Here is a 57,671-nt window from a genome sequence, read left to right as displayed (position 1 = left end):
GTGCGTCTGTCAACATATCATCTGTAATGCCTGTTAACTCGATAATTGTCGCTGATAGCGGTTGATGCGGATTTGCAAAAGATTCAAACCGATCGATAATTTCTCCGCCTTTTATCTTTACTGCCGCTAATTCAATCACCGTATCATATACCGCGGATAATCCTGTTGTTTCAACGTCAAAAACAACGTATGTTTCATCCTCAAGCAATCTGTGCTCTTCATTATAAGCAATTGGAACTCCATCATTTACTAAGTTAGCTTCTACACCATAAATGACCTTTATCCCTGCTTTTTTCCCTGCTGAATATGCTTCTGGGAAAGATTGTGCCACAGCATGATCGGTAATCGCAATCGCTTCATGCCCCCACTTTCCAGCTTGTGCAACAAGCTTAGATACTGATGTCACGGCATCCATTTGGCTCATCGGTGTATGCAAATGCAGCTCTACTCGCTTTTCACCTTCTGGCGCTTTATCTTTACGAGAAGGTCCTGTTATTTCGTTAATATCATTCGCAATCATCACTAAATCGCGAACAAACGTATCATTTTGAACCGATCCTCGTGCTTTAATCCACATTCCTTTTTTCAGCGATTGTAACACCGGAATATCTTCCTTATCACGCGAGAACATTTTTATCATAATGGAGTCTGTGTAATCCGTTATTTTTAACGTTAATAATGTACGTCCGCTACGAAGTTCTTTCGTTTCCACATGGAAAACATATCCTTGAACGGTTTTTCTTCTTTCCTCGTCTTGAATTTCACGCAGCGGTGTAATTTCTTCATCAGGTTTAATAAGATAACCAAGTACAACAGGACCTTCATGTACAACTTCGCTTTCTTCAGCTTGTTTCTTCGCCATTTCTTCCATAGCCTGTATGACGCGCTGTCGATCTTCTTGCTCAGTTTGTTCTCTAAACTTTTGAACTTCTTCATCATTTTTCTTTACATTGGTATCCACTTGAAATCGCGGGAATCCAAACACTTCATATTGATCACCAACAGACTTAGCTATATTTTTCTTTAATGCTGTTGCTTCTAATTCATTCTTTACATCTAGTAACAACTTCACACCATTTACATGGGGAAGTTGCTTCTTTAAATATGCAAACATAGGAGAAATTGTAATTCTCTCTGTACATAGCGACCAGTACGCTTTCACTTCTTCTTCCGTAAACTGTTTGCTCTCGGCTTCTAATGCAAATGATGTTTTTGCAATATGAGAAAATGACTGCTTAAGCTGTCTTTCAAGCAATTCATACAGTTCTGTTGGCAAAATGCGCGGCACTTGTAAAGCAAAATGCCAGCTTTTGTTCGCCTTATCAACAACTAACTTTTGAATACCGCCGCCTTGTAAATATCGATTCACGAGATCTTCTGGTATTTGCAATTGCTGAAGCAAAATATGAAAACGCTCTTGCTGTTCATTTGTTAATGACATAAGCAACCTCCTTCCATCTGCTATTATAAATTGAAATGCCCTTCAAAGAAAGAGAAGGTACCTCATAGCGAGGTACCTCTTTTTATTTTAAAATATCAGCAATATACGTGTGAAGTTCCTCCACTTTTACTTCTGCGGATTCATTTGTCGCACGTACTTTTACTTCTACAATTCCTTCGTCTGCTTTCTTACCAACCGTTACACGAACTGGTAGGCCAAATAAATCAGCGTCAGCAAATTTAACACCTGCACGTTCTGTACGATTATCTAATAACACTTCATATCCTTGCTCTTGTAAGGAAGTGTAAATATTTTCAGCAACTTCACGTTGCACATCAGACTTCATATTAACTGGAATAACATGTACATGGAACGGTGCAACCGCTTTTGGCCATACTAATCCATTCTCATCATTAAATTGTTCAGCAATCGCTGCTACTGTACGAGAAACACCGATACCATAACAACCCATAATAAGTGGTTTTGTTTTTCCGTTTTCGTCTAAGAATGTTGCATTCATTGCTTCACTATAGCGCGTTCCTAACTTAAAGACATGACCAACTTCAATTCCGCGAGCAAAACGAATTGTACCTTTTCCATCTGGAGACTGGTCGCCTTCTTGAATAAATCGTAAATCTGCGTATTGGTTTACTTTAAAGTCACGCTCTGCATTTACGTTTACATAATGGAACCCTTCTTCATTTGCACCGCAACAACCATTTACAATTGCCGCTACAGCATGGTCAGCAATCACTTCTACATCCTCTGCCATCCCAATTGGCCCTAAAGATCCTACTTCGCAATTCAATAAACTTCTTACCTCTTCGTGCGAAGCAAGTTCGACAACTGAAGCGCCATATACATTTTTCACTTTTATATCATTTACTTCATGATCTCCGCGAACAAGTACAACAACAAATTTTTCATCTACTTTAAATACCATTGTTTTTATACACTGAGATGGTTCAATGTTTAAGAAAGCAGATACTTCTTCAATTGCTTTTTGATCTGGCGTCGCTACCTTTTCAAGCGCTTTTTCCGCTTCATCGCTCTTTGTATAAGTAGCAACAACAGGAGCCATTTCAATATTGGCTGCATAATCAGATGTATCAGAATACGCGATTGTGTCCTCTCCTACATCGGATAATACCATAAATTCATGAGTATCTTTACCACCCATAGCACCAGAATCCGCAATAACAGCACGGAAGTTCAGACCACAGCGAGCAAAAATATTAGAATACGCTTGGAATAAACGATCATACACTTCATCTAAACTTTCTTGTGTTGCATGGAAAGAATACGCATCTTTCATTAAAAATTCTCTTCCGCGTAATAATCCAAAACGTGGGCGTTGTTCATCACGGAATTTCGTTTGAATTTGATATAACGTTAAAGGTAATTTTTTATACGATTTAATCTCATCACGGACAAGATCTGTAATCACTTCTTCATGCGTTGCTCCTAATGCAAATTCACGATCATTACGATCTTTCATACGCATCAGCTCAGAACCGTAAGAGTACCAACGACCTGATTCTTGCCATAATTCTGCTGCTTGCAATGCAGGCATTAATAATTCTACTGCTCCCGCACGTTCCATCTCTTCACGAATAATGTGTTCTACTTTATGCAATACTTTTAATCCTAATGGTAGAAAACTATAAATCCCAGAAGCGTTTTGACGCATAAAACCTGCACGAAGCAGTAACTGATGACTTTTAATTTCAGCATCTGCTGGCACTTCTCGTAATGTAGGACTAAACACCATACTTTGTTTCATCTATTCGCACCTCTTTATTTTACTCAAATACATAACAAACCCTCACCTCAAATTCGGCGAGGGATTACAACTCAGTGTTCGATTCATTTCATTCAAAATCCATAGCGGACATGATGAAATTCACATTCACTATTCGTTTGATTCTATTTTACAAGAAAAACTTTCGAATGTCATTCCATGTTACAACTAACATAAGTAACATTAATAAAGCAAATCCTATAAAGTGAACCATTCCTTCTTTTTGACGGTCGATTGGCTTACCTCGCAACGCTTCGATTAAGAAGAAGAATAAGCGTCCTCCATCAAGAGCTGGAACTGGTAATAAGTTAAATAAACCAAGATTTATACTTAAAACTGCTGCCAAGCTTAGAACACGTATAACACCATAATTCACCACTTGATCTGTTAAATTATAAATCCCAACCGGACCCGATAAATCATTAATAGAAAATTGACCAGTAACTAATTTTACAAGAGAATCAAAGATAAGCTTTGTCCATGTATAAGTCTGTTCAAACCCTGATTTAATAGAACCGATAATAGACTTTTCTACTGAAGAATATACACCAATTCTACCAACCTTTTCTTTCCCTTCTTGATCAGCTGTTGGCGTAACCTTTACATGAAATTGGTCACGATCACGTTTTACATGAAGCGTAATTTCCTTATCGGGACTTTCACGGACAATGGTTACAACATCTTTCCAAGTCGGTGTATTTTTCCCATCAATCGCTTGAATCCTATCATTTGGTTTCAAGCCCACTTGTTCAGCTATACTACCCTTCATTACCTGTCCAATCATCGGCTTATCGGCAGGAACACCTTGTACTAATCCAATGATGACAAAAACAACAAATGCAAGAATGAAGTTCATAGCTGGCCCTGCAAAGATTGTTAACGCTCGCTGTCCTAATGTTTTAGAACCAAATTGTCTATGAAATGGCGCAATTTGGATTTCCTCTCCAGTTGAAATAATGCGAGCTTTTTCATGCACATGGAATGTTTGAATCTCTTCCTCGTATTCTTCGTAACCAGAGATTGTAAGGTTATGTTCTAAGTCCACTTGTTCTACTTCTATGACGCGGACATTCGGATATTTTTCTCGATTATCTAAAACCAACTTTACAACTTCTTCGTTTTCATTTAATACGAGTCCAACCTTTGTACCTGGTTTTAATTCAACTGTTTCTGCATCTTCACCAGCCATTCTAACATAGCCGCCAAGAGGCAGTAATCGAACTGTATAAACCGTTTCATTCTTTTCAAACGAAAAAATTTTTGGTCCAAAACCAATCGCAAACTCACGACATAAAATCCCTGCTCTTTTTGCAAAATAGAGATGCCCTAGCTCATGGAAAAATACGAGTGCACCAAAAATTAATATAAAGGCAATCGCTGTATTCAATTCCATAACCACCTTTGCTAAATTTGTTCCATCACAAACCGTCTTGTGGCCGCATCAATTTCTTGAATTTCCTCTAAGCTCGGACGTGCAATGACATTGTGATGGTGCATTGCTTTTTCAATGAGGTCTTCTACTGTTAAGAAACCGATTTTCTTTTGTAAAAAGGCTGCTACAGCCACTTCATTTGCTGCATTCATTACAGCTGGCATGCTTCCACCCATCTTTCCAGCTTCATATGCAAATCGTAAGCAACGAAAACGATTTTGATCCATCTTTTCAAAATGCAATGTTCCCATTTCCCATAGATTTAGTTGTTTCGTATCTGCAAGCGGCAATCTATCAGGATATGTAAGTGCATATTGAATTGGTACACGCATATCTGGTGAGCCAAGCTGAGCCATTACACTACGGTCTTCAAATTCAACCATAGAATGTATAATACTTTCTTTATGTAGAACAACATCAATTTGCTCATAAGGGATACCGAAAAGCCAATGTGCTTCAATTACTTCCAGCCCCTTATTCATCATTGTAGCAGAATCAATTGTAACTTTCGAACCCATTGACCAGTTCGGATGACGAAGTGCATCCTCTACAGTCACATGATGTAACTCATCTCTCGTTTTATCACGAAAACTTCCGCCTGAAGCAGTTATAATTAATCGAGAGATTCGCTTTTCATTTTCCCCATTCAAACATTGAAAAATAGCTGAATGTTCACTATCAACTGGTAATAGCGATACGTTATGCTTACGCGCGGCTTCCATGACAATGTGTCCCGCAGTTACTAATGTTTCTTTGTTTGCAATTCCGATTGTTTTTTTCGCCTCAATTGCACGAAGTGTTGGTAATAACCCAACACTACCTACAACAGCATTTATCACAACTTCTGCACGCGGATGAAGCGCTACCTCTAACAAACCTTCATTACCATGTACAACCTTTGTATTTCCTGCAATAGCTTGTAACTTGATAACATCTTCTTCTCTTTGTACAGAAACAAGCTCTGGAGAAAATTCTTGAACCACTTTTACTGCGTAGTCAATATTTTTCCCTACAGAAAATGCAACGAGACGGAATTGATCTGGGTGCGAACGCAGCACATCCAATGTTTGTGTTCCGATTGAGCCACTTGCACCTAATAAACTAATGTTTTTCATAATTCCAACCCCTCGTTCATTTATGAAATGAAATGTAAAAAGTGTAAAATTGGCAATACAAATAGCCAACTATCTGTTCGATCTAAAATGCCACCATGGCCCGGCAAAATTGTACCGGAATCTTTCACACCGTAATGACGTTTAAATGCTGATTGTACTAGATCACCAATTTGTCCAAATATTGAAATGGCAATTGTGACAATAATTAACATTCCAACGTTCTCTTGCACTTGAAAGAATAGATTGTACACAAATGCAACAACAATTCCACAAACAATTCCGCCTAGTGAGCCTTCTATTGTTTTATTTGGACTAATTTCTGGCCATAACTTTCTCTTTCCAATCGCTTTCCCTATGAAATATGCTCCTGAATCCGTTGCCCAAATAACAAATAATGCATAAAATACGTAATGGATCCCTGCTATTCTTGTTTCATTTAAATATAAGAATCCCATTGCAACGTACGTTGTTGCCATTAATAAAAATGCAGCATGATCAAAAGTAAATGTATTCTTTGAAAGGACTGTATATGATAAAAGTAGTAAAACAATCAAAAATGTGATTTCTAATTTATCCAACCCAATCCAATCAAACGCTCCTATCGTATTACTTGGAACTAAAATAATCCATAACAATACCGCAGCTAAAACTGTTGGCACTGAAATAAGTGAAAGCTTATTCATGCGAATTAATTCATATAATCCAATTGAAGCTAGTGCATACACTAAAACTGTAAAAGGCAACCCTCCGTAAAATACGATGGGAATGAATAGCGCGGCAGCAATCACTCCAGTAATAATTCTCTGTTTCACTACCAAACCCTCTCTTTCTAAACGCCTCCGAATCTGCGCCCTCTCTGTTGAAAGTCAGTAATCGCATGTAGCAAATGTTCCTCGGTAAAATCCGGCCAGTACACATTTGTAAACCAAAGCTCTGTATACGCAATTTGCCATAACATGAAATTACTAATACGCACTTCCCCACTTGTACGAATAAGCAAGTCTGGGTCAGGTAAAGTACTTGTCATTAAATAGGAAGAAATCATTTCTTCATTGATATCTTCTGAACGTACTTTTCCTTCTTCGCTATCTTTCACCATATGTTGCACAGCCGAAACGATTTCATCGCGACTTCCATAGTTTAACGCAAAATTAAGAATTAATCCCGTATTCTCTTTTGTATCTTCCATAGCTTTTTCCATCGCTCTACGCGTATGCGTAGGAAGGCGATCTTTTTGTCCAATTACTCGAACTTGTACATTTTCTTCAATTAGTTCTGGCAAAAATGTACCTAGAAATTCTTCCGGAAGTTTCATTAAATACTCAACTTCCTTTTTTGGTCTTTTCCAATTCTCGGTAGAAAAAGCATAAAGAGTCAACACTTTTACATCAAGTTTACTAGCAAATTTCGTAATCTTCTTTACGACTTGCATCCCTTCATGATGTCCAGCAATACGAGGCATCGCTCTTTTTTTTGCCCACCTTCCATTACCATCCATAATGATTGCAATATGCTCTGGGATATGTCCCTTTTTTGCTTCTTCTATGAGATGGTCAAACGATGTGACTTTTTTACCTTTAAAAAAAGGAAACTTTTTTAACATCATTCATACCCTCCAACAAGCAGACGTATGCCAAAAAGTGTAAAAAGACCCCCTTAAGAAGAGGGTCATATTTGCGAAGGTATCGCTATTACACTTCCATGATTTCTTGTTCTTTGTTTTTTGCGATTTCGTCAACTTTTGCAATATATTTATCTGTTTCTTTTTGGATATCTTCTGTATATCCTCTTAAATCATCTTCTGTGATTTCACCAGCTTTTTCAAGCTTTTTAAGTTCATCGTTACCGTCACGACGAACGTTACGAACAGCAACTTTTGCATCTTCAGCATATTTCTTTACAACTTTCACAAGTTCACGACGGCGCTCTTCTGTTAATGCAGGAAATGCAATACGAATTACTGATCCATCGTTAGAAGGATTTAAGCCTAAATCTGCTTTTAAGATTGCTTTTTCAATATCACCAATAGAAGTTTTGTCATAAGGTTGAATAACAAGTAGACGCGCTTCCGGAACAGTGATGTTCGCTAATTGCACAACTGGTGTTGGTGCACCGTAGTAATCTACTTGTACTTTGTCTAATACAGATGCGCTAGCACGACCAGCACGAACTGTTGCTAATTCACGAGAATAAGCAGCAACTGCTTTTTCCATTTTTTCAGTTGACGATTTAATTACTTGTTGTCCCATGGTTATTTCCCCCTTACAATTGTTCCGATATTTTCGCCTAAAACAGCGCGTTTAATATTTCCTTTTTCCATAATTGAGAATACAATTAATGGAATGTCGTTATCCATACATAATGAAGAAGCTGTAGAATCCATTACACCTAAACCTTCTTTTAATACGTCTAAGTATGTAAGTGATTCATATTTTGTAGCTGTTGGATCAACAGATGGATCTGCGTTATATACGCCATCCACATTATTTTTTGCCATTAAAATAACATCCGCTTCAATTTCTGCTGCGCGCAATGCTGCAGTCGTATCTGTAGAGAAGTATGGGTTACCTGTACCTGCTGCAAAAATAACAACGCGTTTTTTCTCTAGATGACGAACTGCTTTACGACGAATGTAAGGCTCTGCTACTTGACGCATTTCAATTGACGTTTGAACACGCGTTTGAATGCCCATGTTCTCTAAACTATCTTGAAGAGCTAATGAATTCATTACTGTCGCTAACATGCCCATATAATCTGCGCCTGCGCGGTCCATGCCCATTTCACTTCCGATTTTCCCACGCCAAATGTTACCGCCACCAACAACAACAGCAACTTCAACATCAAGTTCTGCAATTTCTTTTACTTGCTCCGCAACTGACTTAATCACAGCTGGGTTAATTCCAAATCCTTTTTCACCAGCTAAAGCTTCACCGCTTAACTTTAATACTACACGATTATATTTCGGTTTCGTCATAATGAACCTCCAATTACTTACATCTTTATTTTAAAAAAGGGAACACAATGTGTTCCCTAATCTGTATTAGTTGTTACCTTTTACTTGGTTCATTACTTCTTCGGCAAAGTTGTCTTCACGCTTCTCAATACCTTCACCAACAGCGTAGCGAACAAATCCTTTTACTGTTCCGCCTTTAGATTCAACGAACTGACGAACTTTCATATCAGGGTTTTTAACGAATGCTTGGTCAAGTAAGCAAATCTCTTCGAAGAATTTACCTAGGCGACCTTCAACCATCTTAGCAACGATTTTTTCTGGTTTGCCTTCATTAAGAGCTTGTTGCGTTAATACTTGACGCTCATGTTCAACTTCTTCAGCTGTTACAGCATCGCGGTCGATATATTTAGGGTTAACTGCTGCAACGTGCATTGCTACATCTTTAGCAGTTTCTTCATCAGTAGTACCTTCAAGAACTGTTACTACACCGATGCGTCCGCCCATGTGTAGGTAAGCACCGAATGCATCCGCATCAGTTTTTGATACAATTTCAAAGCGACGAAGAGTAAGTTTTTCACCAATTTTTGCGATTGCTTCGTTGATGTGCTCTTCTACTGTTTTACCGTTCTCATATGATTGAGCTAATGCTTCTTCAACAGTTGCAGGCTTGTTAGCTAATAAGTGAGCTGCTAATTCTTTTGTTAAAGTTTGGAAACCTTCGTTTTTCGCAACAAAGTCAGTTTCAGAGTTTAATTCTAAGATTAAAGCTTCGTTACCTTTTGTTTCGATATAAGTTAAACCTTCAGCAGCGATGCGGTCTGCTTTTTTAGCAGCTTTAGCAATTCCTTTTTCACGTAAGAAATCAATTGCTTTCTCCATATCGCCATTCATTTCTGTTAAAGCTTTTTTGCAGTCCATCATACCTGCGCCAGTTTTTTCGCGAAGTTCTTTTACCATTTGTGCAGTAATTGCCATACTTTTCATCCTCCTAAAATATGTATTTATACCTTAAAAAAGGTGATAAAAGGCCGAACCCCTTATCACCTTTCCAAATTTGTTACGCAGTAACAGTTTCTTCACCTTGTTTTGCTTCAAGGATCGCGTCTGCCATTTTAGATGTAAGAAGTTTTACAGCACGAATTGCATCATCGTTTGCTGGGATTACGTGATCGATTTCGTCTGGATCACAGTTTGTATCAACGATACCGATGATTGGAATGTTTAATTTGCGTGCTTCAGCAACGGCGATACGCTCTTTACGAGGGTCTACTACGAATAATGCACTTGGAAGACCTTTCATATCTTTAATACCGCCTAAGAATTTTTCAAGACGCTCTAACTCTTTTTTAAGTTGAACTACTTCTTTCTTAGGAAGTACATCGAATGTACCATCTTCTTGCATTCTTTCGATGTCTTTAAGACGTTTAATACGTTTTTGGATTGTTTGGAAGTTTGTTAACGTTCCACCTAACCAACGTTGGTTTACGAAGTACATACCAGCACGAGTTGCTTCTTCTTTAATAGCTTCTTGTGCTTGTTTTTTTGTACCTACGAATAAAATGTCGCCACCTTCAGCAGCGATGTTACGCATTACGTTGAAAGCTTCTTCAACTTTTTTCACAGTTTTTTGTAAGTCGATGATGTAAATACCGTTACGCTCTGTGAAAATGTAACGTTTCATTTTTGGGTTCCAACGACGTGTTTGATGTCCGAAATGAACACCAGCTTCAAGCAATTGCTTCATAGAAATTACTGACATAATTTAGTTCCTCCTAAATGGTTTTTGATATCCTCCGTTCGCTTCATCTTTAAGTGAAACTACAAGAGTAGCACCAACACTTAAATCAGCAAACGTGTGTACTTTGTACTGACACCACTGATTACTATATCATAATGAAATATCACAATCAAGCCGAAAATACAATCAATGTAAAACTTTCTTTTTACTTCCGATTTCATTCACCATTTTCCCCAATGTAATTACAGTACAGCCACCCTTTTTCTTTTCCAAACTTTATATGAAGTAGAGTGGAAAACTGAAACAGAGTAGTTGCCTTGTCACAGGGCTTCCACCTTAGGATTTCTCCACCAGTTGCCTGTCAGCTACTAGACGACTTGGCTCTCTTTCACCAGCAAGCAGCGCCCAGCTTAGCTAGGCACGCAAAACAAAAAAAGCTCTCCTCATTTGAGGAAAGCTTTTTACTTACATTAGTTTGTTTTTAATTTTGCAAGTTCGTGTAAGAATTTATCATTTAATACTTTAATGTATGTTCCTTTCATACCTAAAGAACGTGATTCAATAACTCCCGCACTTTCTAATTTACGAAGTGCATTTACAATTACAGAACGAGTGATTCCTACGCGATCAGCAATTTTACTTGCAACAAGTAAACCTTCTGTTCCGTTTAACTCTTCAAAAATATGTTCAATCGCTTCTAACTCACTATAAGATAGAGAGCTAATCGCCATTTGAACAACAGCTTTACTACGAGCTTCTTCTTCAATCTCTTCTGCTTTTTCACGTAAAATTTCCATACCTACTACAGTTGCACTGTACTCAGCAAGAATTAAATCATCATCTAAGAATTCATTACCTAGACGAGCTAATACTAATGTACCTAGACGCTCACCGCCGCCCACGATTGGCACGATTGTCGTTAAACCTTGCCCGAATAATTCTTTGTTTTCTACAGGGAAAGCTGTATATTCACTATTTACATCTAAGTTTGAAGATGTTTCAGTAATGTTGAATAAGTTTTGTGTATATTCCTCTGGGAATTGACGCTCTGCAAGCATTTGCTTCATACGCTCATTCTCGATTTGTTGATGGATTGCATATCCTAGTAATTTACCGCGACGGCTCACAACGAATACGTTCGCTTCAATTACTTCACACATTGTGTCAGACATTTCTCTAAAGTTTACAGGTTTTCCTGCTGCGCTTTGTAATAAAGCATTTAATTTTCTTGTTTTTGCTAATAATTCCATTTCAAAAGTTCCTCCTACATGTTACTCACATATTTTTCATCACTTGGAAACTAGGGCGAGTCACCTGATGATACTATTACAAAATAAACTGGCTCACATCTTTATTTTTAGCAATTGTCGCTAATTTCTCCTCTACATATTGAGGTGTTATCGTTACTTTTTCTAACGTAATTTCAGATGCTTCAAATGATAAATCTTCAAGAAGTTTCTCCATAATCGTATGAAGTCTTCTTGCTCCAATGTTATCCGTATCTTGATTAACTTGATAAGCAATCTCAGCAATCTTACGAATAGCTTCGTCAGAAAATTCAATTTCTATACCTTCAGTTGCCAACAGTGCTGCATATTGCTTCACTAAAGCATTGTCTGGCTCAATAAGAATTTTCACAAAATCATCTACTGACAATTTTGTCAATTCCACTCTTATCGGAAATCTCCCTTGCAATTCCGGAATCAAATCAGACGGTTTCGACATATGAAATGCGCCGGCTGCAACAAATAAAATATAATCTGTTTTTACTGATCCATATTTTGTAGCAACATTTGACCCCTCTACAATCGGTAAAATGTCACGTTGCACACCTTCACGTGATACGTCTACGCTATTCGACTGCTTACCAGCAATTTTGTCAATTTCATCAATAAAAATAATTCCGAGCTGTTCAGCACGATAAACAGCCTCTTGTGTAACTTCATCCATATCAATTAAGCGCTGTGCTTCTTCATTTGTCAAGACTTTTCTTGCTTCTTTTACAGAAAGTTTTCGTTTTTTTGTTTTTTTCGGCATAAAACTTCCTAGTGCATCTTGGAAATTCATCCCCATTTGTTCCATTCCGGTTCCTTGTAACATATCAAACATGGATGACTGTTGTTCTGTTACTTCAATGGATACAATTTCCTCTTCAAGTAATCCAGCAGCAAGTTGCTTTTCAACTTCTTGACGTTTCTTTTCGATTTCTGTATCACCTTGTGATTCAGATGTTTGATTTACATTTTGATTTCCACCAAATAACATTTCTAATGGATTTTTGAATCCTGTTTGTTTTTGGGGACTTGGCACTAAAATTTCAACAAGGCGTTGATTTGCTTGCTCTTCCGCCTTATCTTTCACCTTTACCATCATCTCTTCTTTCACAATACGAACAGACGTTTCAACAAGGTCTCGCACCATAGATTCTACATCACGACCGACATATCCAACCTCTGTGAATTTTGTCGCTTCAACCTTAATAAAAGGAGCTCCAACAAGCTTCGCCATACGTCGTGCTACCTCTGTTTTCCCGACACCTGTCGGACCGATCATTAAGATGTTTTTCGGCGCAATTTCATCGCGCAAATCTTCCGGTAACTTACTGCGACGATATCGATTTCGAAGCGCAACCGCAACCGCTTTTTTCGCGTCTTTTTGACCAATGATATATTGATCTAATTTTTCCACAATTTCCCGCGGAGTAAAATGTAAATGCATATAAAATGCCTCCCTTACGATTCTACAATTCTTCCACAATTATGTTGTGATTTGTATATACACAAATATCGCCAGCAATCTCTAAACTAGCTTTCGCGATTTCTTTTGCCGTTAAATGTTCGCTCGCATGCCTTTTTAATGCGCGTCCTGCAGCTAATGCATAATGGCCACCTGAACCAATTGCTAAAATACCATCATCTGGTTCTATTACTTCTCCTGTACCCGAAACAAGAAGTAAAGTCGTTTCATCCATAACGATAAGCATCGCTTCTAATTGACGCAGCATTTTGTCACCCCGCCATTGCTTTGCCATTTCAACTGCAGCTCGTTGTAGATTCCCATTATACTCTTCTAATTTCCCTTCAAACATTTCAAAAAGAGTAAATGCATCTGCAACGGATCCTGCAAAACCTGCTAACACTTTTCCTTGAAATAATTTTCGAACTTTGCGAGCAGTATGCTTCATTACAACGGCGTTCCCAAGTGTCACCTGTCCATCACCAGCCATGGCGCACTTTCCATTATGATGAATTGCAAATATCGTTGTAGCATGGAAATTTCCCATAGAAAAAACTCCTTTTATATGTTTTTCTCGCTTTACAAGCAATTTATGCTCGTGGGTGATGCTTCATGTAAACAGAACGTAATCTTTCTTTCGAAACATGCGTATAAATTTGTGTCGTTGATAAATTTTCATGACCTAATAGCTCTTGTACCGCGCGTAAATCCGCACCTTCATCAAGCATATGCGTCGCAAATGTATGCCGCAGCATATGTGGACTAATTCGCATTGTAAGAGAAGTCTTCTTAATTAGCTCATTTAAAATATAGCGTACACCTCGATCTGTTAACGGCATCCCCTTCGCATTTAAAAACACCATTTGAGAGTATTCCTCTGTTTTTTTAGCTAATTTTTTTCTCCCGTTTTCTATATAAGTAATTAAAGCATCTTGTGCATAACTTCCGAACGGAATATATCTTTGTTTTTTCCCTTTTCCCATCACCAAAATTGTTCCTACTGAGAAATCAATATCTGTAAGCTTTAAAGTCACACATTCACTCACGCGAATTCCCGTTGCATACATAAGTTCTAATAACGCTTGATTTCTTTGCCCTAGCGGCGTCTTCGTATCAGAAACTTCAAATAAGTTCTCTAGCTCTTCAGCGTATAAAAATTTTGGGATTGACCATTCTTTTTTTGGGAGCGACGCAAGTGCAAACGGATTATCTTCTCGGTATCCTTCACGCATCAAAAAACGATATAAACTTCGTAAGCTTGATACTTTCCTTGCGACAGATTTACGGGCTAATTTTTCATCGTGCAATGTTGTTAAATACAACCGAACATCGACGTATGTAACATCTAAAAAAGAGGATATACCTTCTCGTTCCATAAATTGCACAAAATGTTCTAAATCGTTTTGATAACTTGCAATTGTATATTTTGAATAATTTCTTTCAATTTGTAAATATCCAACGAATAATTGTAACAATTTCTTCACATTCACACAAATCACCCCAATAAAGGCTACTAAATCGTATCACAACTCAGTAGCCTTTGCAAGAAATTTAACTAAATATTTACAAAATTTTGAATTGTTTCTAAAGCACGTGTTGCGTATGCTTCATTGCGCTCTTGTTTCTTTTTAATTTTCTTTTCTAGCGGTGCAAATAGACCGAAGTTTGCATTCATTGGTTGGAAATTTTTCGCGTTTGTCGAAGTAATGTAATTCGCCATACTTCCCATTGCTGTCACAGTTGGTAATACAACAGGTTCTTCTCCTTTAAGAAGACGAGCTGCATTAATACCCGCTAATAAACCTGAAGCTGCAGACTCTACGTATCCCTCTACCCCAGTCATTTGACCAGCAAAGAATAAATCATCACGATGTTTATATTGATACGTTGGACGAAGTAACTTTGGCGAATTAATAAATGTATTGCGATGCATAACGCCATAGCGTACAATTTCTGCGTTTTCAAGACCTGGAATTAACTGTAATACCTCTTTTTGCGGTCCCCATTTTAAATGTGTTTGAAAACCTACAATATTATATAGTGTTCCCGCTGCATCATCTTGACGTAATTGAACAACCGCATAAGGTGTTTTACCTGTCTTTGGATCTTCTAATCCGACCGGTTTCATCGGTCCGAACAATAATGTTTGTCTGCCTCTTGCTGCCATCACTTCAACTGGCATACATCCTTCAAAGAAAATTTCTTTTTCAAACTCTTTTAATGGTACTGTCTCAGCAGCAATTAACGCATCATAGAAACGGTTGAATTCGTCTTCTGTCATTGGACAGTTTAAATACGCCGCTTCTCCTTTATCGTATCGAGATTTTAAATATACTTTATTCATATCAATACTATCTTTTTCTATAATTGGTGCAGCCGCATCATAAAAATAGAAATAATCTTCACCCGTCAGCTCTTTTAATTGCGCTGCAAGAGCTGGAGATGTAAGTGGACCTGTCGCAATAACAGTTGGCCCTTCTGGTATTTCTGTAATCTCTTCATTCATGACAGTTACGTTTGGATGATTCTTCACATATTCTGTTACCTTTGCTGCAAACTCGTGACGATCTACAGCTAATGCTCCTCCTGCTGGTACAGAACATTCATCAGCTGCGCGAATAATGACAGAGTCCATTCGGCGCATTTCCTCTTTAATAACTCCCACTGCGTTTGTTAATGTATTCGCACGAAGTGAATTACTACATACTAATTCAGCGAATTTATCTGTATGATGAGCTGGCGTTTGCTTTACAGGTCTCATTTCATATAAATGGACTTGGATACCACGTTTTGCAATTTGATAAGCTGCTTCACTTCCCGCAAGACCCGCTCCAATGACGTTTACTACTTGTGTTGTCATATATATCTATCACCTTTCCTTTTCTTTCCCGAAAAAAATGTGAGCAGTTACGCTCACATTTGTTGTTCTTCTTCATAATCACACGAAATACATTGTACCTGAACGCCTTTTTTCAACTTTTTCTCTACAAGCATTCCTTCACATTTTGGACATTTACGGCCAATTGGCTTATCCCAGGATACAAAGTCACATTCTGGATATGTACTACATCCATAGAAAAGTCGTTTCTTGTTATTGCTTCGACGTTCAATAATTTGTCCTTTTTCACATTTTGGACAAGTTACACCGATTTCTTTTACAATCGGCTTTGTATTACGACAATCTGGAAAATTCGAACAAGCCATAAACTTCCCATATCTACCCATTTTAAAGACCATTGGGTGACCGCATAATTCACAGTCTTCCCCAGCTGGTTCGTCTTTAATCTCTATTTCACGCATTTCCTTCTCCGCTTTCTCTAAATGCGGCTCAAAGCCTGTATAGAAATCATCGACAATTGTTACCCAATTTGCTTTTCCTTCTTCTATCTCATCGAGATTTTGCTCCATATTGGCAGTGAATTCGATATTAATAATTTCTGGGAAAAACTCTAACATAAGTTCAGTTACAATTTCACCTAGTTCAGTAGGAACAAATCGTTTATTGTCTAATGCAACATATCCCCGCTTTTGAATTGTTTCAAGCGTTGGCACATACGTTGATGGTCTTCCAATTCCAAGTTCCTCAAGTGTGCGAACGAGACGTGCTTCTGTATAACGCGGTGGCGGCTGTGTAAAATGTTGCTTCGGTTCTACATCTTTTGAGAATACCGTTTCTCCTACTTCTAAAGGTGGCAACATCTTATCTTTTTCTTCCGCACCATCATCTTTTGATTCCACATACACTTTCATAAACCCTGGGAATTTCACTACAGATCCACTCGCACGGAACTGAACATCATTATTAATGAGCTTTGCTGTAACAGTATCCATTATAGCAGATGCCATTTGACTTGCAACAAATCGCTCCCAAATTAATTTATACAAACGATATTGATCTCGGCTTAGAAAACTTTTCAATTCATCCGGTTTTCTCATTACAGAAGTTGGACGAATTGCTTCATGCGCATCTTGTGCATTCGCTTTTTTTGTTTCCTTCTTCTTCCCTGTTCCTATGTATTCTGAACCAAATGCATCAGCGATGTAAGAACGTGCTTCTTCTTGCGCAGTTTCAGAGATACGTGTTGAATCTGTTCTCATATACGTGATGAGACCTACCGTTCCTTGCTTTCCGATGTCCATCCCTTCATACAGCTGCTGTGCAAGCATCATTGTTTTCTTCGCCCGCATATTTAACTTGCGTGCGGCTTCTTGCTGTAATGAAGATGTTGTAAACGGTAAAGCCGGATTACGTTTTCGCTCTTTTTTTGTTACATCTTCAACCGAAAACGCATTATCTTTTATTTTTCCAATTATATCTTTTACTTGCGCTTCATTCGTCAGCTGAACTTTTTCACCATTTACACCGTAAAAAGCTGCTTCAAATGTTTCTTTCCCTTTGACAAATTCTGTTTTAATTGTCCAGAACTCTTCAGGAACGAAACTTTGAATTTCTCGTTCACGCTCAATGATTAACCGAACCGCTACAGATTGTACGCGCCCTGCACTTAATCCTTTTTTCACTTTCTTCCATAATAAAGGACTAATATTATAGCCAACAAGACGATCTAGTATTCGTCTCGCCTGCTGTGCATCTACTAAATCCATATTGATTGCACGAGGGTGTTTAAAGGACTCTTTTATTGCATCTTTCGTAATTTCATTAAACACAACTCGGCAGTCGGACTCAACGTCAACATTTAACGTGTTTGCTAAATGCCAAGCAATCGCTTCTCCCTCGCGATCTGGATCGGCTGCGAGATAGACTTTCTTTGCTTTTTTTGCCGCTGATTTTAACTCTTTTAAAACGGGACCCTTACCACGAATGGTAATATACTTTGGAGTAAAGTTATTTTTTACCTCTATCCCCATTTGACTTTTAGGTAAATCGCGTACATGTCCCATAGACGCGACAACTTTGTATTTTTTTCCTAAATATTTTTCAATGGTCTTCGCCTTAGAAGGCGACTCCACGATTACAAGGTAATCTGACATGCTAGTGCCTCCTTAAGAGGTGGATTCAAGTCTTCATTAATCTTATTGATTTCTCTTGTTTTTGTCAATCAAGAATGAGTATACCATACAGTGCCAATCTATCATTTGTCAATAATTGTTTAATAAAAACATAAAAATATACGGTTAATTTACAAATTCTTCGAGTATATCTGTTGCGTTTTGAACAAGTTTTGCCCCTTGCTGAATTAATTGATTTGTTCCACATGCACTCTCTACAAATATAGGGCCTGGCAGTGCAAATACCTCTCTATTTTGCTCTAAAGCAAAGTCGGCAGTAATAAGTGAGCCACTTCTTGATTTCGCCTCTATAACTAAAATCCCTTTACAAAGCCCACTTATAATGCGATTTCTTTTAGGAAAATACCATTTTTTCGGCGGATAATGTGGCGGATATTCAGTTAATAGCAACATTTGTTTTTTCCACATTGTATACAAACGATCATTTTCTTTCGGATACATATACTGCAATCCATGTCCTAACACCGCAATAGTCGCTCCTTCCTGCTCTACTGCAATTCTATGAGCCATTGTATCAATTCCGCTTGCAAATCCGCTCACAATTAACCACCCTTTATTTATCAGTGGTTGTAAAATAGATTGTATGCTTTCTTTTGAATATAAAGACGGCTTTCTTGTCCCAACTACTGCGAATGGATTCATTTTCTTTAAATACTCCCTTCGTCCTTTCCCATACAAAATAAAAGGAGGGTCTGGTATTTCTCTTAATAAACGAGGATAATCTTTATCCCATATCGTGACATAAAACATTTGATTTTTTTCTAAATGCTGCATACATTGCGGGGGTGTTGATGTTTGAAGGAAATTTACAAGTTCAAATGATAGCTTTGAGGATAATCCTATATACTGTTCAAATTGTTCCGGACTAAATTTATAAACATCTCTTAACTGCGGATCCATTTGGAGCAATTTTTTTAATACTTTCCAATGGTCTGCTAAAAAATAGTGCAAATGGAGTAATCGTTCTCGCTTCATAAACATTCTCCTTACCCATAATTTTTATTATGTAAACAAAAAATAGGTAAAAAGACACCCTCAATGAGAAGGTGCCTTTCAAAAAGATCAGTAGTTTTTACAAGTTTCAAATAATCCCTTTTCTTTCAAAACAGAGATTAATGTTTCACCCATTACAGCTGGCGTTTCAGCAACTTTAATACCGCATGCTTCCATTGTTTTAATTTTTTCAGCAGCTGTTCCTTTACCGCCAGAAATAATCGCACCAGCATGACCCATACGCTTACCTGCTGGTGCTGTTTGACCGCCAATGAAACCGACAACAGGTTTTGTCATATTTGCTTTTACCCATTCAGCAGCTTCTTCTTCTGCTGTTCCACCGATTTCGCCAATCATAATAACTGCATGTGTTTCCTCATCTTCATTAAATGCTTTTAATGCATCAATAAAATCAGTACCATTAACAGGGTCTCCTCCAATACCTACAGCAGTTGATTGACCAATTCCTGCTTGCGTTAATTGATGCACAGCCTCATATGTTAATGTACCAGAGCGAGACACAATACCTACATGGCCTTTTTTATGAATATACCCTGGCATAATACCAATCTTACACTCGTCTGGCGTAATAATACCAGGACAGTTCGGTCCAAGTAAACGCGTATGTTTACCTGCCATATATTTCTTCACTTTTACCATATCTAATACAGGAATTCCTTCTGTAATACATACAACTAAATCAAGTTCTGCATCAACAGCTTCCATAATTGCATCCGCTGCAAAAGCAGGTGGAACGTATACAACAGAAGCATTCGCACCCGTCGATTTCACTGCATCTTCTACTGTATTGAATACAGGTACACCTTCGATTTCTGTACCACCTTTACCAGGTGTAACACCACCGACAATTTTTGTACCATATTCAATCATTTGTTTTGTATGAAATAGACCTTGAGAACCAGTAATACCTTGAACAATAACTTTTGTATCTTTATTAACTAATACGCTCATTTTTCTCCCCCGCTTTCTATTAGCCCACTAGTGAAACAATTTTTTGCGCACCGTCTGCCATAGATTCTGCTGCAACAATATTTAAGCCAGATTCATTTAAAATTTTCTTACCTAATTCTACATTCGTACCTTCTAGACGAACAACAAGTGGTAATTCTAATCCTACTTGTTTCGTTGCTTCAACAACGCCTTCTGCGATTACATCACATTTCATAATGCCACCAAAAATATTAACAAAAATACCTTTTACGTTTTTGTCAGAAAGAATAATTTTGAATGCTTCTGTAACTTTTTCAGCTGTAGCGCCACCACCAACATCTAAGAAGTTAGCTGGGTCCCCATGATAATGCTTAATAATATCCATTGTGGCCATCGCTAAACCAGCACCGTTAACCATACAACCGATATTTCCATCTAAAGGAATATAGTTTAAATCATATTTAGAAGCTTCAATTTCTTTTGGATCTTCTTCATCAAGATCACGAAGCTCTAAAATGTCTTTATGACGATATAATGCGTTCGAATCAAAATTTAATTTCGCATCTAGTGCCATAACTTTACCGTCACCTGTTGTAACAAGTGGGTTAATTTCCGCAATAGAGCAATCTTTTTCGATAAATACACGATATAAGCCCATCATAAACTTCACAGCTTGTCCAACAAGCTCTTTTGGGATATTAATATGAAATGCGATTCGGCGCGCTTGGAAGCCTTGTAAGCCTACTGCCGGATCGATATATTCTTTAAAGATTTTTTCTGGTGTTTTTGCTGCTACTTCTTCAATTTCTGTTCCACCTTCTTCAGAAGCCATTAAAACAACTTGAGAAGTTGCACGATCTAACACAAGACCTACATAATATTCTTTTTTAATGTCGCATCCTTCCTCGATAAGTAAGCGTTTTACTTCTTTACCTTCAGGACCTGTTTGATGCGTAACAAGCGTACTACCTAAAATATTTTCCGCATATGTACGAACTTCATCTAAATTTTTCGCAACTTTTACACCGCCGGCTTTGCCGCGTCCACCAGCGTGAATTTGCGCTTTTACTACACATACGTCTGTGCCTAATTCTTTCGCTGCTTCTACAGCTTCTTCTACTGTAAATGCAACCTTCCCGTTCGGAACGCTAACCCCATAGCTTCTAAGGATTGCCTTACCTTGGTACTCATGGATATTCATGGTCCCATCCTCCCCTGTTTTCCTGTTTTACTCAAAAAGTTTTTTAATGTTTAAAAAACATTACATTGCCATTGTATAAAATGATTGCCACCATGTCTACAATAAAGTGTCAGAAAACTGAAATCGCTTTATTCTTTTTGAAAAATAGTAATGTTTATATACGAAAATAAAAAAATAAGCTGTAGATTCACAGCTTATTTTTTATCATGTCTTTAATGGGAGCAAAGGTTTTGCGGTGCTCTTCTAGCACTCCGTATGTCTCAATTGCTTCTAAATGTTGTTTCGTACCATAACCCATATGTTTTTCGAAACCATACTCAGGATATGTTTTGCCAAGCTCTTTCATCATTCGATCACGAGTAACCTTTGCAATAATGGAAGCTGCAGAAATAGAAATACTTTTCGCATCTCCTTTCACAATCGATGTTTGAGGGATCGATGTCGGCAGTTTCATCGCATCGATTAATAAATGCTCCGGTGCATAAGATAAATTGGCAACCGCATCTAACATTGCTTGTTTCGTCGCTTGATAAATATTAATTTCATCAATCACTTGAGGCGAGACAATCCCAATGCCAATTGCAATCGCCTTCTCTTTAATCTCATCATAAAACAGCTCACGTTTCGCTTCACTGAGCTTTTTCGAGTCATTTAGCCCCGGTATATAGAATTCCTCTGGAAGAATGACAGCAGCCGTTACAACAGGTCCAGCTAAAGGACCTCTTCCAACTTCATCTATGCCGGCAATATAGGAAATCCCCTGCTTGCGTAATGCATTTTCATATTTAGACATTTCTAGAAATTGTTCTTTCTCTTCTTGCATTTTCTTTTTCTGTTTTCGCCATTTGGAAATTGCATTTTGAATTCCTTTACGCTCATCTTTTAATAATATTTGAAAACGCTCATCCTCTTCCGTTACAATGTCTTGCAATAAACAACTTGCTTCTTTAATCGTCCATTTTTCCATACTCTATGCCCTCCTTTTTGAAACACTCAAAAAGAAAAGACGTACAACCGCACGCCTTCTTATGCTTCTTCTGCAAATTCCTCCGGTGATTCAAATGTCATTCTTCCCAGTTTACCACCGCGAAGTTCACGAAGAATAAGCTCTGAAGTCTTATCATAATCAATAAGTCCGCCACCCATTAAGCAGCCTCTATTTTTTCCAATTGCATCAAATAGTTCAACAATATCTTCTGGAATATCTTCTAATTTATAACGCTCTTTTAAACGTTCTGGATAATGTTTCTCCATAAAACGAAGAGCATAAACTGCCACGTCTTGTAAGTTTAAAATGGAATCTTTAATAGCACCAGTCGTTGCAAGACGAAGTCCAACTAATTCATCTTCAAATTTCGGCCATAAAATTCCTGGCGTATCTAATAACTCCATTTCTTTACCAACTTTAATCCATTGCTGTGCTGTTGTTACCCCTGGACGGTCGCCAGTTTTTGCAATGTTTTTCTTTGCTAACTTATTAATGAGTGTCGATTTACCGACATTTGGGATACCAACAATCAATGCACGGATTGCTCTTGGTTTAATTCCTTTCGCAATCATTTTATCGAACTTTTCCTTTACAAGCTCTTTACATGCAGCTGTAATCTCTTTCATACCTTGTCCAGCTTGAGCGTTGATTGAAATTGCCTTATGGCCTTTTTCTTCAAAATATGTAATCCATTGTTTAGTGAGACGATCATCCGCCATGTCTGCTTTATTTAAAACAACTAACCTTGGTTTATGTGTAATGATTTCATCAATCATTGGGTTTCGAGAAGATAAAGGTAAACGTGCATCTACTAATTCAATTACAACATCGATTAACTTTAACTTTTCTGTTACTTGGCGTCTAGCTTTTGCCATATGCCCTGGAAACCATTGAATTGCCATGTTGCCACCTTCTTTTTTGTTTATTTCACAATACGTGCATCTTTTAACGGCCAGTATAATACATTTGCTTTTCCAATTACTTGATCCATTTTAATTGTTCCGATGCTGCGACTATCTTTACTAAAACGACGATTATCACCTAATACAAATAATTGATCTTTTGGAACAGTTTTCTTACCTGTAATTTCTTCAAGTTTGAAATCATATGTAAGCGGCGCATCAACAAGCTGTTTTTTCTGTTTCTCTAAGTATGGTTCCTCATAAGGTTTTCCATTTACATATAGTGTATCATTGCGATATTCGATTTCATCACCCGGTAAGCCAATAACACGTTTAATATAATCCTTATCTTCCGTTGCTTGGAATACAATAATATCAAAACGGTTCGGTTTACCGATGTGATATCCAATTTTATTCACAATCATTCGATCCCGATCATGAAGTGTTGGTGACATCGAAACACCATCTACGAGAATTGGCGCAAAGAAAAACTGCTTAATAACGCCCGCTAATACAACAGCGATCAAAATTGCTTTGATCCATTCCCAAAGCGAACTTTTTTCCTTTTTCATGTATAACCCCTCCACAATTCTATAAGCTGCTCGTATTATATCAAAATCTATATAGATTGGAAAAAGGGAGCTTGTGCATTTACAAGCTCCCATACATGTCTTATCGAATTTCTTTAATACGTGCTGCTTTACCGCGAAGGTTACGTAAGTAGTATAACTTAGCACGACGTACTTTACCACGGCGAAGTACTTCGATTTTCGCGATTCTTGGTGTGTGAATTGGGAATGTACGTTCAACACCTACACCGTAAGAAATTTTACGAACTGTGAACGTTTCACTAATTCCGCCACCACGACGTTTAATTACAACACCTTCAAAAATCTGAATTCTCTCACGAGTACCTTCAACTACTTTTACGTGTACACGTAAAGTGTCACCAGGACGGAATGAAGGTAAATCAGTTTTTAATTGGCTTTTTGTAATTTCTGCAATTAATTGTTGCATATTCAATTCTCTCCTTTAAACAGATGCTCTTATAAAGTCATTCATAAATTACAGCGGAACATCGTTAATATAGCTACTGCCTTCAGTAGCACAAATGTTATAATAGCACATTGCTAGGCCTGTTGCAATAGAAAATATATGAAGTTTTTATTGTTCTTCTTTGATTTGCTCAAGCCACATTTCTTCTTGTTTTGTTAGCTCGCGTCCTTCCAGTAAATCCGGTCTACGCGTATACGTACGACGCAACGATTCCTTATGGCGCCACTCATCAATTTTTTTATGGTTTCCTGACATAAGTACATCCGGCACCTTCATCCCGCGAAAATCAGCTGGACGCGTATAATGTGGATGTTCTAGTAGTCCAGTGCTAAAAGAATCTTCTACTTGTGAGTTTTGATTTCCTAATACTCCTGGTAAAAGACGTACAACGCTATCTGTTATGACCATTGACGCTAATTCTCCACCAGTTAATACGTAGTCACCGATGGAAATTTCATCCGTTACTAGATGCTCACGAATGCGCTCATCGTATCCTTCATAATGACCACATACGAAGATCACATGCTCTTCCTTAGCTAATTCTTCAGCTTTTTTTTGTGTGAACCTTTCCCCTTGTGGGCACATTAATACAACTCTTGGCTTTTTTGTTGTTTCTTTTGTTAAAGCTTCTACTGCATCAAATATAGGCTGGGGCGTTAATACCATACCAGCGCCCCCACCGTACGGATAATCATCTACACTATTATGCTTACTTGTTGTATAATCACGAAAATTTACGACACGAAGTTCAACCGCTTCTTTTTCTTGCGCTTTCTTTAAGATTGAAGACCCAAATACACCCGTGAACATATCTGGAAATAATGTTAAAATATCAATTTTCATCATAGCAATCCTTCCATTACATGAATGATTACTTGTTTTTGTTCCACATTAACTTGCAATACAATATCGTCAATGTATGGAATTAACAAATCTTGCCCTTTTGGACGCTTAATTACCCAAACATCATTCGCACCAGGAGATAAAATTTCCGTAATCGTCCCTAACTCTTCGCCATTTTCCGTTACAACTTTGCAACCGATCACTTCATGGTAGTAATATTCACCTTCTGCTAGTTCGCCCAATTGTTCTTCTGGTACTTTTAGCAGGGAACCTTTAAATTTCTCAACTTCATTTACATTGTTATATCCTTCAAATGTTAATAGGTCAAACGTTTTATGTTGACGATGAGATGTAACCTTTACCGGAAGAGGTTCAGTCCCTTTATCTCCCCATATGTACAATGTATTTCCAACTTTATATCGCTCTTCTGGGAAATCGGTACGAGAAATGACGCGAATCTCTCCTCTCACACCATGGGTATTTACAATTTTCCCTACATTAAACCATTTTGTCATAAACAGTATGTCACCTCTGGTTTCTATATAAATTCAGCATCTCCATTTTATATACGGAGCATACAAATTCTCTTTACATGTTAAAAAAGGGAGAGGAAATCACTCCTCGCCCTTTTTACGTTTATTTAATTTCCAGTGTTACTTTTTCATGATTATGATGTCCCACTGAATACAAGAGAGTTCGAATTGCTTTGGCAACTCGCCCTTGCTTGCCAATGACTTTTCCAACATCCTCAGGATGTACTGTTAATCGATACTTTATCTCTCCGCTGTGGAATTCCTGCATAACTTTTACATCTTCAGGATGATCTACAAGAGGCTTGACAATCGTTTCGATTAACCTTTCCATAGTCATGACCTCAATTACTTACCTTGTTTAGATAAGTGGAATTTCTCCATGATACCTTGGTTAGAGAAAAGATTGCGAACTGTATCAGATGGTTTCGCACCATTTCCTAACCATTTTAATGCTGCTTCTTCATCGATTTTTACTTCAGCTGGTTGAGCAACTGGATTGTAAGTACCGATTTCCTCGATGAAACGTCCGTCACGAGGAGAACGAGAATCTGCAACAACTACACGATAGAAAGGAGACTTCTTAGCTCCCATACGTTTTAAACGAATTTTAACTGCCATTTATAAAGCACCTCCGAATTTATTTCACACAGATAATTATATTAGCAAAAAGACTATTGCTTTGTAAAGTATTTTTTCTTAACAGAGCTATCTTTTTTCTCTTACATAAACGGAAACTTCAATCCACCTAGTCCTTTTTTCTTCCCTTTTTGCATGCCTGTCATCGTCTTCATCATCTTTTTCATGTCTTCAAACTGTTTGAGGAGACGATTAATTTCTTGTACAGTTGTACCACTACCTTTGGCGATGCGCTTTTTTCGACTAGCATTGATTATTTCCGGTTGTTCTCGTTCTAGTTTTGTCATAGAACGAATAATTGCTTCAATATGCCCAATTTGCTTGTCATCAACTTTTGCATTTTTGAGCCCTTTAATTTTGTTCGCACCAGGAAGCATTCCTAATAACTCATCAAGCGGTCCAAGTTGACGCACTTGTCCAAGTTGCTCAAGGAAATCATCCAGTGTAAACGAGAGCGTACGCATTTTTTGCTCCAGTTCTTTCGCTTTTTCTTCATCAACTGTAGCTTGCGCCTTTTCAATTAATGTTAGAACGTCACCCATCCCTAAAATACGAGAGGCCATACGTTCTGGATGGAACGGTTCAATGGCATCTAGCTTTTCGCCCATACCTGCAAATTTAATTGGTGTATTGGTTACCGCTTTAATAGATAGCGCCGCACCACCGCGCGTATCACCATCTAGTTTCGTCAACACAACACCAGTTAAACCTAACTGTTCATGGAAGCTTTTCGCAACATTTACCGCATCTTGTCCTGTCATTGCATCTACAACAAGGAAAATTTCATCAGGGTTCGCAATTTCTTTGACTTTTGCTAATTCATCCATTAGTTCTTCATCAATATGCAGACGACCTGCCGTATCAATTAAAACATAATCATGATGCTCTTCTTTTGCTTTAGCAATCGCTTGTTTTGCGATTTCTACTGGACTTACTTGATCCCCTAGCGAGAATACAGGCATGTCCAATTGTTTCCCTAATGTTTCAAGCTGTTTAATCGCTGCTGGACGATAAATATCCGCCGCAACAAGCATTGGTTTACGATTATGCTTTTTTCGAAGCAAATTCGCAAGTTTCCCTGTTGTTGTTGTTTTACCTGCACCTTGTAAACCGACCATCATAATGATAGTTGGCGGCTTATTTGCGACAGCAATTTTACTTTGCTCCCCACCCATAAGCGCTGTCAGTTCTTCCTGTACTACCTTAATGACTTGTTGGCCAGGTGTTAAACTTTTCATTACATCTTGTCCGACAGCGCGCTCAGACACACGCTTTACAAAATCTTTTACTACCTTAAAGTTAACATCCGCTTCTAAAAGAGCGAGACGAACTTCTCTCATCATTTCTTTCACATCGGCTTCGGAAACTTTTCCTTTGCCGCGGATTTTTTGCATCGTCTGTTGAAGTCGGTCGGCTAATCCTTCAAATGCCATATTGCCGCCCTCCTAATCTAGTTTTTCGATATCTTCAACAACTTGTTTCATCTTGTCATTCACATGCTCTTCTTCATTGATAAGCTGTTTTAGCTCTGCAACAAGTTGCTGCCTTGCTTGAAATTTGTGAAGTAGCATTAATTTCTCTTCATATTCTTCAAGCATCGCCTCAGTCCGTTTAATATTATCATACACGGCTTGGCGACTTACATCAAATTCTTCCGCAATTTCACCAAGAGATAAATCGTCTAAATAATAAAGCGACATATAACTTCTTTGTTTTTGCGTTAACAACGATTGATAAAAATCAAACAAGTAATTCATTCTCGTTGTTTTTTCGAGCATGTTGGATCATCCTTTGTTAAGTGATTTCCCTTTACATGAATTAGTTTACATGGAGTACAAAAGAGTGTCAAGTTTTTTTCTTAACATCCCTATATTTTTATAAAAAAGAAGCGGAAATACCGCTTCTTTCACTTATACTTCTTCTGTTTCTACTAAGTTCGCAAATAAACCATACACATATTGTTCTGGGTCAAACTGCTGTAAGTCATCCATTTGCTCTCCTAATCCAACAAATTTCACCGGTACATCCATTTCGTTACGAATCGCTAATACAATACCACCTTTAGCAGTTCCATCTAACTTCGTTAAAACAATACCAGTAACATTCGTTGCTTCACGGAATGTTTTCGCTTGGCTTAAACCATTTTGTCCAGTTGTTGCGTCAATTACTAATAATACTTCATGAGGAGCTCCCGGTATTTCACGTTCAATAACACGTTTTACCTTTTCTAACTCTTTCATTAAGTTTACTTTATTTTGCAAACGTCCTGCTGTATCACATAATAATACGTCTACTTTACGCGCTTTCGCCGCTTGTACAGCATCATACATAACAGCCGCTGGATCTGATCCTGATCCTTGCTTAATTACTTCCACACCAACGCGATCGCCCCATACTTCTAACTGCTCAATCGCTCCAGCACGGAATGTATCTCCCGCCGCTAATAAAACAGACTTTCCTTCTGACTTAAATTTATGTGCCATCTTTCCAATTGTTGTTGTTTTCCCTACTCCATTCACACCTACAAATAAAATAACTGTTAATTGATCTTGCTGCATATTGATTTCATTACTAAATTCTTCTTCACCTTTATAAATATCGATCAATTTTTCAGAAATAACAGCTTGTACCTCTTTCGGATCTTGAATGTTACGACGTTTCACTTCATCTTTCAGCTGATCGATTAGTTCCATTACTGTTGTAACTCCAACATCGGCACCGATCAATATCTCTTCTAACTCTTCAAAGAAGTCCTCATCCACTTTACGATAGCGGTACACTAAATCATTTACTTTATCAGCAAATGAATTTCTCGTTTTTTCTAATCCATGTTTAAACTTCTCTGTCACAGTATCTGTTTGTTTTGAAATCTTCTCTTTTAACTTTTTAAAGAAACTCATTCTTCCCATCCTTTCTATTTACTTGCTACAAGTTTTTCTCCATCATCTAAACGAACAGAAACAAGCTTCGATACACCTGATTCTTGCATCGTTACGCCATATAAAACATCTGACTCTTCCATTGTACCTTTTCGGTGCGTAATGACAATAAACTGCGTTTCATCGCTAAATTTTTTCAAATACTGCGCGAAACGAGCCACATTTGCTTCATCAAGAGCCGCTTCCACCTCATCTAGTACGCAGAAAGGAACTGGACGTACCTTTAAAATACCAAAGAGCAAGGCAATGGCAGTTAGCGCACGTTCTCCGCCCGATAACAGCCCTAAATTTTGCAATTTCTTACCCGGAGGCTGTGCAACAATGTCAATCCCTGTATTTAATAAATCTTGTGGATTGGTCATCACTAAATCTGCTCTTCCTCCACCAAACAATTCACAGAATACAGCTTGGAATTCCGTGCGAATAGATTGGAATGTAGTAGAAAAACGTTTTTTCATCTCTTCATCCATCTCTGTAATTACTTGGTGTAATGTCTCTTTCGCTTCTTCTAGATCATCTCGCTGTTCTAATAAGAATGTATGACGCTCTGCTACCCGCTCATATTCATCAATTGCACCTAAGTTTACAGTTCCCAGCTCTTCTATTGATAATTTAATTAATTTGACTTTTTTACGAGCTTCTTCCGCAGGCATTGTCATTGTATATTTTAATTTTGCTGCTTCAAATGAAATCGTATATGTTTCACGCAAATGCTGCAACCTATTCTCTAATTCTACATCAAGTCGGTTAATCTTAACTTCTTGATCTCTTATCATTTCCAAAATATACTTATGTTTGCCCTGCGCATCTTTCACATCGCGTTCTAAGCGCTCTACTCGCGCTTGGAATTCCACTCTTTGTTCACGTCGAGATCGTATTAATTCTGTTGTCTGATTTCGATCGTATGTTTTCTTTTCGATCATACTTGCAATTTGTTCTTCACCGCTCGAATTTGATGTCATTTCTTGCTTTAAGAACGATAAATCTTCTTTCGTTTTAACAAGAGTACGCTCCGCTTCCTCTTTCTCTTTGATTAAGCGCTCCACTTTTTCCTTTTGGTTAGATAGACGCTGTTGTTTTTCAGCAGCTTGTACTTTTAACTCAGTAATTTCTGCCTGCACCTTTTCTTTCGAAGAGTGCTGTTCACTTTTCTGTTTTGTTAAAGTTACAATTTCTGTATCTAGTGCGTGAATCTCTTGTTGAAGGTTCGCTAAAATCTCTTCTAGCTCCGCCTTGCGTCCTTGCATTTTCACTTGATCTTGCATAAAGCCTTCAATCTCTAAATCATAGATTGATAAACGGTCATTAATTCGATGCTCTTCTAACGCAAGTTGATTCGTTTCTTCTTTTAATTTCTGTTCGATGACACGTTCAGCTTCTAGCGTTTGACGCAATTCTTTCACTTTTTCTTCTTTCTCTTGAATTTCTTGCTTCAATGCTTTCACAAAGTTTTCTAATTTCGTTGTTTTTTCTTCCATGTCAGCAAGTTTCTCATTCCACTCTTCCAATTCACGCTGACGTCCTAATAAAGAAGATTTCGCTTGCTTCACAGCGCCACCGGTCATAGAGCCGCCCGGGTTCACAACATCTCCTTCAATCGTCACAATACGATAGCGATATTGCAATTGTTTCGCCAATTCGTTTGCTCCCCGTAAGTCTTTTGCAACAACAACTGTACCTAATAAATTTGAAACGATATTTTCATATTTATGATCGTACTGCACAAGCTCTGCTGCAACACCGACAAAAGCAGGATGTTGATTGATTATACGCAACTGATCCACTGATAAAGATCTTCTCTTAATGACTGCTTGAGGTAAAAATGTTGCTCGTCCGTGTCTATTCTGCTTTAAAAAAGTAATCGCCTTACGAGCATGCTCTTCTGTTTGAACAACAATATGCTGCATTGCGGCACCAAGCGCAATCTCCAGTGCCACTTCATACTCCTTCGGTACAGTAAGAAGCTCTGCTACCGCCCCTTCAATCCCTTGAAGTATATTGTCACGAGCTTTTAATACTTCACGTACACCTTGATAGAAACCAGAATAATCCTCTTGCATTTCTTCTAGCATTTCTTTTCTTGAACGTGCTTGCTGAACAAATTGATACGCTTGATATAACTTTGATTCATTTTCACTATATTGCGATTTACATTTTCCTAGTGCAGCTTCTGTCTTATGTATATCCTGAACAATATGAGCGACTTTCTCTTTTACCTGTTCATAATTTTCTACAATTTTCGCCTTTTTTGCTGTAATTTGCATACGCATTTGAACATATTTTTCGTTTTCTTCATCAAGGCGCTGGTTTTTAGAGTTTTGTTGTTTAAATTGTTCTTCAATCATAGAAAGCTCATTACGATAACTTGCCTGCTTATTTAAAAGTTCAATGTAATCACCTTTTAAATTCTCAATCTGTTCCTCTAAATTCTCCTCATATGTCGAAAGAAGTTTTTCGTTTTCTTGTAACTTCTGTTCCAATTCTTTCACTTGTTTAGCAAAATTCATTAATTCTTCAGTACTTGTTTCAATTTCACCTTCATAGCCATCTATTTTTTCAGTTAATTCAATGATTAACTGTCCTAATTGCGCGCAATGTGTTGTGGCATTTTGTTTTCTTTCCTTCAGCAATTCACGTTGTCCCTCTAGCTTTTCTAATTCTTTACTAGAAAGGAGAAGAACTTCTTGCAAGGAATGAATAGACTCATCAATAGCTTGTAATTGCCCGCGTAACTCTTCAAGTTCCGCCTCATTTTTTTGTAAGTGACTTGCTACCTTCACTTCTTCAGCTTTATTATGTCCAAATTGTTGACGAAGAGCTTCCCATTTTTTATATAATTCTTCAATTTCATACACAATAAGAGCTGCTTCAACTTTTTCTAACTCTTCCTTTTTCTCTAAATAATCTTTTGCAACGGAAGCTTGTCTTTCAAGAGGCTCTACTTGACTGCTTAATTCATGAATAATATCTTGAACTCGATTTAAATTATCTTGCGTTTCCGCTAATTTTCCTTCTGCTTTCTTTTTACGCAACTTATACTTTAATACGCCTGCTGCTTCTTCAAACACACCGCGACGTTCTTCTGATTTACTACTTAAAATTTCTTCTACTTTCCCTTGGCTAATGATTGAAAAAGCCTCTCGACCCATACCAGAGTCCATAAATAAATCAATAATATCTTTCAACCTACAAGACTGTTTATTAATGAAAAAATCGCTATCGCCTGAACGAGAAACACGGCGTGTTACACATACTTCATTATATTCAATCGGTAAGCGCTGATCTTCATTATTTAAAGTTAATGTTACTTCCGCTACATTAACCGCTCTTCTCGTATCACTACCAGCAAAAATAATATCCTCCATTTTTGCACCGCGCAATGATTTGGCAGATTGTTCACCAAGTACCCAGCGAATTGCATCCGTAATATTACTTTTTCCGCTTCCATTCGGACCAACAACCGATGTTACACCCGGAACGAAATCTACAGCAACACGTTCCGCGAAGGATTTAAATCCAGCTATTTCTAATCTCTTTAAAAACACGAAAGGCCTTCCTCCTGTTCTCTGTTGTTACACAATATTTAATCAAATAAACTCATTTCATGCACAGACTTTCCTATTCACTTAACATAAAAAAGAAAGTTTCACTCTATGCATAAGGAATCCCCCTTTACATGAGGGGGATTCCTTATGATTGTTCTTTTAATTTTCTCAACGCTTCTGCAGCAGCTTGTTGTTCTGCTTCTTTTTTTGATTTTCCACTTCCAAGACCAAGTGCTACACTATTTAATGTAACACGGGACACGAACTCTCGATTATGAGCAGGTCCTTTTTCTTGCAAGATTTGGTACTCTATATTGCCGCTACCATCACGTTGAATCAATTCCTGCAATTGACTCTTATAATCCATCACATGAGAAAAAGCACCTTCGTTAATTTTCGGATATACAATTTCTTTTAAAAATCCCCAAACTGTATCTAATCCTTGATCAAGATAAAGGGCACCAATAAACGCTTCAAAGACATCCGCTAATAAAGCTGGTCGTTCACGTCCGCCTGTCATTTCTTCTCCTTTTCCTAATAAGACAAGGCTACCGAATGATAGTTCATTAGCGAAACGTACAAGAGATGGCTCACAAACAACAGCTGCACGCAGTTTTGTTAACTCACCTTCACTCATTGTCGGATATTTTTGAAACAGATACTGTGATACAGTTAGCTCTAATACAGCATCGCCAAGAAACTCAAGGCGTTCATTATCTTCATGCGGCTTTTTTCGATGCTCATTCACATACGATGAATGCGTAAATGCTTGAATTAATAATTTTTCATTTGTAAACGTAATACCTAATTTTTGTTGAAACGTTCTAAAAGCTTCACGATATTTTGCTTCATATTTTTTTTCTCTATATTTACGGTACGGCATAGGTCCCTCCAGATATAAGCCGAGAAAGCCCCGCTAAAAAACGGGACTTCACTCAAACATTATAGATGACTCTCTATGTAAGTCACAGCATCGCCAACAGTAGCAATCTTTTCAGCATCTTCATCAGAAATTTCCATTTCAAACTCATCTTCTAATTGCATTACAAGTTCTACTACATCTAGGGAGTCTGCGCCTAAATCTTCTTTAAAGCTCGCAGCTGGTACTACCTCAGTTTCTTCTACACCTAAACGATCAACGATGATTTTTGTTACACGCTCTAAAACATCTGCCATTCCATTCACCTCCCCTCAAGTATTATATTAAATATTATCAAAAAAAACTAGGTAAAATCGATTCTTTCCTTATTTCTTTTCTTACATTACCATGCCGCCATCAACGTGTAAGGTTTGTCCTGTAATATATTTGCTTTGATTCGTAGCAAAAAATGTTACAGCATTCGCAATATCTTGCGCTTCACCAAACTGAGCAGCAGGAATTAATTTTAACATTTCTTCTTTTACCTTTTCATCTAATACATCTGTCATATCAGTCGTAATAAATCCAGGAGCAATTGCATTTACTGTAATATTTCGGCTTGCTAACTCCTTAGCCGATGTCTTCGTCAAACCGATTACTCCAGCCTTTGCAGCTACATAGTTTGCTTGTCCTGGATTTCCAGTCACGCCTACAACAGATGCAATATTAATAATGCGTCCATAACGCTGGCGCATCATGTAGCGAGATACAGCTTTTGTACATAGGAATACACCTTTTAGGTTTGTATTAATAACTGTATCCCATTCTTCTTCTTTCATACGCATTAACAAATTATCTCTTGTTACGCCAGCATTATTCACAAGAATATCAATTTGTCCAAACGTATCTACTGCCTGTCTTACCATATTTGTAACATCATCCGCAATTGCAACATCTGCTTTTACTGCAATTGCGGATGATCCTATTTTCTTGATTTCATCTACAACTTCATTCGCTTTTTGCTCATTTCCGGCATAATTTACAATCACTTTCGCCCCTTGTTTTGCTAAATCGATTGCAATTGCACGACCGATTCCACGCGATGCACCTGTAACAAGTGCTATTTTCTCTTTTAACATCCGCTTTCTCCTCTCAAACTTGAAATGGTATCTTTTAATGTTTCTTCATCATAGACCGTATATACTTTCACAGATGAATCAATTGCTTTCATAAGACCAGCAAGTACTTTTCCAGGTCCAATCTCAATAAATGTATCTACACCTTGCTCAATCATACATGCAATGGATGGGTACCATAACACAGGTGAATAAAGTTGTTCAATCAGCTTTTCTTGAATCTCTTCCTTGTTTGTCATACAGTCTGCTGTAACATTTGCAATAACGGGGATCTTTGTATCTTGAATTGCAATTTCATTTAGCACACTTTTAAATTTTTCAGCTGCCGGCTTCATAAGGGAAGAATGAAACGGTCCGCTTACTCGAAGGGGAATCGCTCGCTTCGCGCCTTTTTCTTTTGCCTTTTGAGAAGCAAGCTCTACCCCTTGCTTTGTCCCAGAAATTACAATTTGCTTTACACTGTTCATATTGGCAATTTGCACCGCATGCCCCTCATTTGTCACTTCTTCTGTAACTTGTTTCAGGATATTCGGATCAGCACCTAATATAGCTGCCATCGCGCCTTCCCCACCTGGAACAGCTTCTTCCATATATTCACCACGTTTTCTCACAGCATAAACAGCATCTTCAAATGTTAATGCTCCAGCTGCAACAAGCGCACTATATTCACCTAGACTATGTCCTGCTACATAATCAGGCGTAATATCGTATTCATTTAAGGCAGTTAAAATTGCAAAACTAGTTGTGAGTAATGCCGGCTGTGCATTTGTCGTTAATGTTAGTTTCTCCTGAGGCCCTTCAAAAATCACTTGTGAAAGAGGCTCATTTAAAACTTGATCCGCTTTTTGAAATACCTCTGCTACTTTTTTATTATTTTCAGCTAACTGTTTTCCCATTCCTACTGCCTGTGAACCTTGGCCTGGAAAAAGAAATGCTAGTTTTCCCATTTCAAATCCTCCTCTTATCGGAGTGGCTCTTTCTCCATTACACTTGAAATTGTAGGAATAACTTCTTTCGCTACCATCTCTCTCGTTTGACGAATCGCACTAAATATAGATTGGTCATTAGAAGAACCGTGAGCCTTGATGACAGGCGCCTTTAATCCAAACAGCGCTGCCCCACCATACTCCGAATAATCCATTTTATCTTTTAACGTCATCAATTTCGGTTTTAATACTGCTGCTGCTAGTTTACTTGTAAATGAGCTCATCAATTGCTCTTTTAACATAGAGAATAATGCAAGTGCGGTTCCCTCTAATGACTTTAGTGCCACATTTCCTGTGAAACCGTCACATACAACAACATCTGCCACACCTTGCAATAAATCTCTTGATTCAACGTTCCCAACAAAGTGAATTGGGGCATCTTTTAACATAGAAAATACTTGTTTTGAAAGATCATTCCCTTTCCCATCTTCGGTACCAACATTTAATAGTCCAACACGTGGATTTTTAATTCCTCTTACTTTTTCTGCATATACAGAACCCATTAATGCATATTGATATAAATGAATCGGCTTGGCATCAACATTAGCACCAACATCTAACATAACAAAGCCTTCTCCACCAACAGTTGGCATAGTAGGTGACAAAGCAGGTCGTTCAATCCCTTCCATTCGGCCGACAACGAACAAACCAGCTGCCATTAAAGCTCCTGTACTACCAGCTGATATACAAGCATCTGCTTCCCCTTCTTTTACTTGCTGCGCTGCTAGTACCATTGAAGCTTGCTTTTTGCGACGAACTGCTCTTACCGGTTCATCTGTCGCTTCAATTTTTTCATCTGTATGAAGTATAGTAATTCGCTCTTCGTTCGTTAAGTATTGACGAATTTCCTCTTCTTTCCCTACTAATGTAATATGTAAATCTGAATATTCTTTAATAGCTTTCATTGCTCCTAATACTACAGCCTTTGGAGCATGATCGCCGCCCATTGCATCTATTGCGATTTTCATAAATTGTTACCTTCCTCACTATAATTACTAGATCGATACATTTCAAAAGTGCCTGTAAAAACTAATTCTTCTCCAACAAAGCTCCGCACTTTGACAATCGTCCGCCCTTTATCATTCTCAACATCCTCAACGCGCGCTTTCGCAACAACACGCTCTCCTAATTTTACAGGACGGATATATCGAATGGTAGACTTTGCAGTTAAAGCTAGATCTTCATCAATAACCGCAACAGCTAGTGAGTTTGCTTGAGCAAACAAATGATGCCCGCGGGCAATTTGATTTCTTTGAAAAACATGTTCTAGTTTCACTTCAAAAATGGAAATTGCATGTCTATCTAATTCTATATCAATAATTTCTCCAACAATTTCCTCAAGTGGTAACGATTTTACATTCTCTTCATGGTTTTTTGTAGCTACATGCTTAATTCTTTCTCTTAACTCTGGAATGGATAACTCCATACGATCAAGACGAACCGTCTGTATACTAACTTGAAATCGTTCCGCTAAATCTTCATCCGTTATAAACGGATTGGTTTCTATTGTTTGTTGTAATAACGCTTGTCTTTCTTTTTTACTTCTTCTTTTTTTCATACCGCACCATCCATTTTTTGTGACTAGGTACTAACAGTAGTATATAATCATTAAAAGTAGAATGCAACAAAAACTTTCACACACTGTCTTAATCGAGCTTTTCACCTTGAAAAACACCTGTTCCTTCTAAATACATGCGCAATGCTGCATACTGCTCGTTATACCAAAATGCTTCCGATTCTACAAGAAGCGCAGCATCCTGCCTTGCTGTTTCTAACGCTCGATAATCATGTACTATGTCAGCCACCTTAAACTCTGGTAGACCACTTTGCTTACTTCCAAAAAAATCTCCAGGCCCACGTAATTCTAAGTCTTTTTCTGACAATACAAATCCATCATTTGTTTCAGTCATAATGCGCATGCGTTCTTTTCCCGTTTCTGATTTCGGATCTGCAATTAGCAAGCAGTAAGATTGCTCACTACCGCGTCCAACGCGCCCTCGCAACTGATGAAGCTGCGATAAACCAAAACGCTCGGCATCATAAATGACCATAACTGTTGCATTCGGTACATTCACGCCAACTTCAACGACTGTCGTTGAAACAAGGATTTGTACTTTATTTTCACTAAATTGTTCCATCACTTCTTCTTTTTCTTGAGCTGATAAACGTCCATGCATTAATCCAACCTGAAATTCCCCTTGATAATGATGCGTTAACATACTATGCAAATCAATTGCATTTTGCATATCAAGTTTCTCAGATTCTTCAATTAGCGGACAAATTACATAGGCTTGTCTTCCTTTTTTTACTTCTTTCGCAACAAAATTTAAGACGCGATCTAACATATCATGCTTTGTCCAATATGTTTCAATCACTTTACGACCAGCTGGCATTTCATCAATAATCGAAACGTCCATCTCTCCAAAAGCAGTTATCGCTAATGTTCGAGGAATAGGAGTCGCCGTCATAAACAAAACATCAGGACTTTCTCCTTTTTCGCGCAACACACGACGCTGCGCTACTCCAAACCGATGTTGTTCATCCGTAATAACCAATCCGAGTTTATGGAAAATAACCTCATCTTGAATTAAAGCATGCGTCCCAACAAGAATATCAATTTCACCTTGTTCTAATTTTGCTAAAATTTCTCGGCGACGCGCCCCTTTCACTGAACTTGTTAATAATTCCACATTCAAATGAAAATGCGAGAAAATTTCTGTCAATGATTGAAAATGTTGTTCAGCTAAAATTTCAGTAGGAACCATTAAGGCACCTTGATAATGAGCGAGTTTAGCAGCATATAAAGCAATCGCGGCAACAACTGTCTTCCCTGACCCAACGTCACCTTGTAATAAGCGATTCATACGATACGGAGATCGCATGTCTTTTAAAATTTCAGCAATAACACGCTGCTGCGCCCCTGTAAGAGGAAATGGAAGCGCATCAATAAATTCTTGTAACCCTTCCACTGAAACATCTTTCTTCGTTCCTTGTGAATTTTCTCTTTCTATTTTACGAAGAGCTTGCATTTTCAACTGAAATAAGAAAAATTCCTCATATACAAACCGCCGACGAGCTTGTTTTAAATCTTCTTGATTAACCGGAAAATGAAGCGCTCGAAGTGCTTCATAACGCGGTAATAACTTATATCGACCAAGTAAACCATTTGGTAACAACTCAACTATAGCATTGCCATATTCTTTCAAAGCTTGTGCGATAAAGCGTCTCATTTGCTTCACCGTTAACTTTCCTTTTACCGAATATACCGGCTCTATTTCTTGCTTCCGCACAAATGGCCCAAAGTGTAATTCAGACACAGAGATCGTTTGACGATGCTGATCCCATTTACCAGTAATGGTAACTACTTCATCAAGCTTTAGTTTTTGTTTATAATAAGGTCTATTAAAACACACAGCAGTAATTAAATAACGACCAACGAGTACGCGAACAGTAAGCCGAGATTTTTTCTTCCCATAGTATTGTAGTATAGGAGCGCTATGAACTTTCCCTTCAACGGTCACACGTTCTTCGTGTTTTACATCCGCTAAATCTTTCATTGCATAATCTTCATAGCGGTATGGGAAATGCTCTAATAGATGCGTGACTGTATAAATTCCCATCTCATGTAATAGCTCAGATGTTTCTGTCCCGATTCCTTTTACATCCGTAACAGGAACTTGCACAACTTCATTCAAAATCTCCACACTCCGTCACATCATTTTCTTCGTTCATTCTGTTTACCTTTGGCAATTTTTCGTATTAAGATTGCAAGTATCCAAATTTATTTTATATTGCAATCGCTCGCTTCCACGATTCCTATTGTATCATAGGCATTCTAAAAGAAACCACTCTTACAGAACCGAATGAAAAAGAGCCCTACTATACCAGCAAGGCTCTTTTTCATTCATCATATACTAGCCTTTTGAATAAGAACGATAGACACTTTACATATCATTCATTCTTGTTCATTAGCAAATCTTACTCTACAGAAACTATGAAAGAATATACAGGTTGATTTCCTTGATGCACCTCAACCTCTACATCTTCAAATTTCTCTTCTACAAACGCAATGACTTCTGCAACTTCTTCTGCTGTTGTATCTTCACCTTGCAATATCGTTACGATTTCAGAATCTTCATCAATCATACTTTCTAACAATTGCTTCGTTGCCCCTACTTTTTGAGGATTAGTAGATACAATTTTTCCATCTGCAATACACATGAAGTCGTCTTTTTGAATCGCTACACCGTCAATTTCTGTATCGCGAACTGCATACGTAATTTGACCTGTTTTCACATGAGATAATGCTTCTTTCATGTTCTCTTCATTTTCCTCTAAAGTAGCAGTTGGATTAAATGCTAGCATTGCAGCCATTCCTTGAGGAACTGTTTTTGAACGAACAACAAGAACTTCTTGATCCACAACAGAAGCCGCTTGTTCTGCTGCCATCACAATATTGCCATTGTTCGGTAAAATAATGATTTTCTCAGCATTTGCTTCTTCAATTGCTTTTACGATATCCTCTGTGCTAGGATTCATCGTTTGGCCACCTTCGATTACTTGAGTTGCGCCAATGCTTTCGAATAATGTTTTAATACCTGATCCCATTGCTACAGTTACAATACCATATGGTTGTTTTTCCTTTGTTGTGCTCACTGTTTCATGTGTCGGTGCTGGTTCATCTAATAAAGCAGTATGCTGTTCACGCATATTTTCTACTTTAATATTAATTAAACTACCGTAGCGTTGACCATAGTTCATTGCATCACCAGGATGTTCTACATGAATATGTACTTTTACGATTTCATCATCTGATACAACTAATAATGAATCTCCATATACACTAATATCTTCACGGAATTTTTGTTCAGAGAAATTATGTTCCTTCGCCTTCTCTGCATCTAATTTCACCATAAACTCTGTACAATAACCATACTTAATATCTTCTGTACTCAATTGGCTTTGTACACTACGGTGATGTTCTGCACGTACCAGTTCATTCATAGGTGGTTGCGTTGGCTCATTAGAAGCAATTGTTTCTCCTTTTAATTCTGCCAAAAATCCTTCATATACAACAACAAGACCTTTACCACCGCTATCTACAACGCCAACTTGTTTTAATACAGGTAATAAATCTGGCGTACGATTTAACGATGCATTCGCTTCTTTTACAACGTCCTCCATAAACAAAACAAAGTCACGCTGTTTTTTCGCAACTGTGACTGCATATTTAGCCGTTTCTCTTGCAACTGTTAAAATCGTTCCTTCAATCGGTTTCATAACTGCTTTATACGCTGTTTCTACACCAGCTTCTAAAGCTGCCGCAAAATCAACTGTTGTTAATTCTTCTTTTTGTTCAATGGATTTAGAAAAACCACGGAATAATTGAGATAAAATAACACCTGAATTACCGCGTGCTCCCATTAATAATCCTTTTGCTAAACTTACACCGACTTTACCAGCATGCTGTGAAGGATTTGCCTTAACTTCACGCGCCCCTGAAGTCATTGATAAGTTCATATTTGTACCGGTATCGCCATCTGGAACTGGAAAAACGTTCAATGCGTCAACAAGTTTAACATTGTTAGTTAAATTATTCGCTCCTTGAATAATCATTTGAGATAAACGTTTTCCATCAATTATTTGAATTGACACAGATTTTCCTCCTTAATGCACATTACAAGTTTATTACTTTAACTCCTTGTACGTAGATGTTTACAGAATCTACGGCTAGTCCTACTGTTTGATCTAATGTATATTTTACTTTCGTTTGGACGTTATGTGCTACTTCTGAAATTTTTGTACCATAGCTCACAATAATATACATATCAATATGTACTTCATCTTCTTCTTTACGAACAATAACGCCTCGAGTAAAGTTTTCTTTTCGTAAAATATCTGTTAATCCATCTTTCAATTGATTTTTTGAAGCCATACCTACGATACCGTAGCAATCTACTGCGGCACCTCCAGCAATTGTTGCAATGACATCTGTACTAATATCAATTTGACCGTACTTTGTTTTAATTTCAATTGACATCTCTTTTCCCCCTTCATAAATGGTGAAAGTGAGCTAGACTACTTTAATTACTATCATATAATCTTTTCAAAGAAAATTCCATCGTTCTTTCTTTTCACTCTCATATTTTCAGCACATTGTGCTTTTCTATGATGAGCAAAATAGTCCATTGTTATTATACAACATGTACTACTATAATATGTCAAGAGATTTTTCTTGTTTCCTTCTTTTTCCTACTGGTATTTAGTGTCAAGTAATTTTTCTTGATTTCTTTGTTATACACGGTTGCATTCTGTTTTTAGTTGTGTTAAATTATAGTAGTGTTTTTAGCATCGCATAAAAGACTAACATTGAAAAATTACGTATGGTAAGGTAGTTAAGGAGGGAAATATACATGGCTCGTGTTTGTGCTATCACTGGAAGAAAAGCTCGTTCTGGTAACTCTCGTTCTCACGCAATGAACGCTACAAAACGTAAATGGGGCGCTAACCTTCAAAAAGTTCGCGTACGCATCAACGGTAAAGTTCAACGTGTTTACGTTTCTGCTAGAGCATTAAAATCTGGCAAAATCGAACGTGTTTAATAATAAAAAAAGAGCCGCTTGGCTCTTTTTTTTATTATTACAATGAAAAAAGCACCGGTAAAAGGTGCTTTTTTAGTCCTTTTTAAAGGTATTTAACACCGCGCGAACAATTCCACCAAGAAATTTAGGTAACTTAATTGTATAAAATCTCATGGTTTCCCTCCTAATCCCCATTACTCCACTTGTTTACTATATGATGCTAGGAGCAAATTTGTTTCTTTAATCAGTGCTTCTTATCATCATTAATATGCCAGAAGTAAATGAAAAAGTACCTTTTTCCTTGGCAAGTTCATTACTAATGCAAAGCGTCGATCCCCATTCAATGGTTCTATTTGTTAAAGGATATTTAAAACCGCGAAGCGTAATACCTTTTACAATCTTTGTAACTGGTACAAAAGAAACATATGGAAACTGTTTATTTTCTTCAATATCATATGCTCCTACACTCTTTACACATATTTCATTTTTTTGATCTACAATATACATATCTATTTCTTTTTCTAACCCTTTCAAAAGCATTTGTATATTAGCTAAACCATGATCAAGTCTCCCACCAGTAGCACCAAAAATACGAATAAACTTCGGATTTTGATTTAAAGCCCACCGAATAGCAATTTCTAAATCCGTTTGATCTTTTTCCCTCGGTACAATATGTAAATCATCTGTCTGTTTTTGCATCCAAGCTAACTCATCATCGGTAACTGAATCATAATCACCAAACGCAACAGCCGGGACAATTCCTTGCTTTAATAAGCGATACACTCCGCGGTCAACCGCTGCCCACACTACCTCGTCATTTTCATATAAAGAAAAATCCGCGCAATGTTCTTCAGGTCCTCCTGCTAAAATATGAATAATCATTTTTCCGTCCCCTTCTATCAAAAAAAGCAATCTGCCAGTCGGTAGATTGCTTTTTTGTGTGATCCCGTTCTAACAGGTCTTTATACATTTCTAATACGTATTTCTTATCCGCGAATAACTCGAATTGCTTCGCCGCGGTCTTTTTGATTATATACTGCAGAACCAGCTACAAGAACATTTGCACCAGCTTCGATACAATGTCTTGCAGTTTCTGCATTTACACCACCATCAACTTCAATTTCTACTTGTAAATTACGCTCTTCTACCATTTCTGATACTTGTTTAATTTTTGGTAAAACAGAATGGATAAATTTCTGTCCACCAAAACCTGGATTTACTGTCATAAGCAATACCATATCAATATCTTCCAATACATGTTCAATGATAGAAACTGGTGTATGTGGATTTAGCACAACCCCAGCCTTAATACCATGCGATTTAATTAACTGAATAGTGCGATGTAAATGTGGACATGCTTCTACGTGAACAGTAATAATATCTGCCCCTGCTTTTGCAAAAGTAGGAATATACTGATCTGGGTTTTCAATCATTAAATGTACATCTAACGGTAAAGATGTAATCGGACGAATTGCCTCTACAATAAGCGGACCAATCGTAATATTTGGAACAAAGTGTCCATCCATTACATCAACATGAATATAATCCGCTCCCCCTTTTTCTACATCTTTAATTTCTTCCCCTAGTTTTGAAAAATCTGCTGATAAAATCGATGGTGCAATTTTAATCATGACTAATACCTCGGCTTTCTTTCTCTAATTTCTTCTACAAATTGTTTATAGTGTTCATAACGGTAATCAGCAATCCTTCCTTCCTCGACCGCAGCTTTCACCGCGCATTTCGGTTCAGAAAGATGTGTACACCCTCTAAATTTACAATATTGACTCTCTTCTTTCAACTCTGGAAAACAAAGTGTCAAGTCTTCTACTTCAATATCGATAAAATCAAGAGAACTAAATCCTGGTGTATCTGCTACCAGTCCACTTCCAACTGAAATTAATTCTACATGCCTCGTCGTATGTTTCCCACGACCTAAATGCGAAGAAATATCATTTGTTTTTAACTCTAAATCTGGTCTCAATACATTTAACATAGATGATTTTCCAACGCCAGATTGTCCCGCAACAACTGAGACACATTCTTCAAGAAATGGTTTTAAGATTTCAATACTTTCTTCTGTATTAATAGAAGTAAATAATACATCATATCCCATTTCACGATAATCATTTGCATAAGATTCAACCATTTCTCTCATTGGCTCATCTACTAAATCCATTTTACTAATACAAATGATCGGCTTAATGTTATGATATTCAATCAATACTAGAAAACGATCAAGCAGGCCTGGATTAAAATCTGGTTCCACTGCAGAAAACACAAGAATCGCTTGATCGACATTCGCAATAGGGGGTCTAACAAGCTCATTTTTCCGTTCAAATACTTCTAAAACGTAACCTTCGTTTTGATTCTCTGCTTGAAAAACGACTTGATCTCCTACAAGCGGTGTGATTTTATTCTTTCTGAATACACCACGACCACGGCATTGTGTAATGCCTTCTTCATGTTGCACATAATAAAAACCGCTTAAAGCCTTAATAATTTTTCCTTCTGGCATACAATTCTCCTTTATTTATATAGCTTGTCTATTTCAACATAATGAACCTCTTTTATAATAATCGATATGTAATGTATATACGAATAACCACTACTCAAATTGCTCTCATTTTATTATTTTTCATCTTAAAGGGTAACACCTTTCTCGTTATACTGTCTACCCTGTAAACAGGGCTTAACAGGAAAGTGTAACGAATTCCATCTCCTTCTATACTAGGAGATGGAATTCACAAAAAGAAATTTCGTGTTATTCAGCTGGATATGGCACTTCTTTATCTATAATTGTTATACCATCTCGAACAATCTTATAATGTCCTTTTGTTCCTTCTTGAATGACAAATTCAAGAGAAATAGTGGCCGATTCTGTTATCGTTCGCGTTTCAATCGGTTTGTCCATTTTATGCTGCATATCTTCTTTATAAATTTCGATTGTTTGTGGCTTTTTCTCACCTATTACAGGAGCTTCATATGGCAGTGAAATATTATCTACTTTTACAGTTTTCGTTACTTTCGGTTTCGGACCATCTGAAATCGTCACAAATACTTTATCTGTAGCTTTTAAAGGTGTTCCTGGCTTTGGTGATTGAGAAATTACGAGACCTTTCTCCACTGTATCCGAATATTCTCTTTTTATATTCGGTACAAGTTTATTTTCATTTAAATAACTATTCACATAGTTTTCCGTCCAACCAGAAAAATCACCAAGCCTAATTTGATAAGGTCCTTTACTAACCCAAACTTTCACTTCTTGTTCCGATTCTACAATCATTTGATTTGGAGCTGGACTTTGGTCTATAACCTGTCCTTTTGGCTTCTCGCTTTCCATATAGGATGGAACAATTATTTTATATTTCCCTTCCCATTCATCCTTCAAACTCTCATAATCTTTTCCAACTAAATTATCCATTTTGCTTTTTTTCTTCCCACCGGATTGATAAATCGTAATCTTAGAGTTTTCCTTTACAACTCTTCCAGCCGCTGGATTTGTTTTAATGACTCTTCCTTCTTCAACATCGTCTGTATAAACGATATTTGGTTCAGCCACTTCAAATCCTTTCTCAACAAGAGCCGTAACAGCAGACTCATACTTCATACCAGCCACATCGGGAATTTTCACATCTTTCGGTATAAAAAATCCTGGAATTACCGTAAGCGCTAACGTAATACCAATTGCTAAGAATAAAAACGTTGTAATTAATACCTTTAACCATTTATTACTTCGTTTTTTTTCTATCTTTGGTTGCACTTCTTCTTTTATGTGCTCTTCTCCTTTATTTCCATGTAATACAATTGTTTCCTCGCCTACATTTCCAAATAGTTGTTCTTGTTGAATAATCGGAATTGCTTTTGTTGCTTCTATATCTTCTGGAATATAAAACGGTTGCTCGTTAATGCGCTCTGGATATAACGCTGTTTCAATATCTCTTTTCATTGCATTCGCAGACTGATATCGATGAAAAGGATCTTTTGCAGTTGCTTTTAAAATAATATTTTCTACACTTTGCGGAATCTCTGGATTCCAACGTTTTGGAGACGGTGTTTCATTTTGCAAATGTTTTAAAGCTATAGCAACAGCAGATTCTCCTGAAAATGGTTGTCGTCCTGTTAGCAATTCAAACATAACAATCCCAAGTGAATAAATATCCGATTGTTTATTGGCTATTCCTCCGCGTGCCTGTTCTGGAGACAAATAATGTACAGATCCAAGTACAGAGTTCGTATGCGTTATCGTAGTTGCACTTGTAGCTGTCGCAATTCCAAAATCTGTAACTTTCACAATTCCATCATTTCGAATGAGAATATTATGCGGTTTAATATCTCGGTGAACAATTTCAAAATGATGTGCATGTGCCATTGCAGCTGTTAATTGCTCCATAATATCAAGTGCTTCAGCTATTGACAACATTCCACGCTGATTTATGTATTGCTTTAATGTTTGTCCAGGTACATATTCCATAACAAGATAATAAATCCCATCTTCTTCCCCAACATCATACATATTTACAATATTTGGATGCGACAACGTTGTAACAGATTGCGCTTCTCTATGGAAACGTTTAATAAACTCTTCATTATTCGCATAATCGAGTCTTAAAATTTTTACCGCTACATCCCGACCTAGTATATCATCATGAGCTAAATATACATTGGCCATCCCTCCGCCACCAATCATTTCCAGTAGCTTATAACGGTCGTTTAGGCGTTTTCCAATCAGCACGTTGTAATTCACCTACTTTCGTTTGCCGAATCCGCATAATCAACAATGACAAGGGTAATGTTATCTTCTCCACCACGATCATTCGCCAATTGAATCAGATGTTCTCCCTTTGTCTCAAGTTGTTCATTTAATTGCAAAATCCTTCGCATGTCATTTATGGCAACTTTATTTGATAATCCATCAGAGCAAAGAAGCAATTGATCGTTCTCTTCCAGCACTAATGTTTTAACGTCTAATCCGACCTTTTCTTCTGTTCCAAGCGCACGCAAAAGCACATTTTTTTTCGGATGATATTCCGCATCTTCTTTTGAAATTTCACCATGTCTAACCAGTTCATTTACAAGTGAATGGTCCTCTGTTACAAGCGATATTTCTCCATCAGATATCATATAACAACGACTATCTCCAATATGTCCAATCGTAACGAAACCTTTTGTACATATCGCTGCAATAATCGTTGTTCCCATACCACTGCACTCTACATGCTGCTTCGAGTATTCATAAATGCGTTCATTAATCATTTCAACATTGTTATGTAACCATTCTTCTATTTTTTTCGGTTCATTCATATTATATGTTTGCTTCCAATAATCGTGGAATAGCTGAATAGCCATCGAACTAGCGACATCCCCAGCTCGATGACCTCCCATTCCATCAGCTACTACAGCTAAAATATCTCCATCTAAATTATGAAAAACTCCTGCACTATCTTCATTGTGTTGACGCACTTTTCCTTTATCCGATAGAAACACGGCTTTCATTTTGTCACCTCGTCTCTTCTTTGCGCTCCTTTGCACGCAACTGACCGCAGGCAGCATCAATATCATGACCTTGTTCACGGCGAATCGTTACATTCACACCACGATCTTTTAACGTTTTTTCAAATAAGAAAATTTGCTCTCGTGGTGTTCTGACGTAGTCTCGCTCTGGTACATAGTTTACCGGAATTAAATTCACATGACATTTTACACCTTTTAAAAGTTGCGCCAGCTCTTCAGCGTGCTCCACTTGATCGTTCTCTCCACCAAACAAGCCGTACTCGAACGTAACGCGGCGCCCTGTTCTATTTATATAGTATTTAATAGCTTCCATTAAATCCGGTAATTTATAAGCGCGGTTAATCGGCATTAATTTTGAACGCAGTTCTGTGTTAGGAGCGTGCAATGAAATCGCAAAGTTAATTTGCAAATCTTCTTCGGCAAACTTATAAATTTTCGGGATAATTCCACTCGTTGAAACAGTCATATGACGTGCTCCAATATTGATTCCCTTTTCATGGTTAACAATGCGCAAGAATGACATTAAGTGGTCGTAGTTGTCAAACGGTTCACCAATTCCCATGACGACAAGAGAACTTACGCGTTCATTTGTTTCATCAAGCGCGCGCTGTACTTCTACTACTTGTGCAACGATTTCCCCAGCCTCTAGGTTTCGTTTTAAACCTCCTAATGTTGACGCACAGAACGTACAGCCAATGCGGCAGCCTACCTGAGTTGTTACACAAATAGAATTTCCATACTCATGTCGCATCAATACTGTTTCAATAGAATATCCATCGTATAATTGGAATAAAAATTTAATCGTACCATCAGAAGAGGTTTGTTTTACTAATGTATTTAAAGTAGTAATATCAAAGGAATTCGACAATTTTTCACGCAATCCTTTAGAAAGATTTGTCATATCCTCGTAATTTTTTACACGTTTTTTATACAGCCAATCAAAAATTTGTCCAGCTCGAAACTTTGGCTCTCCTTGTTCCTTTAACCAATCTTGCATTTCATGAAGTTGTAAAGAGTAAATCGATGGTTTCTTTGTTTCTAAAGCTTTCTTTTGTTTTCTTGTAGTTGTTTCCATGATGCTACACCTTCTTTCTTAAACAAGCAATATAAAAGCCATCCGTCGCAAAATAATGCGGTAAAATTTGCACTTGTCCTTTATTGATATACGGACGTAATTTTTCTGGCATACGTTCTTGCATCGTAGTATCCCACTCAAATTCTGGATGCTTTTGTAAAAATTTTTCTACCACTTGTTCATTCTCTATTTTTTCAATTGTACATGTACTGTAGACAAGTCGACCGCCTGCCTTTAACAGAGGAGCAACTTGATCTAATATCGTTTGTTGAATTGTCGACAGTCTTTCACTATCTCCTTTTTCTTTCCCTAATTTAATATCCGGTTTACGTCGAATGACACCAAATCCAGAGCATGGTGCATCAACTAATATTTTATCGAAACTTTCATTGTGAAAGTGCTCTTGCACCTTTCTAGCATCCAATGCCTTTGTTTCCACATTCTCCAGACCAAGTCGATTCGCTTGTTGTCTAATTAAACGCACTTTATGAGCATGTAAATCAAGGGACATAACCTTACCAGTTCCTCGTAATCGTTCTGCCATATGCGTTGTTTTTCCGCCAGGAGCAGCACAGCTATCAAGAATGATATCTCCTTTACTTGGCTCTACAGCTCGTGCGACAAGCATGGAGCTTTCATCTTGAATAGAAAGAAAACCTTTTTGGAACGCTTCTGTATGAGCTATATTTCCTTTTTCAATTTGAATTGCATCATCAGATAAATCGCCGCGCTTTGCTTCAACGCCTTCTTGATTTAACAAATCAATCGCTTCTTCTACTGTTATTTTATCAACATTTACTCGCGCTGTTGGTACAGGCGGTAACATATTTACTTCACACATTTTTTCTGCTGTCTCTAAACCATATGCAGCTACCCATTCTTGTACAAGCCATGTCGGATGACTCATCGCAATCGCAAGACGCTCTACAGGATCTTTCAACTCATCTAAAGAAGGTACACCTTCTCGTTGAATAGAGCGCAATACCCCATTCACCATTCCGGCAATTCCTTTATGTCCGCGACGTTTTGCGATTTCAACTGCTTCATGAATAGCAGCTCGTTCTGGAACTCGGTCTAAATAAAGCATTTGATATAAAGATAAACGAAGTAATACCCTTACCCATGCTTCCACTTTTTTTCTTAAAAACGGTTGTAAATAATAGTCTAATGTGTCACGGCGTTGAATCGTTCCATACACAATCTCAGTTAGTAAACCGATATCTTTTTTACTAATTGTACTTTTTTCAATTAAATGATTTAATAGCAAGTTACTGTAAGCGCCACTTTTTTCTACTTGCATTAATCCATCAAGAGCTAACTCACGAACGTTTTGTCTCATGCATCTTCTCCTAACTTCGTACCAATCTCCAGTTTTGCTCCACGTAAAAATTGTGAAGAACTCATGCGTTTTTTACCAGATGGCTGCAACTCTGTAATCTTAATACCTGTTTCATTTCCAGTAGCTACAATAAAACCATCCTCTTGAATCTCTACAATTGTTCCAGGCTGAGCATGATTCGCTGTAGGAACTTTTTCTCCCCACCATACTTTTACCACTTGTCCAGCTAAAGTCGTATAGGCAACCGGCCACGGATTTAAACCACGAATGTGATTGTATACTTCCTCACCTGTTTTCGCCCAATTAATTTTTTCTTGCTCACGCTTAATATTATAAGCAAATGTCACTTTTTCCTCGTTTTGTTTCATTGGTTCTAATTTACCTTGAACTAAAAGCGGCACCGTTTTAGATAATAAGTGTGCTCCAGCTTCACTCAATTTATCGAACAATGACCCTGTTGTTTCACGTTCTTCAATTTCCACTTCTACTTGCGTTAAAATATCACCAGCATCTAATTTTTCAACCATGTACATAATAGTAATACCTGTTTTTTCTTTTCCTTGCATAATGGCATAATGAATTGGTGCACCACCGCGAAGCTCTGGAAGTAGTGATGCATGTACATTAATACAGCCATATTTCGGTGCTTCTAAAATTTCTTTTGGTATAATTTGTCCGAACGCAGCTGTTACGATTAAATCAGGCTCTAGCGCCAATACTTTCTCATATTCATCTTGTTCGCGAATTTTTAAAGGTTGTAATACTGGAATACCATGCTTTTCCGCTTCAACCTTAACAGGCGTTGGCGTCATCACTTTTTTTCTGCCTACTGGACGATCTGGCTGTGTTACAACACCAACTACATCATATCCATCCTCAATAAGACGACGAAGCACCGGTACAGAAAAGTCCGGTGTCCCCATAAATACTACTTTTATCATGCAAAGACCGCTCCTTTTAGTTCTCTTCTAATTCATTTTCTTCATAATATCTCGTTACTTTTGATGTAAATAATACACCATGTAAATGATCGATTTCATGTTGAATTGCACGCGCTAAGAAGTCATTGGCTTCTAATAGAAATATCTTCCCGCGACGATTTTGCGCTCGAACTTTAATATATTCCGCTCGCTCTACTTCACCATAAAGTCCCGGAAAGCTTAGGCAGCCCTCGGGACCTACTTGTTCACCACGTTTTTCTAAAATAACTGGATTGATGAGTTCAATTTTCCCCGTATCATCTCCAATATCAATAACAGCTACTTGCAAGCTTACACCGACTTGCGGAGCCGCTAAGCCGACGCCATCTGCCGCCAACATTGTCTCATACATATCTTTCAATAAAGTCACTAACTTTTTATCAAAGTTCATTACCCGTTCACATGGGGTTTCTAGCACCTCATTGGGATGCTTTACAATTTCTAAAACTGCCATAATTCCCTCCGTTACATTAACATCGTTGGATTAAAATCAATTGAGATTTGTAAGTCCTTTTGCATTTCTGCTTGATAATGTTCATTTACCATTTTGAGCACGTACTTTAAGTTTGGTTCCCGTTTGTATTTTATCATGCATTGATAACGATATCTATCTTTTATCCTTGGAATCGGTGACGCAACTGGACCTAAGACCATCGCTTGCCGCGAACACTTTGCCCGTAAATAGCCGACAATTTTTTCTGTCACCTGCACTGCTTTTAATAACTCTGGATGCGATACAGTGACAAGTGCAACATAATAGTATGGTGGATATTGCCTCATTCTTCTCATTTGCATTTCCTGTTCAAAAAACAAATCATATTTTTGGCCCTTTGCCAGCTCTATACTATAATGTTCCGGTGTATATGTTTGAATCACCACTTCTCCTGGCAAGTCATGACGTCCGGCTCTACCGCTAACTTGTGTTAATAATTGATACGTTTTTTCGCTCGCCCTAAAATCCGGCAAATGAAGCATTGTATCAGCTGTTAGAACACCAACAAGCGTAACTTTTGGAAAATCTAATCCTTTTGCGATCATTTGTGTGCCAAGTAAGATATCCGCTTTCTCTTCTCCAAATGCTTTTAATAGTTTTTCATGCATTCCCTTACGACTTGTTGTATCCACATCCATTCGAATCACTCGTGCCTCAGGGAATAATTTTGTTAACTCTTCTTCCACCTTTTGCGTTCCTGTACCAAAAAAACGAATATGCGAACTATTACATGCCGGACAAGCTGTTGGCATCTGTTTCTCATAACTACAATAGTGGCACTTCAAACGATGATTTATTTTATGATACGTAAGTGATATATCACAGTGAGGACATTGTACTACATAACCGCAATCTCGGCACATCACAAATGTAGAATGTCCGCGGCGATTTAAGAAAAGCACCATTTGTTCCTTTTTCTTTAATCGATCAGCAATTTTTTCATGTAATGCTCTAGAGAACATAGAACGATTTCCATCGCGAAGTTCTTCGCGCATATCTATAATGTCTACTGTAGGCAATGCTTGCTCATTCATTCGCTTCTCCATCGTTAACAGCTCGTAAACGCCTTTCTTTGCCCTAGCAAACGATTCAAGTGTCGGCGTGGCGCTACCAAGCACGATCGGACAATGATGATATCGCCCTCTCCAAATTGCAACATCTCTAGCATGATATCTCGGATTATCCTCTTGTTTATAACTTGATTCATGCTCTTCATCAATAATAATAATCCCTAAATTTTCAAATGGAGCAAAAATCGCAGAACGTGCACCAACTACAACTTTTACTTCTTTTCTTAAAATTTTCCGCCACTCATCATATTTTTCTCCAACAGAAAGCGCGCTATGAAGAACCGCAACTTGCGAACCAAATCGCCCTTTGAAACGCTCTACCATTTGCGGGGTTAAGGCAATTTCCGGAACAAGTACAATCGCTTCTTTTCCTTTTTCTAATACCGCAGCGATTGATTGTAAATACACTTCTGTTTTTCCACTTCCCGTGACTCCATATAATAAAAATGAATTGTAAGTTTCATTTGTAATAGCTGACAAAATGGGTGTAATCACTTGTTTTTGTTCATCTGTTAATGGAAATGGTTTTGTCTTCTCAAAATCATCTTCATCATAAGGATTACGATATACCTCTATATATTTCTCAGACAATAAACCTTTTTTCACGAGCGATTTAATGGGGGCATCTGTTATTTGTAATTCTTCTTTTAATACTTTTAATGGTACAGTGTGGTAATTTTCCATAAAATAATATAATATATCTTGTTGTTTTTTACTTTTCAATTCAAATGCCGCAGCTTCTAATTCTTTCTCTTGTAATTCAGGCTGAACGACTCTTTGTTTTTTCTTTTGAACTTTATCCTTTACTTTATAAATTACTTCCACTGTACCGTTTGTAATTTCTTTTTGCACCATGCGATATAGCTCTGGCTGCGAAGCAACCTCTTCCCAATCTATTCTATCTTTCCCTTGAAATAAGTGATTTATCTCGGGGGCAACTTCATCCGAATTATGAAGCTGTAACAATTTCTTGTAAGTAGCTTTAATTGCAGTTGGAAGCATCACTTGAAAAGCAGAAATTGTATAGCATAACGTCTCTTCTGTAAGCCAAAAGCCAAGCTTTAGTAACTCTTCATTTAGAACTGGTGTGACGTCTAATATTTCATGCAATGATTTTAATTTTTTACTTTCTACATCTACAGAGTCTTTTATGTCGATAATAAATCCTTGTAACTTTCGCGGTCCAAACGGAACAACGACTCGCATACCAGTTTGCACAATATCTTCCCACTTCTTAGGAATGATATAGTCAAACGGCCTATCTGTTTGACGGGCCGGCACATCAACAATTACACTCGCAAATTTCATATACGATCATCTTCTAACATCGATTCAATTTGCTTCAATATTTCATAAGCGACTTCCTTTTTCGATAAAAGTGGCAACTCAATCACATTCCCATCTTTTCTATACATGGTTACGATATTTGTATCTGTACCAAATCCTGCCCCTTGCGCTTTTACATCATTTGCAACAATCATATCAGCATTCTTTTCACGTAATTTTCTCGTTGCATATTCTTCAATATTTTTCGTTTCAGCAGCAAAGCCAACAAGCAATTGATGCTCTTTTCTCTCACCCAATGTTTTTAAAATATCAGTTGTTCTTTCTAATTCAATGACAGCATCACCATCTTGTTTTTTCATCTTATGATCATGTATAAATTTAGGGCGATAATCGGCAACAGCGGCTGTTTTTATGACAACATCCATTTCAGAATAATGTTGCAATACGGCCTCTAACATATCTTGTGCCGATTCCACTTGTATAGTTGTAACGTTTATAGGCGGCGCTAATGCTGTCGGTCCCGAAACAAGTATGACATCCGCTCCAAGATTTGCAGCAGTTTCAGCTATAGCATAGCCCATCTTCCCTGAAGAAAAATTTGTCATAAAACGAACTGGATCTATCTTTTCACGAGTAGGACCCGCTGTTATTAATATTCTTTTTCCGCGCAATGTTTGTCCGGCTGAAAACTGTTCTTCCAATCGTGCCATAATGATTTCAGGCTCTTCTAATCGTCCTTTCGCCACATAGCCACATGCTAAAAAGCCTTCTCCAGGCTCAATAAATGTATACCCTAAATTCCGCAGTGTCATCATGTTTTTTTGAACAATTTGATTTTCATACATATGTACATTCATAGCTGGCGCAATCCAAACCGGCGCTGTAGTAGCTAATAATGTAGTAGTAATCATATCGTCCGCAATCCCATTCGCTAATTTTCCGATACAATTCGCTGTAGCTGGCGCAACTAATATAACATCTGCCCAATCAGCTAAATCAATATGAGCGATTACCGCAGAATCCTTTTCGTCAAATGTATCTGTATATACATCATGGCGAGAAAGCGCTTGAAATGTAAGAGGTGTAACAAACTTCATCGCCGATTCACTCATTATAACCTTTACAAGCGCTCCTGCTTGTGTCAACTTACTCGTTAATGCTGCCGCTTTAAAAACGGCAATTCCCCCAGTTACACATAGAAGTATTTTTTTCCCTTTTAGCATATAACTCGTCCTCTTTCTTGTTCAAACTTATTCTACTGAAATACAACCATTTCAGTTCGTCAAGTGCTACCATTTCATATTTCTTTTATTTCCTTATAAATTCCTATCGTAAAAAAATAACAACCTACTTGTAAATAGGTTGTTACCGTTACATAGAAAATTATAAAGTCTATGTTTTCATTTGTCGAAAAGAAAGTCTTACTCAGATACTTTCTCTTCGCTTGGTACGTAGCTTAATGATTCTGCATCAATTTCTTCTAATGCTTTCCCTACACATTTATGAGAAACTGGGTTTTCAACAGCACAATCGTTCGCTAGTTGCATTTCACGAGCACGCTTCGCTGCTACTGTTACTAATGTATACTTAGAGTCGATTTTTTTTAGTAATGAGTCAATTGATGGATTTAACATATTATATACCCTCCGTCATTTCCTTATAATATTGTGCTACTCTTTCGCGGCGACAATGTTCGCCAACCACAATTGCTTTAATTCGTTCGCAAGCTAATTCAACTTGATCGTTTTCTACAACATAATCATAAGCGTCCATCATTTCAATTTCTTCTTTTGCTACAGTTAAACGATTTGCAATTACTTCTTCCGTCTCCGTACCACGCCCTACGATTCTATTTTTCAATTCCGATAGGCTCGGAGGCGCTAAGAAGATAAACACTCCTTCTGGGAATGCTTTCTTTACTTGAATTGCTCCTTGTACTTCAATTTCTAGAAATACATCTTTTCCTTCTGATAAAGTCTTTTCAACATAGTCAATCGGCGTTCCGTAGTAATTCCCAACGAACTCTGCCCATTCAAGTAACTGGTCGTTACGAATCATTTCTTCAAATTCTTCTCTTTCTTTAAAGAAATAATCTATACCATCTATTTCACCCTCACGTGGTTTACGAGTCGTTACTGAAATAGAGTACTGAAATTGTGTATCTTCATGACTGAACAATTCTTTACGAACTGTTCCTTTTCCAACGCCCGAAGGTCCTGAAAGAACAATGAGCAACCCTCTTCTACTTCTCATAAATATGTAAAACCTACCCTTCCTCACTTAAATCTTCTTTATTATTTAAACGATGTGCAATCGTTTCTGGTTGAATTGGACTTAGTACAACATGCCCATCATCCATAACAATAACCGCCCTTGTTTTCCTCCCATACGTAGCATCAAGTAGTGCATTATGCTCACGCGCTTCCTGTACCGTTCGTTTAATAGGAGCTGATTCCGGACTTACAATAGCAATAATTCGATGAGCAGATACGATATTTCCATATCCAATATTTAAAAATCGCATGGCCATAATTTGTGCCTCCTAGTAAGTCTATCCGATTTCTCTACCACGTATAACTTTATATCTTTTTTGACAGCTATTCAATATTTTGTACCTGTTCACGAATTTTTTCAAGGTTATTTTTCATTTCCACGACATATTTTGAAATCGTTAAGTCATTTGCCTTAGAACCAATCGTATTAATTTCCCGGTGCATTTCCTGCACAATGAAGTCCATTTTTCTACCAACAGGCTCCTTTAGTTCGAGCGCCTCACGAAATTGGTCTAAATGACTTTGCAATCTGACTAATTCTTCATGAATATCCGAGCGCTCTGCAAACATTGCCACTTCTGTAAGCACTCGTTGTTCATCTAAATCTTGGCTATGTATTTCTTTTAAGCGATTTTCTAATCGTTCACGATATCTTTGAACAACAATTGGTGCGTGCGGAATAATTGCATCCACACAATTGTGAATCTCTTGTAAACGATGTGCTATATCTTTATGTAATCGTTCTCCTTCGCCGTCTCTCATTGTTTTTAACATATGCGCAGCTTGGCGAACAGCCTCATATAAACTATGCTCAAATTGTTCATTTACATTTTCCACTTCTTCAATCGCCGTTACTTCTGGCATTGCCATTAATTGTTGCAAGGTAATGGAATCCTGTAATTGAAATTTCATTTTTACATCTTCCATAATCGATTTGTACTGATCGAGAAGCGACCAATTCACACTTAATTTTCTTTCTACAAGTCCTTCCCCAGCAATACTAATAGACACTTCAATACGTCCGCGGCGAACTTTCTCCGCAATAATTTTACGAATTTTATCTTCGAAAACCATCATTTGTTTCGGAAGTCGAATGTTCATCTCTAAAAAGCGATGGTTCACTGACTTCATTTCTACTGTAATTTGAAAGGCATCCTTTTCTACTTTCGCCCTTCCAAAACCTGTCATACTAGAAATCATCTTTATCACATCCAAGCCATGAAATAACTCAATGAAAAAGGTAATAG

Annotated in this window: 56 protein-coding genes and 1 pseudogene (1 of these 57 only partly in view); 1 reads left to right on the top strand and 56 read right to left on the bottom strand. The window is 37.6% G+C overall.

The annotated features are described in order from the left end of the window. From MR058_RS13875 to MR058_RS13680, 40 genes and pseudogenes are all read right to left on the bottom strand, one after another. A pseudogene (locus MR058_RS13875) lies at nt 1-1,441 on the bottom strand (PolC-type DNA polymerase III); its annotated part reaches 1,457 nt to the left of the window's first position; the annotation flags it as partial. A gap of 82 nt (nt 1,442-1,523) precedes the next feature. Next, nucleotides 1,524-3,224, bottom strand: coding sequence for a proline--tRNA ligase (locus MR058_RS13870; protein ID WP_242144550.1), 1,701 nt, complete (start codon nt 3,222-3,224; stop codon nt 1,524-1,526). A gap of 148 nt (nt 3,225-3,372) precedes the next feature. Beyond that, nucleotides 3,373-4,629, bottom strand: a complete 1,257-nt coding sequence (gene rseP, locus MR058_RS13865) for an RIP metalloprotease RseP (RefSeq protein WP_242144549.1) — start codon at nt 4,627-4,629, stop codon at nt 3,373-3,375. Between the two features lie 17 nt (nt 4,630-4,646). Next, on the bottom strand, nt 4,647-5,789 hold the full coding sequence (gene dxr, locus MR058_RS13860; RefSeq protein WP_242144548.1) for a 1-deoxy-D-xylulose-5-phosphate reductoisomerase: 1,143 nt from the start codon (nt 5,787-5,789) through the stop codon (nt 4,647-4,649). 20 nt (nt 5,790-5,809) lie between these two features. After that, nucleotides 5,810-6,601: a phosphatidate cytidylyltransferase gene (locus tag MR058_RS13855; RefSeq protein ID WP_242144547.1), complete on the bottom strand. Its 792-nt coding sequence runs from the start codon at nt 6,599-6,601 to the stop codon at nt 5,810-5,812. Between the two features lie 17 nt (nt 6,602-6,618). After that, nucleotides 6,619-7,395 carry an isoprenyl transferase gene (locus MR058_RS13850; protein ID WP_242144546.1) on the bottom strand — a complete coding sequence of 259 codons (777 nt, stop codon included), beginning with the start codon at nt 7,393-7,395 and terminating at the stop codon, nt 6,619-6,621. Nucleotides 7,396-7,480: 85 nt separating this feature from the next. After that, nucleotides 7,481-8,038, bottom strand: coding sequence for a ribosome recycling factor (frr, locus tag MR058_RS13845; protein WP_242144545.1), 558 nt, complete (start codon nt 8,036-8,038; stop codon nt 7,481-7,483). Nucleotides 8,039-8,040: 2 nt separating this feature from the next. Further along, a complete protein-coding gene (pyrH, locus tag MR058_RS13840) occupies nt 8,041-8,763 on the bottom strand; it encodes a UMP kinase (RefSeq protein WP_012094917.1) in 723 nt (240 codons plus the stop codon). A gap of 66 nt (nt 8,764-8,829) precedes the next feature. Beyond that, the gene (tsf, locus tag MR058_RS13835; protein ID WP_242144544.1) at nt 8,830-9,717 is read right to left on the bottom strand and encodes a translation elongation factor Ts; all 888 of its coding nucleotides are present in this window, start codon (nt 9,715-9,717) and stop codon (nt 8,830-8,832) included. A gap of 82 nt (nt 9,718-9,799) precedes the next feature. Then, entirely contained in the window at nt 9,800-10,501 is a 702-nt protein-coding gene (gene rpsB / locus MR058_RS13830) for a 30S ribosomal protein S2 (RefSeq protein ID WP_012094919.1), read from the bottom strand. A gap of 449 nt (nt 10,502-10,950) precedes the next feature. Then, a complete protein-coding gene (gene codY / locus MR058_RS13825) occupies nt 10,951-11,730 on the bottom strand; it encodes a GTP-sensing pleiotropic transcriptional regulator CodY (RefSeq protein ID WP_242144543.1) in 780 nt (259 codons plus the stop codon). A gap of 76 nt (nt 11,731-11,806) precedes the next feature. Further along, nucleotides 11,807-13,198, bottom strand: coding sequence for an ATP-dependent protease ATPase subunit HslU (gene hslU, locus MR058_RS13820; RefSeq protein ID WP_242144542.1), 1,392 nt, complete (start codon nt 13,196-13,198; stop codon nt 11,807-11,809). 22 nt (nt 13,199-13,220) lie between these two features. Continuing rightward, nucleotides 13,221-13,763 carry an ATP-dependent protease proteolytic subunit HslV gene (gene hslV, locus MR058_RS13815; protein ID WP_242144541.1) on the bottom strand — a complete coding sequence of 181 codons (543 nt, stop codon included), beginning with the start codon at nt 13,761-13,763 and terminating at the stop codon, nt 13,221-13,223. Nucleotides 13,764-13,806: 43 nt separating this feature from the next. Continuing rightward, nucleotides 13,807-14,706, bottom strand: coding sequence for a tyrosine recombinase XerC (gene xerC, locus MR058_RS13810; RefSeq protein WP_242144540.1), 900 nt, complete (start codon nt 14,704-14,706; stop codon nt 13,807-13,809). Between the two features lie 65 nt (nt 14,707-14,771). Continuing rightward, entirely contained in the window at nt 14,772-16,076 is a 1,305-nt protein-coding gene (trmFO, locus tag MR058_RS13805; RefSeq protein ID WP_242144539.1) for an FADH(2)-oxidizing methylenetetrahydrofolate--tRNA-(uracil(54)-C(5))-methyltransferase TrmFO, read from the bottom strand. Between the two features lie 53 nt (nt 16,077-16,129). Then, the gene (topA, locus tag MR058_RS13800) at nt 16,130-18,208 is read right to left on the bottom strand and encodes a type I DNA topoisomerase (RefSeq protein ID WP_242144538.1); all 2,079 of its coding nucleotides are present in this window, start codon (nt 18,206-18,208) and stop codon (nt 16,130-16,132) included. A gap of 144 nt (nt 18,209-18,352) precedes the next feature. Beyond that, nucleotides 18,353-19,222, bottom strand: a complete 870-nt coding sequence (gene dprA, locus MR058_RS13795; RefSeq protein WP_242144537.1) for a DNA-processing protein DprA — start codon at nt 19,220-19,222, stop codon at nt 18,353-18,355. Between the two features lie 87 nt (nt 19,223-19,309). Further along, nucleotides 19,310-20,212, bottom strand: a complete 903-nt coding sequence (gene sucD / locus MR058_RS13790) for a succinate--CoA ligase subunit alpha (RefSeq protein ID WP_242144536.1) — start codon at nt 20,210-20,212, stop codon at nt 19,310-19,312. 19 nt (nt 20,213-20,231) lie between these two features. Continuing rightward, nucleotides 20,232-21,392 (bottom strand): ADP-forming succinate--CoA ligase subunit beta, encoded by a 1,161-nt coding sequence (gene sucC / locus MR058_RS13785; protein ID WP_242144535.1) that lies wholly within the window; start codon nt 21,390-21,392, stop codon nt 20,232-20,234. Nucleotides 21,393-21,579: 187 nt separating this feature from the next. After that, on the bottom strand, nt 21,580-22,359 hold the full coding sequence (locus MR058_RS13780) for a ribonuclease HII (RefSeq protein ID WP_242144534.1): 780 nt from the start codon (nt 22,357-22,359) through the stop codon (nt 21,580-21,582). Nucleotides 22,360-22,418: 59 nt separating this feature from the next. Continuing rightward, nucleotides 22,419-23,282, bottom strand: coding sequence for a ribosome biogenesis GTPase YlqF (ylqF, locus tag MR058_RS13775; protein WP_012094932.1), 864 nt, complete (start codon nt 23,280-23,282; stop codon nt 22,419-22,421). A gap of 20 nt (nt 23,283-23,302) precedes the next feature. Further along, nucleotides 23,303-23,854, bottom strand: coding sequence for a signal peptidase I (gene lepB / locus MR058_RS13770; RefSeq protein ID WP_242144533.1), 552 nt, complete (start codon nt 23,852-23,854; stop codon nt 23,303-23,305). 100 nt (nt 23,855-23,954) lie between these two features. Then, nucleotides 23,955-24,299, bottom strand: coding sequence for a 50S ribosomal protein L19 (rplS, locus tag MR058_RS13765; RefSeq protein ID WP_242144532.1), 345 nt, complete (start codon nt 24,297-24,299; stop codon nt 23,955-23,957). A gap of 147 nt (nt 24,300-24,446) precedes the next feature. Continuing rightward, complete coding sequence (trmD, locus tag MR058_RS13760; RefSeq protein WP_242144531.1) at nt 24,447-25,181, bottom strand: tRNA (guanosine(37)-N1)-methyltransferase TrmD; 735 nt, start codon at nt 25,179-25,181, stop codon at nt 24,447-24,449. After that, nucleotides 25,181-25,696, bottom strand: coding sequence for a ribosome maturation factor RimM (gene rimM / locus MR058_RS13755; protein ID WP_242144530.1), 516 nt, complete (start codon nt 25,694-25,696; stop codon nt 25,181-25,183). Before rimM ends, trmD begins: the two co-directional genes overlap by 1 nt. A 121-nt stretch (nt 25,697-25,817) precedes the next feature. Continuing rightward, complete coding sequence (locus tag MR058_RS13750) at nt 25,818-26,045, bottom strand: KH domain-containing protein (protein WP_012094938.1); 228 nt, start codon at nt 26,043-26,045, stop codon at nt 25,818-25,820. A 14-nt stretch (nt 26,046-26,059) separates the two neighbouring features. Beyond that, nucleotides 26,060-26,332: a 30S ribosomal protein S16 gene (gene rpsP / locus MR058_RS13745; protein WP_242144529.1), complete on the bottom strand. Its 273-nt coding sequence runs from the start codon at nt 26,330-26,332 to the stop codon at nt 26,060-26,062. A 101-nt stretch (nt 26,333-26,433) separates the two neighbouring features. After that, a complete protein-coding gene (gene ffh, locus MR058_RS13740) occupies nt 26,434-27,783 on the bottom strand; it encodes a signal recognition particle protein (RefSeq protein WP_242144528.1) in 1,350 nt (449 codons plus the stop codon). Between the two features lie 12 nt (nt 27,784-27,795). Further along, nucleotides 27,796-28,128, bottom strand: coding sequence for a putative DNA-binding protein (locus tag MR058_RS13735; RefSeq protein ID WP_012094941.1), 333 nt, complete (start codon nt 28,126-28,128; stop codon nt 27,796-27,798). 132 nt (nt 28,129-28,260) lie between these two features. Continuing rightward, nucleotides 28,261-29,250: a signal recognition particle-docking protein FtsY gene (ftsY, locus tag MR058_RS13730; protein ID WP_242144527.1), complete on the bottom strand. Its 990-nt coding sequence runs from the start codon at nt 29,248-29,250 to the stop codon at nt 28,261-28,263. 14 nt (nt 29,251-29,264) lie between these two features. Then, on the bottom strand, nt 29,265-32,834 hold the full coding sequence (smc, locus tag MR058_RS13725) for a chromosome segregation protein SMC (RefSeq protein WP_242144526.1): 3,570 nt from the start codon (nt 32,832-32,834) through the stop codon (nt 29,265-29,267). A 145-nt stretch (nt 32,835-32,979) separates the two neighbouring features. Beyond that, nucleotides 32,980-33,717: a ribonuclease III gene (gene rncS, locus MR058_RS13720; protein ID WP_242144525.1), complete on the bottom strand. Its 738-nt coding sequence runs from the start codon at nt 33,715-33,717 to the stop codon at nt 32,980-32,982. A gap of 59 nt (nt 33,718-33,776) precedes the next feature. Beyond that, nucleotides 33,777-34,010 (bottom strand): acyl carrier protein, encoded by a 234-nt coding sequence (acpP, locus tag MR058_RS13715; RefSeq protein ID WP_000786062.1) that lies wholly within the window; start codon nt 34,008-34,010, stop codon nt 33,777-33,779. A gap of 81 nt (nt 34,011-34,091) precedes the next feature. After that, nucleotides 34,092-34,832 (bottom strand): 3-oxoacyl-[acyl-carrier-protein] reductase, encoded by a 741-nt coding sequence (fabG, locus tag MR058_RS13710; protein ID WP_242144524.1) that lies wholly within the window; start codon nt 34,830-34,832, stop codon nt 34,092-34,094. Further along, nucleotides 34,826-35,776, bottom strand: coding sequence for an ACP S-malonyltransferase (gene fabD / locus MR058_RS13705; protein ID WP_242144523.1), 951 nt, complete (start codon nt 35,774-35,776; stop codon nt 34,826-34,828). Before fabD ends, fabG begins: the two co-directional genes overlap by 7 nt. 14 nt (nt 35,777-35,790) lie before the next feature. Beyond that, complete coding sequence (gene plsX / locus MR058_RS13700) at nt 35,791-36,783, bottom strand: phosphate acyltransferase PlsX (protein WP_242144522.1); 993 nt, start codon at nt 36,781-36,783, stop codon at nt 35,791-35,793. Next, complete coding sequence (gene fapR / locus MR058_RS13695) at nt 36,780-37,373, bottom strand: transcription factor FapR (RefSeq protein WP_242144521.1); 594 nt, start codon at nt 37,371-37,373, stop codon at nt 36,780-36,782. Before fapR ends, plsX begins: the two co-directional genes overlap by 4 nt. Nucleotides 37,374-37,461: 88 nt before the next feature. Continuing rightward, the gene (recG, locus tag MR058_RS13690; protein WP_242144520.1) at nt 37,462-39,510 is read right to left on the bottom strand and encodes an ATP-dependent DNA helicase RecG; all 2,049 of its coding nucleotides are present in this window, start codon (nt 39,508-39,510) and stop codon (nt 37,462-37,464) included. Nucleotides 39,511-39,793: 283 nt separating this feature from the next. After that, entirely contained in the window at nt 39,794-41,470 is a 1,677-nt protein-coding gene (locus MR058_RS13685) for a DAK2 domain-containing protein (RefSeq protein WP_242144519.1), read from the bottom strand. A gap of 22 nt (nt 41,471-41,492) precedes the next feature. Further along, entirely contained in the window at nt 41,493-41,855 is a 363-nt protein-coding gene (locus tag MR058_RS13680) for an Asp23/Gls24 family envelope stress response protein (protein WP_042979435.1), read from the bottom strand. A gap of 373 nt (nt 41,856-42,228) precedes the next feature. Between MR058_RS13680 and rpmB the strand changes: the two genes are divergently transcribed. Then, the gene (gene rpmB, locus MR058_RS13675; protein WP_012094952.1) at nt 42,229-42,417 is read left to right on the top strand and encodes a 50S ribosomal protein L28; all 189 of its coding nucleotides are present in this window, start codon (nt 42,229-42,231) and stop codon (nt 42,415-42,417) included. A 72-nt stretch (nt 42,418-42,489) separates the two neighbouring features. On the opposite strand, the gene spoVM is transcribed toward rpmB, so the two are convergent. The 16 genes from spoVM to MR058_RS13595 all read right to left on the bottom strand — a co-directional run bounded on the left by spoVM (nt 42,490) and on the right by MR058_RS13595 (nt 57,624). Then, nucleotides 42,490-42,570 carry a stage V sporulation protein SpoVM gene (gene spoVM / locus MR058_RS13670; protein ID WP_001213600.1) on the bottom strand — a complete coding sequence of 27 codons (81 nt, stop codon included), beginning with the start codon at nt 42,568-42,570 and terminating at the stop codon, nt 42,490-42,492. A gap of 66 nt (nt 42,571-42,636) precedes the next feature. Further along, a complete protein-coding gene (locus MR058_RS13665; protein WP_242144518.1) occupies nt 42,637-43,278 on the bottom strand; it encodes a thiamine diphosphokinase in 642 nt (213 codons plus the stop codon). Nucleotides 43,279-43,382: 104 nt separating this feature from the next. After that, nucleotides 43,383-44,027, bottom strand: a complete 645-nt coding sequence (rpe, locus tag MR058_RS13660) for a ribulose-phosphate 3-epimerase (protein WP_242144517.1) — start codon at nt 44,025-44,027, stop codon at nt 43,383-43,385. 2 nt (nt 44,028-44,029) lie between these two features. Then, nucleotides 44,030-44,911 carry a ribosome small subunit-dependent GTPase A gene (rsgA, locus tag MR058_RS13655; protein ID WP_242144516.1) on the bottom strand — a complete coding sequence of 294 codons (882 nt, stop codon included), beginning with the start codon at nt 44,909-44,911 and terminating at the stop codon, nt 44,030-44,032. 246 nt (nt 44,912-45,157) lie between these two features. After that, nucleotides 45,158-47,128: a Stk1 family PASTA domain-containing Ser/Thr kinase gene (gene pknB, locus MR058_RS13650; RefSeq protein WP_242144515.1), complete on the bottom strand. Its 1,971-nt coding sequence runs from the start codon at nt 47,126-47,128 to the stop codon at nt 45,158-45,160. An 8-nt stretch (nt 47,129-47,136) separates the two neighbouring features. Continuing rightward, nucleotides 47,137-47,889: a Stp1/IreP family PP2C-type Ser/Thr phosphatase gene (locus MR058_RS13645; RefSeq protein WP_242144514.1), complete on the bottom strand. Its 753-nt coding sequence runs from the start codon at nt 47,887-47,889 to the stop codon at nt 47,137-47,139. A gap of 4 nt (nt 47,890-47,893) precedes the next feature. Next, a complete protein-coding gene (rlmN, locus tag MR058_RS13640; protein ID WP_242144513.1) occupies nt 47,894-48,982 on the bottom strand; it encodes a dual-specificity RNA methyltransferase RlmN in 1,089 nt (362 codons plus the stop codon). 4 nt (nt 48,983-48,986) lie between these two features. After that, nucleotides 48,987-50,321 (bottom strand): 16S rRNA (cytosine(967)-C(5))-methyltransferase RsmB, encoded by a 1,335-nt coding sequence (gene rsmB, locus MR058_RS13635; protein ID WP_242144512.1) that lies wholly within the window; start codon nt 50,319-50,321, stop codon nt 48,987-48,989. Further along, entirely contained in the window at nt 50,318-51,262 is a 945-nt protein-coding gene (fmt, locus tag MR058_RS13630; protein ID WP_242144511.1) for a methionyl-tRNA formyltransferase, read from the bottom strand. Before fmt ends, rsmB begins: the two co-directional genes overlap by 4 nt. Nucleotides 51,263-51,278: 16 nt before the next feature. Beyond that, nucleotides 51,279-51,755 carry a peptide deformylase gene (gene def / locus MR058_RS13625; protein WP_242144510.1) on the bottom strand — a complete coding sequence of 159 codons (477 nt, stop codon included), beginning with the start codon at nt 51,753-51,755 and terminating at the stop codon, nt 51,279-51,281. A gap of 11 nt (nt 51,756-51,766) precedes the next feature. Then, nucleotides 51,767-54,172 carry a primosomal protein N' gene (gene priA, locus MR058_RS13620; protein ID WP_242144509.1) on the bottom strand — a complete coding sequence of 802 codons (2,406 nt, stop codon included), beginning with the start codon at nt 54,170-54,172 and terminating at the stop codon, nt 51,767-51,769. Next, complete coding sequence (gene coaBC / locus MR058_RS13615; RefSeq protein WP_242144508.1) at nt 54,169-55,374, bottom strand: bifunctional phosphopantothenoylcysteine decarboxylase/phosphopantothenate--cysteine ligase CoaBC; 1,206 nt, start codon at nt 55,372-55,374, stop codon at nt 54,169-54,171. Before coaBC ends, priA begins: the two co-directional genes overlap by 4 nt. A gap of 198 nt (nt 55,375-55,572) precedes the next feature. Beyond that, complete coding sequence (gene rpoZ, locus MR058_RS13610; protein WP_242144507.1) at nt 55,573-55,785, bottom strand: DNA-directed RNA polymerase subunit omega; 213 nt, start codon at nt 55,783-55,785, stop codon at nt 55,573-55,575. Between the two features lies 1 nt (nt 55,786). Next, entirely contained in the window at nt 55,787-56,404 is a 618-nt protein-coding gene (gmk, locus tag MR058_RS13605) for a guanylate kinase (RefSeq protein WP_242144506.1), read from the bottom strand. A gap of 13 nt (nt 56,405-56,417) precedes the next feature. Next, the gene (gene remA, locus MR058_RS13600) at nt 56,418-56,681 is read right to left on the bottom strand and encodes an extracellular matrix/biofilm regulator RemA (protein WP_001251456.1); all 264 of its coding nucleotides are present in this window, start codon (nt 56,679-56,681) and stop codon (nt 56,418-56,420) included. A 67-nt stretch (nt 56,682-56,748) separates the two neighbouring features. After that, nucleotides 56,749-57,624: a YicC/YloC family endoribonuclease gene (locus MR058_RS13595; RefSeq protein ID WP_242144616.1), complete on the bottom strand. Its 876-nt coding sequence runs from the start codon at nt 57,622-57,624 to the stop codon at nt 56,749-56,751. Between the last annotated feature and the right edge of the window lie 47 nt (nt 57,625-57,671).

Source organism: Bacillus cereus group sp. BfR-BA-01430 (assembly GCF_022663115.1).
GTDB lineage: Bacteria > Bacillota > Bacilli > Bacillales > Bacillaceae_G > Bacillus_A > Bacillus_A cereus_BD.
The sequence above is the reverse complement of the archived record's forward strand: the minus strand, read 5'-3'. Positions and strand labels throughout refer to the sequence as shown.

Coding starts and splice junctions, on each gene's coding strand:
- rpe (WP_242144517.1), bottom strand. CDS start 44,027: ATGATTAAAATTGCACCATCGATTTTATCAGCAGATTTTTCAAAACTA.
- spoVM (WP_001213600.1), bottom strand. CDS start 42,570: ATGAGATTTTATACAATTAAGTTACCTAAATTTCTTGGTGGAATTGTT.
- MR058_RS13645 (WP_242144514.1), bottom strand. CDS start 47,889: ATGAAAGCCGTGTTTCTATCGGATAAAGGAAAAGTGCGTCAACACAAT.
- gmk (WP_242144506.1), bottom strand. CDS start 56,404: ATGAGAAGTAGAAGAGGGTTGCTCATTGTTCTTTCAGGACCTTCGGGC.
- coaBC (WP_242144508.1), bottom strand. CDS start 55,374: ATGCTAAAAGGGAAAAAAATACTTCTATGTGTAACTGGGGGAATTGCC.
- hslV (WP_242144541.1), bottom strand. CDS start 13,763: ATGGGAAATTTCCATGCTACAACGATATTTGCAATTCATCATAATGGA.
- def (WP_242144510.1), bottom strand. CDS start 51,755: ATGGCAGTTTTAGAAATTGTAAAGCATCCCAATGAGGTGCTAGAAACC.
- rpoZ (WP_242144507.1), bottom strand. CDS start 55,785: ATGTTAAATCCATCAATTGACTCATTACTAAAAAAAATCGACTCTAAG.
- trmD (WP_242144531.1), bottom strand. CDS start 25,181: ATGAAAATTGATATTTTAACATTATTTCCAGATATGTTCACGGGTGTA.
- ffh (WP_242144528.1), bottom strand. CDS start 27,783: ATGGCATTTGAAGGATTAGCCGACCGACTTCAACAGACGATGCAAAAA.
- hslU (WP_242144542.1), bottom strand. CDS start 13,198: ATGCATTTACATTTTACTCCGCGGGAAATTGTGGAAAAATTAGATCAA.
- rlmN (WP_242144513.1), bottom strand. CDS start 48,982: ATGGAAACAACTACAAGAAAACAAAAGAAAGCTTTAGAAACAAAGAAA.
- MR058_RS13780 (WP_242144534.1), bottom strand. CDS start 22,359: ATGGAAAAATGGACGATTAAAGAAGCAAGTTGTTTATTGCAAGACATT.
- rpsP (WP_242144529.1), bottom strand. CDS start 26,332: ATGGCAGTTAAAATTCGTTTAAAACGTATGGGAGCTAAGAAGTCTCCT.
- frr (WP_242144545.1), bottom strand. CDS start 8,038: ATGGGACAACAAGTAATTAAATCGTCAACTGAAAAAATGGAAAAAGCA.
- rimM (WP_242144530.1), bottom strand. CDS start 25,696: ATGACAAAATGGTTTAATGTAGGGAAAATTGTAAATACCCATGGTGTG.
- acpP (WP_000786062.1), bottom strand. CDS start 34,010: ATGGCAGATGTTTTAGAGCGTGTAACAAAAATCATCGTTGATCGTTTA.
- MR058_RS13665 (WP_242144518.1), bottom strand. CDS start 43,278: ATGATTATTCATATTTTAGCAGGAGGACCTGAAGAACATTGCGCGGAT.
- MR058_RS13850 (WP_242144546.1), bottom strand. CDS start 7,395: ATGATGTTAAAAAAGTTTCCTTTTTTTAAAGGTAAAAAAGTCACATCG.
- lepB (WP_242144533.1), bottom strand. CDS start 23,854: ATGAAAAAGGAAAAAAGTTCGCTTTGGGAATGGATCAAAGCAATTTTG.
- fmt (WP_242144511.1), bottom strand. CDS start 51,262: ATGATAAAAGTAGTATTTATGGGGACACCGGACTTTTCTGTACCGGTG.
- MR058_RS13750 (WP_012094938.1), bottom strand. CDS start 26,045: ATGGAAAGGTTAATCGAAACGATTGTCAAGCCTCTTGTAGATCATCCT.
- ylqF (WP_012094932.1), bottom strand. CDS start 23,282: ATGGCAATTCAATGGTTTCCAGGGCATATGGCAAAAGCTAGACGCCAA.
- sucD (WP_242144536.1), bottom strand. CDS start 20,212: ATGAGCGTATTAGTTAATAAAGATACAAAAGTTATTGTTCAAGGTATT.
- rpmB (WP_012094952.1), top strand. CDS start 42,229: ATGGCTCGTGTTTGTGCTATCACTGGAAGAAAAGCTCGTTCTGGTAAC.
- ftsY (WP_242144527.1), bottom strand. CDS start 29,250: ATGAGTTTCTTTAAAAAGTTAAAAGAGAAGATTTCAAAACAAACAGAT.
- fabG (WP_242144524.1), bottom strand. CDS start 34,832: ATGTTAAAAGAGAAAATAGCACTTGTTACAGGTGCATCGCGTGGAATC.
- pyrH (WP_012094917.1), bottom strand. CDS start 8,763: ATGACGAAACCGAAATATAATCGTGTAGTATTAAAGTTAAGCGGTGAA.
- dprA (WP_242144537.1), bottom strand. CDS start 19,222: ATGAAGCGAGAACGATTACTCCATTTGCACTATTTTTTAGCAGACCAT.
- rplS (WP_242144532.1), bottom strand. CDS start 24,299: ATGCAACAATTAATTGCAGAAATTACAAAAAGCCAATTAAAAACTGAT.
- fapR (WP_242144521.1), bottom strand. CDS start 37,373: ATGAAAAAAAGAAGAAGTAAAAAAGAAAGACAAGCGTTATTACAACAA.
- priA (WP_242144509.1), bottom strand. CDS start 54,172: ATGAAATTTGCGAGTGTAATTGTTGATGTGCCGGCCCGTCAAACAGAT.
- trmFO (WP_242144539.1), bottom strand. CDS start 16,076: ATGACAACACAAGTAGTAAACGTCATTGGAGCGGGTCTTGCGGGAAGT.
- tsf (WP_242144544.1), bottom strand. CDS start 9,717: ATGGCAATTACTGCACAAATGGTAAAAGAACTTCGCGAAAAAACTGGC.
- codY (WP_242144543.1), bottom strand. CDS start 11,730: ATGGAATTATTAGCAAAAACAAGAAAATTAAATGCTTTATTACAAAGC.
- MR058_RS13595 (WP_242144616.1), bottom strand. CDS start 57,624: ATGATTTCTAGTATGACAGGTTTTGGAAGGGCGAAAGTAGAAAAGGAT.
- rpsB (WP_012094919.1), bottom strand. CDS start 10,501: ATGTCAGTAATTTCTATGAAGCAATTGCTTGAAGCTGGTGTTCATTTC.
- rsmB (WP_242144512.1), bottom strand. CDS start 50,321: ATGAGACAAAACGTTCGTGAGTTAGCTCTTGATGGATTAATGCAAGTA.
- rncS (WP_242144525.1), bottom strand. CDS start 33,717: ATGCCGTACCGTAAATATAGAGAAAAAAAATATGAAGCAAAATATCGT.
- remA (WP_001251456.1), bottom strand. CDS start 56,681: ATGGCCATGCGATTTTTAAATATTGGATATGGAAATATCGTATCTGCT.
- fabD (WP_242144523.1), bottom strand. CDS start 35,776: ATGGGAAAACTAGCATTTCTTTTTCCAGGCCAAGGTTCACAGGCAGTA.
- MR058_RS13680 (WP_042979435.1), bottom strand. CDS start 41,855: ATGTCAATTGAAATTAAAACAAAGTACGGTCAAATTGATATTAGTACA.
- sucC (WP_242144535.1), bottom strand. CDS start 21,392: ATGAATATCCATGAGTACCAAGGTAAGGCAATCCTTAGAAGCTATGGG.
- topA (WP_242144538.1), bottom strand. CDS start 18,208: ATGTCAGATTACCTTGTAATCGTGGAGTCGCCTTCTAAGGCGAAGACC.
- dxr (WP_242144548.1), bottom strand. CDS start 5,789: ATGAAAAACATTAGTTTATTAGGTGCAAGTGGCTCAATCGGAACACAA.
- MR058_RS13870 (WP_242144550.1), bottom strand. CDS start 3,224: ATGAAACAAAGTATGGTGTTTAGTCCTACATTACGAGAAGTGCCAGCA.
- plsX (WP_242144522.1), bottom strand. CDS start 36,783: ATGAAAATCGCAATAGATGCAATGGGCGGCGATCATGCTCCAAAGGCT.
- MR058_RS13735 (WP_012094941.1), bottom strand. CDS start 28,128: ATGCTCGAAAAAACAACGAGAATGAATTACTTGTTTGATTTTTATCAA.
- rsgA (WP_242144516.1), bottom strand. CDS start 44,911: ATGCCAGAAGGAAAAATTATTAAGGCTTTAAGCGGTTTTTATTATGTG.